The organism is Caulobacter sp. 10L414, assembly GCF_056395525.1.
The window spans coordinates 1-57671 of record NZ_JBFTJR010000003.1; the positions used below are offsets into that span (position 1 = coordinate 1).

The 57671-nt window shown below is 69.1% G+C and carries 47 protein-coding genes and 2 pseudogenes (1 of these 49 running past the window's edge); 33 read left to right on the plus strand and 16 right to left on the minus strand.

The window, feature by feature from the left end; genetic code table 11:
• The 3 genes and pseudogenes from AC1DCG_RS01520 to AC1DCG_RS01530 all read right to left on the minus strand — a co-directional run.
• Window positions 1-591 (minus strand): annotated as a pseudogene (locus AC1DCG_RS01520) (TolC family protein); the annotation flags it as partial.
• 40 nt (window positions 592-631) lie between these two features.
• Complete coding sequence (locus tag AC1DCG_RS01525; protein ID WP_477028129.1) at window positions 632-1024, minus strand: hypothetical protein; 393 nt, start codon at window positions 1022-1024, stop codon at window positions 632-634.
• Between the two features lie 109 nt (window positions 1025-1133).
• A complete protein-coding gene (locus AC1DCG_RS01530) occupies window positions 1134-1730 on the minus strand; it encodes a TetR/AcrR family transcriptional regulator (RefSeq protein WP_477028128.1) in 597 nt (198 codons plus the stop codon).
• A 102-nt stretch (window positions 1731-1832) separates the two neighbouring features.
• On the opposite strand from AC1DCG_RS01530, the gene AC1DCG_RS01535 reads away from it, so the two are divergent.
• From AC1DCG_RS01535 to AC1DCG_RS01570, 8 genes and pseudogenes are all read left to right on the plus strand, one after another.
• On the plus strand, window positions 1833-2624 hold the full coding sequence (locus tag AC1DCG_RS01535) for a Coq4 family protein (protein WP_477028127.1): 792 nt from the start codon (window positions 1833-1835) through the stop codon (window positions 2622-2624).
• A complete protein-coding gene (locus AC1DCG_RS01540) occupies window positions 2621-3049 on the plus strand; it encodes a DUF2147 domain-containing protein (RefSeq protein WP_477028126.1) in 429 nt (142 codons plus the stop codon). Before AC1DCG_RS01535 ends, AC1DCG_RS01540 begins: the two co-directional genes overlap by 4 nt.
• Before the next feature lie 112 nt (window positions 3050-3161).
• Entirely contained in the window at window positions 3162-5645 is a 2484-nt protein-coding gene (locus AC1DCG_RS01545) for an acyl-CoA dehydrogenase (protein WP_477028125.1), read from the plus strand.
• On the plus strand, window positions 5642-6970 hold the full coding sequence (locus AC1DCG_RS01550) for a 3-oxoacyl-ACP reductase (RefSeq protein ID WP_477028124.1): 1329 nt from the start codon (window positions 5642-5644) through the stop codon (window positions 6968-6970). Before AC1DCG_RS01545 ends, AC1DCG_RS01550 begins: the two co-directional genes overlap by 4 nt.
• Window positions 6971-6972: 2 nt before the next feature.
• Window positions 6973-7833: a MaoC/PaaZ C-terminal domain-containing protein gene (locus AC1DCG_RS01555; protein ID WP_477028123.1), complete on the plus strand. Its 861-nt coding sequence runs from the start codon at window positions 6973-6975 to the stop codon at window positions 7831-7833.
• On the plus strand, window positions 7827-9113 hold the full coding sequence (locus AC1DCG_RS01560; RefSeq protein WP_477028122.1) for an acetyl-CoA C-acetyltransferase: 1287 nt from the start codon (window positions 7827-7829) through the stop codon (window positions 9111-9113). The genes AC1DCG_RS01555 and AC1DCG_RS01560 overlap by 7 nt, the downstream gene beginning before the upstream one ends.
• Window positions 9110-10834: an AMP-binding protein gene (locus AC1DCG_RS01565; RefSeq protein WP_477028121.1), complete on the plus strand. Its 1725-nt coding sequence runs from the start codon at window positions 9110-9112 to the stop codon at window positions 10832-10834. Before AC1DCG_RS01560 ends, AC1DCG_RS01565 begins: the two co-directional genes overlap by 4 nt.
• Window positions 10835-10850: 16 nt before the next feature.
• Window positions 10851-10968, plus strand: a pseudogene (locus AC1DCG_RS01570) (hypothetical protein); the annotation flags it as partial.
• A gap of 9 nt (window positions 10969-10977) precedes the next feature.
• On the opposite strand, the gene AC1DCG_RS01575 reads toward AC1DCG_RS01570, so the two are convergent.
• Both AC1DCG_RS01575 and AC1DCG_RS01580 read right to left on the minus strand, forming a co-directional pair.
• The gene (locus tag AC1DCG_RS01575) at window positions 10978-11877 is read right to left on the minus strand and encodes a bile acid:sodium symporter family protein (RefSeq protein ID WP_477028120.1); all 900 of its coding nucleotides are present in this window, start codon (window positions 11875-11877) and stop codon (window positions 10978-10980) included.
• Between the two features lie 3 nt (window positions 11878-11880).
• Window positions 11881-13557: an FAD-binding dehydrogenase gene (locus AC1DCG_RS01580; RefSeq protein ID WP_477036453.1), complete on the minus strand. Its 1677-nt coding sequence runs from the start codon at window positions 13555-13557 to the stop codon at window positions 11881-11883.
• A 272-nt stretch (window positions 13558-13829) separates the two neighbouring features.
• On the opposite strand from AC1DCG_RS01580, the gene AC1DCG_RS01585 reads away from it, so the two are divergent.
• From AC1DCG_RS01585 to AC1DCG_RS01595, 3 genes are all read left to right on the plus strand, one after another.
• Entirely contained in the window at window positions 13830-16784 is a 2955-nt protein-coding gene (locus AC1DCG_RS01585; protein ID WP_477028118.1) for a TonB-dependent receptor, read from the plus strand.
• A gap of 207 nt (window positions 16785-16991) precedes the next feature.
• Entirely contained in the window at window positions 16992-17498 is a 507-nt protein-coding gene (locus tag AC1DCG_RS01590) for a protein activator of alkane oxidation PraB (protein ID WP_477028117.1), read from the plus strand.
• A gap of 201 nt (window positions 17499-17699) precedes the next feature.
• Window positions 17700-18146: a DUF2147 domain-containing protein gene (locus tag AC1DCG_RS01595; protein ID WP_477028116.1), complete on the plus strand. Its 447-nt coding sequence runs from the start codon at window positions 17700-17702 to the stop codon at window positions 18144-18146.
• Window positions 18147-18171: 25 nt separating this feature from the next.
• On the opposite strand, the gene AC1DCG_RS01600 is transcribed toward AC1DCG_RS01595, so the two are convergent.
• Window positions 18172-19521 carry an MFS transporter gene (locus AC1DCG_RS01600; protein WP_477036454.1) on the minus strand — a complete coding sequence of 450 codons (1350 nt, stop codon included), beginning with the start codon at window positions 19519-19521 and terminating at the stop codon, window positions 18172-18174.
• Between the two features lie 242 nt (window positions 19522-19763).
• On the opposite strand from AC1DCG_RS01600, the gene cyoA reads away from it, so the two are divergent.
• The 16 genes from cyoA (at window position 19764) to AC1DCG_RS01680 (ending at window position 41821) form a co-directional block, all read left to right on the plus strand.
• Window positions 19764-20801, plus strand: coding sequence for a ubiquinol oxidase subunit II (gene cyoA, locus AC1DCG_RS01605; RefSeq protein ID WP_477028114.1), 1038 nt, complete (start codon window positions 19764-19766; stop codon window positions 20799-20801).
• A 19-nt stretch (window positions 20802-20820) separates the two neighbouring features.
• Window positions 20821-22818, plus strand: coding sequence for a cytochrome o ubiquinol oxidase subunit I (cyoB, locus tag AC1DCG_RS01610; RefSeq protein WP_477041346.1), 1998 nt, complete (start codon window positions 20821-20823; stop codon window positions 22816-22818).
• 2 nt (window positions 22819-22820) lie between these two features.
• Window positions 22821-23444 (plus strand): cytochrome o ubiquinol oxidase subunit III, encoded by a 624-nt coding sequence (gene cyoC, locus AC1DCG_RS01615; protein WP_277795432.1) that lies wholly within the window; start codon window positions 22821-22823, stop codon window positions 23442-23444.
• Window positions 23441-23848: a cytochrome o ubiquinol oxidase subunit IV gene (gene cyoD / locus AC1DCG_RS01620; RefSeq protein WP_477028111.1), complete on the plus strand. Its 408-nt coding sequence runs from the start codon at window positions 23441-23443 to the stop codon at window positions 23846-23848. The genes cyoC and cyoD overlap by 4 nt, the downstream gene beginning before the upstream one ends.
• A complete protein-coding gene (locus AC1DCG_RS01625) occupies window positions 23845-24588 on the plus strand; it encodes an SURF1 family protein (RefSeq protein ID WP_477041347.1) in 744 nt (247 codons plus the stop codon). The genes cyoD and AC1DCG_RS01625 overlap by 4 nt, the downstream gene beginning before the upstream one ends.
• Window positions 24585-25940, plus strand: a complete 1356-nt coding sequence (locus tag AC1DCG_RS01630) for an ATP-binding protein (RefSeq protein WP_477041348.1) — start codon at window positions 24585-24587, stop codon at window positions 25938-25940. The genes AC1DCG_RS01625 and AC1DCG_RS01630 overlap by 4 nt, the downstream gene beginning before the upstream one ends.
• Window positions 25930-26463 carry a response regulator transcription factor gene (locus AC1DCG_RS01635; protein ID WP_165255740.1) on the plus strand — a complete coding sequence of 178 codons (534 nt, stop codon included), beginning with the start codon at window positions 25930-25932 and terminating at the stop codon, window positions 26461-26463. Before AC1DCG_RS01630 ends, AC1DCG_RS01635 begins: the two co-directional genes overlap by 11 nt.
• 104 nt (window positions 26464-26567) lie before the next feature.
• A complete protein-coding gene (locus AC1DCG_RS01640; protein ID WP_477028109.1) occupies window positions 26568-28733 on the plus strand; it encodes a TonB-dependent receptor domain-containing protein in 2166 nt (721 codons plus the stop codon).
• A 415-nt stretch (window positions 28734-29148) separates the two neighbouring features.
• A complete protein-coding gene (locus AC1DCG_RS01645) occupies window positions 29149-33630 on the plus strand; it encodes a beta strand repeat-containing protein (RefSeq protein ID WP_477041349.1) in 4482 nt (1493 codons plus the stop codon).
• Window positions 33627-35417, plus strand: coding sequence for a type I secretion system permease/ATPase (locus AC1DCG_RS01650; protein ID WP_477028107.1), 1791 nt, complete (start codon window positions 33627-33629; stop codon window positions 35415-35417). The genes AC1DCG_RS01645 and AC1DCG_RS01650 overlap by 4 nt, the downstream gene beginning before the upstream one ends.
• Window positions 35418-35422: 5 nt before the next feature.
• Window positions 35423-36799 carry an HlyD family type I secretion periplasmic adaptor subunit gene (locus AC1DCG_RS01655; RefSeq protein WP_477041350.1) on the plus strand — a complete coding sequence of 459 codons (1377 nt, stop codon included), beginning with the start codon at window positions 35423-35425 and terminating at the stop codon, window positions 36797-36799.
• Between the two features lie 240 nt (window positions 36800-37039).
• Window positions 37040-37423 (plus strand): YciI family protein, encoded by a 384-nt coding sequence (locus AC1DCG_RS01660; RefSeq protein ID WP_477028105.1) that lies wholly within the window; start codon window positions 37040-37042, stop codon window positions 37421-37423.
• Window positions 37420-38706, plus strand: coding sequence for an RNA polymerase sigma factor (locus AC1DCG_RS01665; protein ID WP_477028104.1), 1287 nt, complete (start codon window positions 37420-37422; stop codon window positions 38704-38706). The genes AC1DCG_RS01660 and AC1DCG_RS01665 overlap by 4 nt, the downstream gene beginning before the upstream one ends.
• 58 nt (window positions 38707-38764) lie before the next feature.
• A complete protein-coding gene (locus AC1DCG_RS01670; RefSeq protein WP_477028103.1) occupies window positions 38765-39289 on the plus strand; it encodes an SRPBCC family protein in 525 nt (174 codons plus the stop codon).
• Between the two features lie 547 nt (window positions 39290-39836).
• Complete coding sequence (locus tag AC1DCG_RS01675; protein WP_477028102.1) at window positions 39837-41423, plus strand: DEAD/DEAH box helicase; 1587 nt, start codon at window positions 39837-39839, stop codon at window positions 41421-41423.
• 140 nt (window positions 41424-41563) lie between these two features.
• On the plus strand, window positions 41564-41821 hold the full coding sequence (locus AC1DCG_RS01680) for a hypothetical protein (protein WP_477028101.1): 258 nt from the start codon (window positions 41564-41566) through the stop codon (window positions 41819-41821).
• A gap of 10 nt (window positions 41822-41831) precedes the next feature.
• Here AC1DCG_RS01680 and AC1DCG_RS01685 read toward each other — a convergent pair whose 3' ends face one another.
• On the minus strand, window positions 41832-42902 hold the full coding sequence (locus AC1DCG_RS01685) for a glycosyltransferase family 61 protein (RefSeq protein WP_477041351.1): 1071 nt from the start codon (window positions 42900-42902) through the stop codon (window positions 41832-41834).
• A 115-nt stretch (window positions 42903-43017) separates the two neighbouring features.
• A complete protein-coding gene (locus AC1DCG_RS01690; RefSeq protein WP_165255680.1) occupies window positions 43018-44475 on the minus strand; it encodes a coniferyl aldehyde dehydrogenase in 1458 nt (485 codons plus the stop codon).
• A 179-nt stretch (window positions 44476-44654) separates the two neighbouring features.
• Here AC1DCG_RS01690 and AC1DCG_RS01695 point away from each other — a divergent pair, with 179 nt between their 5' ends.
• The 3 genes from AC1DCG_RS01695 to AC1DCG_RS01705 all read left to right on the plus strand — a co-directional run bounded on the left by AC1DCG_RS01695 (window position 44655) and on the right by AC1DCG_RS01705 (window position 47013).
• Window positions 44655-45716 carry a GGDEF domain-containing protein gene (locus AC1DCG_RS01695; protein ID WP_116491564.1) on the plus strand — a complete coding sequence of 354 codons (1062 nt, stop codon included), beginning with the start codon at window positions 44655-44657 and terminating at the stop codon, window positions 45714-45716.
• Window positions 45717-45853: 137 nt separating this feature from the next.
• Window positions 45854-46666, plus strand: coding sequence for an enoyl-CoA hydratase/isomerase (locus tag AC1DCG_RS01700; RefSeq protein WP_477036459.1), 813 nt, complete (start codon window positions 45854-45856; stop codon window positions 46664-46666).
• A gap of 20 nt (window positions 46667-46686) precedes the next feature.
• The gene (locus AC1DCG_RS01705; RefSeq protein ID WP_477028098.1) at window positions 46687-47013 is read left to right on the plus strand and encodes a low molecular weight protein tyrosine phosphatase family protein; all 327 of its coding nucleotides are present in this window, start codon (window positions 46687-46689) and stop codon (window positions 47011-47013) included.
• Between the two features lie 84 nt (window positions 47014-47097).
• Here AC1DCG_RS01705 and AC1DCG_RS01710 read toward each other — a convergent pair whose 3' ends face one another.
• Complete coding sequence (locus AC1DCG_RS01710) at window positions 47098-47484, minus strand: DUF6165 family protein (protein WP_165255668.1); 387 nt, start codon at window positions 47482-47484, stop codon at window positions 47098-47100.
• Window positions 47484-48458, minus strand: coding sequence for a glycosyltransferase family 9 protein (locus tag AC1DCG_RS01715; protein WP_477028097.1), 975 nt, complete (start codon window positions 48456-48458; stop codon window positions 47484-47486). The genes AC1DCG_RS01710 and AC1DCG_RS01715 overlap by 1 nt, the downstream gene beginning before the upstream one ends.
• A 97-nt stretch (window positions 48459-48555) precedes the next feature.
• Between AC1DCG_RS01715 and AC1DCG_RS01720 the strand changes: the two genes are divergently transcribed.
• From AC1DCG_RS01720 to AC1DCG_RS01730, 3 genes are read left to right on the plus strand one after another with little or no spacing between them, the layout of a single operon-like run.
• Window positions 48556-49116 (plus strand): TetR/AcrR family transcriptional regulator, encoded by a 561-nt coding sequence (locus AC1DCG_RS01720; protein WP_477028096.1) that lies wholly within the window; start codon window positions 48556-48558, stop codon window positions 49114-49116.
• A 41-nt stretch (window positions 49117-49157) separates the two neighbouring features.
• A complete protein-coding gene (locus AC1DCG_RS01725; protein WP_477028095.1) occupies window positions 49158-49940 on the plus strand; it encodes a lysophospholipid acyltransferase family protein in 783 nt (260 codons plus the stop codon).
• A gap of 24 nt (window positions 49941-49964) precedes the next feature.
• Window positions 49965-50480 (plus strand): CDP-alcohol phosphatidyltransferase family protein, encoded by a 516-nt coding sequence (locus AC1DCG_RS01730; protein WP_477028094.1) that lies wholly within the window; start codon window positions 49965-49967, stop codon window positions 50478-50480.
• A gap of 52 nt (window positions 50481-50532) precedes the next feature.
• Here the strand turns inward: AC1DCG_RS01730 and hflX are convergent, their stop codons facing one another.
• The 6 genes from hflX to AC1DCG_RS01760 all read right to left on the minus strand — a co-directional run.
• Entirely contained in the window at window positions 50533-51885 is a 1353-nt protein-coding gene (gene hflX, locus AC1DCG_RS01735; protein WP_477041352.1) for a GTPase HflX, read from the minus strand.
• 13 nt (window positions 51886-51898) lie between these two features.
• A complete protein-coding gene (gene hfq / locus AC1DCG_RS01740) occupies window positions 51899-52147 on the minus strand; it encodes an RNA chaperone Hfq (RefSeq protein WP_058348899.1) in 249 nt (82 codons plus the stop codon).
• 128 nt (window positions 52148-52275) lie between these two features.
• Window positions 52276-53139 (minus strand): D-amino-acid transaminase, encoded by an 864-nt coding sequence (locus AC1DCG_RS01745; protein ID WP_477028091.1) that lies wholly within the window; start codon window positions 53137-53139, stop codon window positions 52276-52278.
• 8 nt (window positions 53140-53147) lie between these two features.
• The gene (ntrX, locus tag AC1DCG_RS01750; RefSeq protein ID WP_477028090.1) at window positions 53148-54536 is read right to left on the minus strand and encodes a nitrogen assimilation response regulator NtrX; all 1389 of its coding nucleotides are present in this window, start codon (window positions 54534-54536) and stop codon (window positions 53148-53150) included.
• Window positions 54533-56776: a sensor histidine kinase NtrY-like gene (locus AC1DCG_RS01755; protein ID WP_477036462.1), complete on the minus strand. Its 2244-nt coding sequence runs from the start codon at window positions 56774-56776 to the stop codon at window positions 54533-54535. Before AC1DCG_RS01755 ends, ntrX begins: the two co-directional genes overlap by 4 nt.
• Before the next feature lie 82 nt (window positions 56777-56858).
• Window positions 56859-57671: the 3' portion of a sigma 54-interacting transcriptional regulator gene (locus tag AC1DCG_RS01760; protein ID WP_058348895.1), read on the minus strand. The gene runs 609 nt beyond the window's last position; 813 of the gene's 1422 nt are visible here — the last part of the coding sequence; its start codon lies beyond the right edge, outside the window; it ends in the stop codon at window positions 56859-56861.

Below are 57671 nucleotides of genomic sequence, written 5' to 3' on the forward strand. Positions count from 1 at the left end.
GGCCAGGGCGATGCGGGCCTCGGCGACCTGGGCGTCGGCGCGGGCGCCGGCGAACAGCGGATCGCGCGCGGCCTTCACCCGGCGCGAGACCTCGCCGCGGGCGCGCTCGGCCAGCGCCAGGCGGTCGGCGGCCAGGGCGGCCTCGGCCTCGCCGAACACGGCCTCGACCCAGGCCAGGTCGACCTCGTGCAGCAGGTCGAGCACGCGGACGTCGTCGCGCAGCCGGGCCAGGGCGATGTCGCCCCGCGCCAAGGCCACGCGGGCGGCGCGCTTGCCGCCGCGCTCGCGGGTCTGCTCGTAGTAAAAGGTGGCCTGGGCGCGATCGACCAGGGGGTAGGGGCCCGAGCCGGCCAGGTCCTCGACGTCGACGCCGACGACGGGATTGGGACGGACGCCGGCCTGGCGCACGCCGGCCTCGGCGGCTGACAGACGGGCGGCGAGGGCGGGGCGGGCCGGATCGGCGGCGGCCGTGCGCCCCAGCGCCTGCGACAGGGTCAGGGGGCTGGCCTGCGCGGCCAGGGGCGTCGCCAGGGCGAGCGCCGTGGCGAGCAGCCAGGACCGCGCGTGGCGGCCTTGGATAGCGGAATGCATGAAAGATCCTCGAAACAGGTCGTAAGAGCGCGGCGCGGCTTCAGGCGACGTGTGCGAGGGCCTGCTTGGGCGGGCGTTCCTGCTGCGGGCCGCCGATGCCGGTCAGCCGCTGCTCGGCGAGCGCCCAGCGGCGGTCATCGACATGGCGGGCGGCCGGGCGGGGCAGGTCATCGAGCGCGCCGAACACCGAGGGGGTGTCGTGGTGGTGATGGTGGTGATGCGGCGCGACCGGATCATCGCCCAGGCCGTCGGCCGCGATGATCGAGGCGTCGAAATGCACGTCGATCGAGGTCAGGCGGCCCTGATAGACGTGATCGTGATCCTCATCGAGGGCGGCCAGGCCGCTGGGCGGGCCGTGCAGGGCGCGGTCGAGGCTGGTCATCGGCGCCTGGACGACGAACACGGCGACGAGCATGCCGGCCAGAGCCGTCATCCATCGCCTCGTCCATGCGCCCCAGGCCGAGCTCACCGAGCCCCCTTGCTTGCCGAAACCGATCTTAGCGTCGCCTCTGCGAGAACCGTTCGCAAGAGGCGTCGCCGCCTTACGTAGCCGCGGCGCCGGTCGAAGGCGCCTTGGGGATGAGGAAGCGGGGCAGCAGGCTGGCGACCACGCGGCGGCCCGCGCCGTCCGGCAGGTTCAGCATGTCGCGCAGCGGCGGACCGATAAGGGCCTCTCCGAAGGCGCTGAGCGCGATGAACAGCACGGCCGCGCCGACGCCCTCGCGGGCCTGGGCGTCCTGGGCGCCCATCTTCTCGGCGATGGCCTCGACTAGGTTCTGGACGGCCGCGCGCACGGGTTCGAGATGCGAGAGATCGCCCGAGAGGGTGATCCACGCAGCCAGCCGCCCCGCGCCACCGGTGTCAAACGCGTCGAAAACGGCGTTGACCAGCTCCAGCGGCGCGCCCTCGTCGGTCTTCAGCCGGGCGATGGCCTCGTCCAGGGCCTGCGTCAGGTCTGAGACCATCGAGCCCATCAGCGCCGACTGCAGGCCGGCGGCTGATCCGAAGTGGTGGATCAGGTTGGCGTGGGTCACGCCGATCTCGGCGGCGACCGCCGACAATGTCACGGCATCGGGTCCGCCCTTCAGCAGCAGGGCGCGCGCGGAGGCGATCGCTTCGCGGCGCGCTTCTTCGGGCACGCGGCGTCGACGGCGGGTTGCGCTTTTCTCAATTGACATCGATGTAAATGACATTCATGTAGATAAGGCTTTTTCCTTAGGCTTCAACAAGGGGAACCGCAAGTGCAAGCTGCGCCCATAGCGCCCGTACTGCGCCCAGTTCACGGCCAGAATCGCCAGCCTTCCCATGCGGCGCCTCGCCGCATCCAGCCGGTCCGCGCGATGCGGGCGTTCGGCAAGCTGGTGGCCGACAAGGAGGACACCCGCCAGGTCTTCGAGATCATGAACGCGCTGGCGGGGCGCTCGATCGAGTGGGGCTACCAGCGCCTGATGGACACGCCGCAGGGCGGCATCCAGGCCTACGAGCAGGTCGAACTGTCCGACCGCCTGCAGGACCGGCAATGGCTGGCGGGCTTTGCCGAAGGCACGGTGGGCGCGGCCTACCTGACCTTCATCGACAGCCGCAACCTGTCGGCCTACGGCCTGGCCGAGGAAAGCGCCAAGGTCGCCGACACCGAGATCGAGGCGGCCCATCCGCGGGCCTGGTACGCCCGCCGCATCCGCGACGTGCACGACATCTGGCACGTGCTGACCGGCTACCAGACCGACGCGCTGGGCGAGGCCTGCGTGGTCGCCTTCTCGCTGCCCCAGACCCGGAGCACGGGTTTTGGCCTGATCGCCGCCGGAGCGGCGGTGCAGTTCATGCGGGCGCGAACCGGCCATCCCTGCGGACGGGCCGTGCTGCAGGCCTGGCGCAACGGCCGCAGGGCCGCCTGGCTGCCCGGCGAGGACTATGTGGCGCTGATGGCCGAGCCTCTCGAAGCGGCGCGCGCGCGCCTGCGCATCCCGCGCCCCACGCTGTACGAGCGGGTGCCGGCCGAGATGCGCAACGCCTATGCCGGGAGCCAGGCATGAGCCGGCTGCTGGCGACCCTGGCCCTCGCGGTTTCGGCGATCGCCGCGCCGGCCCTGGCGCAGGAGGCGGGGCTGACCGGGCGATGGCGCACCTCGGCCGAGAACGGCGTGGTCGCGATCGAGCGCTGCGGAGACAGCTTCTGCGGCCGCCTGAAGGACGCCAAGCCGCTGCGCGCTGACCCGGACCAGCGCGACGTACGCAACCGCAACGCCGAGCTGCGCACCCGCAAGCTCAAGGACCTGACGGTGCTGGCCAATTTCTCCGGCGGACCCAAGTCGTGGTCCGGCGGTCCGCTCTATGACCCGGAGACGGGGCAGGGCGCGTCGACCGGCACGCTGACCCTGGTGGACGACGACACCCTGGCGGTCAGGGGGTGCATCGCGCCCCTGCTGTGCCGCACCCAGACCTGGAAGCGCGTGCGCTGAGCGCCGCTCAGTTTGAGTAACTGGGCCGCCGCCAGGGCGCGCCCAGCGTTCCGAGTATCCGACTTTTGACACAGCCGACGGGGGCCGCCCCGCCGGTCGGGGGATTGCGACCATGCTGATCTGGATTGGCGCCGCCGCGCTCATCGCCTTCGTGCTGACCTTCGTTCAGGCCAGGGCCGCCCTTTGGGCCGTCGCGACGGCGTTATGGATAGGCGCCGGCTTCGCGGCCGGGGTGATCGGCTCGACCGCCACGCTGGTGCTGGCCGCCATCGCCGCGCCGATCGCCGTGCTGACCACCTTCCGCCCGCTGCGCGCCGCGCTGCTGTCGGGGCCGGCCATGGGCGCCTTCGCCAGGATCATGCCGCGCATGAGCCCCACCGAGCAGGCCGCGGTCGAGGCCGGCAACGTCTGGTGGGACGCCGAGCTGTTCGCCGGCAAGCCCGACTGGAAGCGCCTGCTGGCCACGCCCGCGCCGGCGCTGTCGGCCGAGGAGCAGCGCTTCCTCGACATCGAGGCCGAGCACCTGTGCGACCTGTCGAACGACTGGGAGAGCACCTCGGTGTGGCAGGACCTGCCGCCGGCCGCCTGGGAGTACGCCCGCGACAAGGGTTTCCTGGGCATGATCATTCCCAAGCGCTACGGCGGCCTGGGCTTCTCGGCCTACGCCCATAGCCAGGTGGTGCAGAAGCTGTCGACCCGCTGCTCGGCCGCCGCCGTGTCGGTGATGGTGCCCAACTCGCTGGGCCCGGCCGAACTGCTGCTGCACTACGGCACCGACGCCCAGAAGGACCACTACCTGCCCAGGCTGGCGCGCGGCGACGAAATCCCGTGCTTCGCCCTGACCAACCCCTATGCCGGTTCTGACGCGGCCTCGATCACCGACACCGGCGTGGTCTGCCGGGGGCTGTGGAACGGCCGCGAGACGCTGGGCTTCCGGGTCAGCTGGCGCAAGCGCTACATCACCCTGGCGCCGATCGCGACGGTGATCGGCCTGGCCTTCCGCGCCGTCGACCCCGACGGCCTGCTGGGCCAGGGCGCCGAGCCGGGCATCACCTGCGTGCTGCTGCCGCGCGACCATCCGGGCGTGAACATCGGCCGCCGCCACTGGCCGCTGAACGCGGTGTTCCAGAACGGCCCGATCACCGGCGACGACGTCTTCGTGCCGATGGAGATGGTGATCGGCGGCCAGGCCCAGGTGGGCAACGGCTGGCGGATGCTGATGGAGTGCCTGGCGGCCGGCCGCGCGATCTCGCTGCCGTCGTCCAACGTGGGCATGTCCAAGCTGGCGGTCGGCATGGTCGGCGCCTATGTCGCGATCCGCCGGCAGTTCAACATGCCGATCGGCGCCTTCGAGGGCGTGCAGGAGCCGCTGGCCCGCATGGCCGGCCACCTCTACGCCTCCGACGCCTTGCGCCGCCTGGCGGCCGCGGCCCTGGACCAGGGCGAGAAGCCCTCGGTGGTGTCGGCGATCGCCAAGTATCACGTGACCGAACGCGCCCGCATCGTCGTCAACGACGCCATGGACGTGGTCGGCGGCAAGGGCGTCTGCATGGGACCGGGCAACTTCCTGGCCCGCGCCTATCAGCAGATCCCGATCGCCATCACGGTCGAGGGCGCCAACATCATGACCCGCACCCTGATCATCTACGGCCAGGGCGCGATCCGCTGCCATCCCTACGTGCTGACGCTGATGCGCACGGCGCAAAGCCAGAACCTGAAGGACTTCGACGCGGCCCTGTTCGGCTATGTCGGCTTCCTGCTGCGCAACCTGGCCCGCGCGAGCGCCTTCGCCCTGACCGGCGGTCTGCTGATCGGCAAGCCGGCGGGCGCCGCCCCGCAGCTTGGCCGCTACTACCGCGCCGCCACCCGCTACTCGACCCTGCTGGCCCTGGCCTCGGACCTGTCGATGGCCACGGTCGGCGGCGCGCTGAAGCGCAAGGGCGCCCTGACCGGACGCCTGGGCGACATGCTCTCGCAGCTCCTGATCCTGTCGAGCGCCCTCAAGCGCTTCGAGGACGAGGGGCGCCCGGCCGAGGACCTGCCGTTGGTCCACTGGGCCGCGCAGGACGCCCTGGCCCGCACGAGCGAGGCCTGGCGGGCGCTGCTGGCCAATCACCCCAGCCGCATCGCCGCCTTCGTGCTGGGCCTGGTCGGCGCCGGCGTGGGTCGCGCTGGGCCGGACGACCGCGTCGCCGCCGAAGTGGCGGGGCTGATCCAGCGCCACGGTCCGGCGCGCGACCGCCTGCTGGCCGGCTCGTGGACCCCGCGCATCGAGGTCGACCCGATCGCCGCCACGGCCGTCGCCTTCGACCTCCATCCGCAGGTGGAAGCCGTCGAGCGTCGCCTTAAGCCCGAGATCGCTTCGGGCCGCATCGCCCGCGCGCCGCAGAACCTGACCCTGTTGGACGCCTGGGCCGGCGAGGTGCAGGCCAAGGGCCTGATCTCGAGCGCCGAGCGCGACCTCTTCGCCCGCTTCGCGGTGCTGGCCGACATGGCCATCCAGGTCGACGACTTCCCGCAGGACTTCGGACTGGCCGAGGGCCTGGCGCGCCGAGGCGGCAAGCGCGCCGCCAAGCGCGAGAAGGTGGCCCAATGACCGACCGCTACCTGGAGTTCGCCAACAGCGGCCTGGGCGGCTGGATGGTCGGCGCCCTTGGCCTGCCCAAGCCCGCGCCGCTGCAACGGCGCGCCGAGGCCGGCGCCGTCGCCCTGCATCCGCTGCTGCTGGAGTCGGCCGGAAGCGGCCGGATGGGGCCGGTGCTGGAACGTGTGGCGCTGGCGTCGGGCGCGCCGCTGCGCCGGCGCTGGTCGGCCGACGAGCGCTATGGCGGCCTGGTGTTCGACGCCAGCGACTGCGTGGACGTGGCTTCGGCGAGAGCGCTGTACGCCTTCTTCCACCAGGCGGTGCGCTCGGTGGCCGAGCATGGCCGGATCGTCGTCGTCGGCACGCCCCCGGACCAGGCGGCCAGCGCCGAGGCCGAGGCGATACAGCGGGGCCTGGAGGGGTTCGTGCGCTCGCTGGCCAAGGAGGCGCGGCGCGGGATCGGGGTGCAACTGCTCTATGTGGCGCCCGGCGACGAGCAGGCTGCGGCCAGCACGCTGGACTTCCTGCTGTCGCCGCGCTCGGCCTATGTCTCGGGCCAAGTGGTGCGGGTCGCCGCGCCGGACGTCGCCGAGGACGCGCGCCTGGGCCATGCCGGCCGCCATGTGCTGGTCACCGGCGCCTCGCGCGGCATCGGCGAGGCGATCGTGCGATTGTTCGCCGCCGAGGGGGCGCAGGTCACCGCGCTGGACGTACCGGCCGCGCGCGAGGACCTGGAGGCGCTGGCCGGCGAGCTGGGCGTGCGGCCGCTGGGCCTGGACATCACCGCGGCCGAGGCGGGGTCCGCCCTGGTGACGGCGGCGCGGGCCGCGGGCGGCTTCGACGTGGTGGTGCACAACGCCGGCATCACCCGCGACCGGACCCTGGCGCGGATGGACCAGCGCGAGTGGGACAGCGTCATGGCGGTCAATCTCGGCGCGCCGCTGGCCCTGACCCGGGCGCTGCTGGAAGCCCAGGCGATCCGCCGCAACGGGCGCATCGTCGCCGTCTCCTCGCTCAGCGGCGTGGCCGGCAACATGGGCCAGACCAACTACGCGCTGTCCAAGGCCGGCTGGATCGGGGCCGTGCGCCGCCTGGCCCGCGACGGCCTGGGCGAGGGGGTGACGATCAACGCCGTGGCGCCCGGCTTCATCGAGACCCGCATGACCGCCGCCATCCCCTTCGCCATCCGCGAGGCCGGACGACGGATGAACAGCATGGGGCAGGGCGGCAGCCCGGTCGACGTGGCCGAGACCATCGCCTGGCTGGCCCATCCCGCCAGCGGCGGCGTCAACGGCCAGGTGATCCGCGTCTGCGGACAGAGCCTGCTCGGGGCCTGACCATGACCGACATGGCCGAACCGGTCTCGACCCTGGCCCTGGCGGGCGGGGCCCTGCGGGGACTGCTGCGCCGGGGCGGGGCGTTTCCGGACGCGACGCTGGAGGCGGGCGGGGTGTGGCTGCGCCGCGAGGCGATCGCCGCCTATGCCGAGCTCTGCGGCTTTGATCCCCGCGCCGGGGTTCCGCCGACCTTTCCGCACATCCTGGCCTTTCCGCTGCAGATGCGGCTGATGCTGGCGGCGGACTTCCCCTATCCGGTGATGGGGCTGGTGCACCTCTCCAACCGCATCCGGCAACATGCGCCGCTGAAGGCGGGGGACCGCCTGGCCGTCAGCGTGCGCACCGGGCGCCTGCTGGCGCACGACAAGGGCCAGGCCTTCTCGCTGGAGACCACGGCGCGGCGCGACGGGCTGGTCGTGTGGGAGGGGGCCAGCGTCTACCTCCGGCTGGGCGCGCCGGGGCGGGGCGATCCGGCGCCCGTCGTCGACGGCGGGCCGGCCGACGCGCTGGTCGGCGCCTGGTCGCTGCCGGCGGATCTGGGCCGGGCCTATGCACGCGTGTCGGGCGACGCCAACCCGATCCACACCTCGGCCCTTGGGGCCCGGCTGTTCGGCTTCAAGCGGGCCATCGCCCACGGCATGTGGGTCAAGGCCCGGGCCGTGGCGGCGCTGACCCAGGGCCGGGCCGTCGAGGCGGGCGAGGTCGAGGTCGCCTTCCGCGCGCCGGTGCTCCTGCCCGGGCGGGTCCAGCTGCTGGCCGGTCCCGAGGGGCCGGAGCGCCTCTTCGAAATCAAGGACGCCCAGGGCGCGCGCACCCACCTGCGCGGCCGCCTGAGCCTCAAGACACAGGACCTTTCATGCTGACCCTGCCCGCGCCGCGGCGCGTCGCCATCCTCGGCGGCAGCCGCATACCGTTCGCGCGCTCCAACACCGCCTACGCGCAGGCCTCCAACCAGGAGATGCTGACCGCGGCCCTGCAGGGCCTGGCCGACCGTTTCAACCTGCACGGCCTGAGGCTGGGCGAGGTGGCGGCGGGCGCGGTGCTCAAGCACTCGCGCGACATCGCCCTGACGCGGGAGGCGCTGCTCTCGACGACGATCGGCCACGACACCCCGACCTACGACGTCGTCCAGGCCTGCGGCACGGGGCTGGAGGCGGCGATCCTGGTGGCCAACAAGATCGCGCTGGGCCAGATCGACGTTGGGATCGCTGGTGGCGTCGACACCACCTCGGACGCGCCGATCGCGCTGAACGAGGGCTTCCGCAAGGCGCTGCTGGCGGCCAATCGCGAGAAGACCAACGGCGGCAAGGTCAAGGCGCTGCTGGGGGCTGGCCTGGCCGCGCCGTTCAGGCCCGAGCCGCCGCGCAACGCCGAGCCCCGCACGGGCCTGTCGATGGGCGAGAGCTGCGAGGTGATGGCCAAGCACTGGAGCATCCCGCGCGCCGAGCAGGACGCCCTGGCCGTGCGCAGTCACCAGCGGATGGCCAAGGCCTATGCCGACGGGCTGTTCGACAGCCTGGTGGTTCCGTTCCGGGGGCTGAAGCGCGACAACAACCTGCGGCCCGACATCGACCCGGCCAAGATCGCCACGATGAAGCCGGTGTTCGACCGTGAGCACGGCACCCTGACGGCGGCCAACTCCACGCCCCTGACCGACGGCGCCTCGACGGTGCTGCTGGCCAGCGAAGAGTGGGCCAAGGCGCGGGGGCTGCCGGTGCTGGCCTACCTGCGGGCGGGCGAGACCGCGGCGGTGGACTTCGTCAAGGGCGACGAGGGCCTCTTGATGGCCCCGGCCTACGCCGTGCCGCGGATGCTGGGAAAGCTGAACCTCTCCCTGCAGGACTTCGACTACTACGAGATCCACGAGGCCTTCGCCGCCCAGGTGCTGTGCACGCTGAAGGCCTGGGAGAACGAGGCCTACGCCCGCACGCGGCTAGGGCTGGACCGGGCGCCCGGCGCGATCGATCGCGAGAAGCTGAACGTGCATGGCAGTTCGCTGGCGGCGGGCCATCCGTTCGCGGCCACCGGCGGGCGGATCCTGGCGCATCTGGCGACCATGCTGGACCGCAGGGGAAGCGGCCGGGGGCTGATCTCGATCTGCGCCGCGGGCGGCCAGGGCGTGGTGGCGGTGCTCGAGAAATGACGGACGCCCAGACCCTCGCCGCCGACGCCGACCGCCTGTGGGCCGAACGCTTCTGGACCCGCAGCTACCGCGCCGACGTGCCGGCCACGATCGACGACGAGCTGGCGCTGTGGCGCTCGGTCGGCGAGCTGTTCGAGGCCGACGCCAGCCGCTATGCCGATCGGACCGGCTTCGTCAGCCTGGGCACGGGCGTCAGCTACGGCCGTGCGCTCGCCGAGGCCAAGGCCTTCGCGGCCTGGCTGCAGGCGGTCGGCGTGCGGCAGGGCGAGCGGGTGGCGCTGATGATGCCCAACTGCCTGCAGTATCCGGTGGCGCTGTTCGGCACGCTGATGGCCGGCGCCGTGGTGGTCAACGTCAACCCGCTCTACACGCCGCGCGAGCTGCGCCACCAGCTGGAGGACAGCGGCGCGGTGGCCATCGTGGCCATGGAGATGTTCGCCCGCACGCTGGAGCAGGCCATCGAGGGCACGGCGATCCGCCATGTGGTCGTCACGGCCATGGGTGACATGATGGGCCCGGCCAAGGGCGCAGCGGTCAACGCCATGATGCGCCATGTCGAGAAGCTGGTCCCGAAGTGGCGGCTGCCAGGCGCGTTGCGCTGGCCGTCGATGATGCGCAGGGCGCGGCGGCTGAAGCCGGCGCCCGTCGAGATCCACCCGGGAGATCTGGCGTTCCTGCAGTACACGGGCGGCACGACCGGCGTGGCCAAGGGGGCCATGCTGACCCACCGCAACATCATCGCCAACGTGCTGCAGGGCCGGGCCTGGATCATGACCCAGATCCCGCAGGACCAGGCCGTCGGCAACGTGACGATGCTGCCGCTCTACCATGTGTTCTCGCTGACCGCGAACCTCCTGATGTTCGTCGGCGTGGGCGGGCGCAACATCCTGATCGCCAATCCGCGCGACGCCAAAAGGGTGGAGTGGGTGCTGCGCAACGAGCGCTTCACCGGGCTGACGGGGCTGAACACGCTCTTCACCAGCCTGCTGAACAACGAGGCGTTCCGCAGCCGGGACTTCTCGGACCTGCGCCTGACGATCGCCGGCGGCATGGCCACCCAGCGCAGCGTCGCCGAGGAGTGGCAGGACGTCACCGGCGCGCCGGTGATCGAGGGCTACGGCCTGACCGAGTGCTCGCCGGTGGTCTGCATCGGCTATGTCGACATCGACAATCCGCAGACCATGGGCTTCGACGGCACGGTGGGCCTGCCCGTGCCGTCGACCGAGGTGCGCATGCGCCGCGACGACGGCTCCTGGTGCGGGATCGACGAGCCGGGCGAGCTTTGCGTGCGCGGCCCGCAGGTGATGAAGGGCTACTGGGGCCATCCCGACGAGACGGCCAAGGTGCTGTCGGCCGACGGCTGGCTGGCCACCGGCGACATCGGGGTGATGCAGGCCGACGGCCGCGTGAAGCTGCTGGACCGGCTAAAGGAGATGATCCTGGTCTCGGGCTTCAACGTCTATCCCAGCGAGATCGAGGACGTGGTCGCCGCCCATCCGCTGGTCGAGGAGGTCGCCGCCGTCGGCGTGCCCGACCCGGTGCAGGGCGAGCGCATCAAGATCGTGGTCGTGCGCCGCTCGGCCGACCTGACGTCAGAGGCCCTGGTCGCCCACTGCCGCGAGCGCCTGACGGCCTACAAGGTGCCCCGCATCGTCGAGTTCCGGGCCGAGCCGCTGCCAAAGACGCCGGTGGGCAAGGTGCTGCGGCGCGAGTTGAAGTAGGGGTTCTGTAGCCCATTCAGCTCGTCATCCCGGCCGCAGCGAAGCGGAGAGCCGGGACCCAGGAGCCGACGCATTGCCTGTGGCCGCTGGGTCCCGGGTCTACGGCCCGCTTCGCGGCCCTCCGCCCGGGATGACGTGGATTTCTAGCTTATCGAAGGACGAGGATGGCGCGCGACACCCGCCGCCCGCGTCAGCACGATCCCGAACACGGCCGCCAGCGGGAACATCAGCACGCCGTAGACCGCGGCCGGCAGACTCATTTCCGGTCGTTGCAGCACCGATTGGGCCACCACGATGGCCAGGGCCGCGTTGTGCAGACCCACCTCGAAGGCGCTGGCGATGGCCTGCTCGCGGGCCACGCGCAGCAGGCGCGGAACCACGAAGCCCACCGTCAGGCTGAGCAGGCAGAAGACGACGGTGACGCCGGCCAGGCCGACGACCTCGTCCTTCAGGGTGGCGATGTTGGCGGCGACGGCCGCGCCGATCAGCAGGGTCAGGAACGCCACCGACACCACGCGCACCGGTCGGTCCATGGCGTCGGCGAAAGCCGGGCGCAGGCGGCGGACCAGCATGCCAAGCGCCACCGGGCCCAGCACCACCAGGAAGACCTCGACCGTCTTGGAGAAGCGCAGGCCGACGCTCAGTTCGCCGGGCTGGAAGAAGGCGACCGACAGGTTGACGACGATCGGCAGGGTGACGACGGCCAAAACCGAGTTGATCGCGGTGAGGCTGATGTTGAGCGCGACGTCGCCGCGGAACAGGTGGCTGTAGAGATTGGCCGCCGTGCCGCCCGGCGAGGCGGCCAGCAGCATCAGGCCTACGGCCGTCTCCGGCGGCAGGCCAAACAGCAGGGCCAGGCCAAAGCCCAGCACCGGCAGCAGCAACAGCTGGCACGACAGGGCGACGACGGCGGCGCGCGGACGCCGGCCGACGCGGGCGAAGTCGGCCGGCGTCAGGCTGAGGCCCAGGCCGAACATGATCAGGCCCAGGGCCGCGGGCAGGGCGACCGTGGTCAACGGCGAGGCCAGAGCGTCGGCGCCCATGGTTCAGACTGCTCCGGCCAGGGCGCGGCCGGCGGCCAGGCCCGAGAAGATGCAGCCGCCCAGGAACGTGCCTTCCAGGGCGTTGTAGCCGTGCAGCCCGCCGCCGCCGAAGCCTGCGGCCTCGCCGGCCGCATACAGCCCCTCGAGCACGCCGCCATCCGGCGTCAGCACGCGGCCCGAAAGGTCGGTCTGCAGGCCGCCCAGCGACTTGCGCGTCAGGACGTGCAGCTTGACCCCGATCAGCGGTCCGGCGGCGGGATCCAGAATCCGGTGCGGCGCGGCCGTGCGGGCCAGCCGGTCGCCCAGAGAGCGGCGGCTGTTATGGATGCCCATGACCTGCAGGTCCTTGGCGAAGGGATTGCCCATCTGGGCGTCGCGGTCTTCGATCTGGCGGCGGATCAGGGCCGGGTCGAGCAGCGGCGCCGCCGTCAGGGCGTTCATCTTGCCGACCAGCTCCTCCAGATTCGCCGAGACCACGAAGTCGACGCCGTTGCGCTTGAAGGCGTCGACCTCGGGCGGCGCGCCCTTGCCGAGGCGCGACTTCAGCAGCGACAGCCGGCGGCGGTTGGTGATGTCGCCGTTCTGCTCGGAACCGGAGAGGGCGAACTCCTTCTCCATGATCTTCTGGCTGACGATGAACCAGGAGTGGTCGTGTTCGGCCAGGTCGGGCGTGGTGCGCAAGTGGCGCAGCGTGGCGATGGTGTCGTAGCCGGGCAGGGCGGGGAAGGGCAGGCGCCGTCCCAGGGCGTCGAACCACATCGACGACGGGCCCGGCAGGATGCGGATCGCATGCCTGGGCCAGATCGGGGCCCAGTTCTGGACGCCCTCGACATAGTGCCACATGCGGTCGCGGTTCACGAGGCGGGCGCCGGCGTCGGCGGCGATGTCGAGCATCCGGCCGTCGACATATTCGGGCACGCCGGTGATCATGCTTTTCGGCGGCGCGCCCAGGCGCTCGGGCCAATAGCGGCGGACCAGATCGTGATTGCCGCCGATGCCGCCGGTGGCCAGCACGACCGCGCCGGCCTTGAGGGTGAAGTCGCCGACCACCTGCCGGTTCGACGGCGCCCCGCGCGGCGCGTCGTCGGCCGCCAGCACGGCGCCGGAGACGCCGGTCACGCGGCCGGCCTCGACGATCAGCCGATCGACGCGATGGCGATGATGGAAGCTCAGCACGCCCCGGCCGGCGGCCTGGCGGGCGCGATCGGCGAACGGTTCGGAGACCCCGGTGCCGGTGCCCCAGGCGACGTGGAAGCGCGGAACCGAATTGCCGTGGCCCAGGGCCTGGCCGGCGCCGCGCTCGGCCCAGCCGACCATCGGCGTCAGCGTGATCCCGTGTCGCCGCAGCCAGTCGCGCTTGTCGCCGGCGGCGAACTCGACATAGGCGCGGCCCCAGCGGATGGCCCATTCGTCCTGCGGCAGGGCGCCGTCCAGCCGGTCCCAGTCGGCGCTGCCCAGCCAGTCGCGCCAGGCCAGGTCGAGGCTGTCGCGGATGCCCAGGCGCCGCTGCTCGGGCGAGTTCACCAGGAACAGGCCGCCGAACGACCAGAAGGCCTGGCCGCCCAGGTTGGCGGCGTTCTCCTGGTCGACCAGCGCCACGCGCTTGCCCGCCTGGACCAGTTCGTTGGCGGCCACCAGCCCGGCCAGCCCGCCCCCGACGACGATGACGTCAGCGTCCATTCCTTGCCCTCCCGTGCGGCGCAGACATTGTCCGTTTTTACAGCGATGTAAATATTAATTCCACGTCAGGCAGGGGCCCTAGGTAGCCGTACGGAGCTTACGTCAGGGAACTGAACATCGGTGTAAGTAATGTATTGACATGCTAGTGAATAGGTAGATCGTACAACCCAACCGTCGGCGGATCCGCCAATGCCGTCGGAGATTGATTTGGGGCGGGGGAAACGTTCATCGGCCTGGACGGAGAGCTGGGCCGAGGTAGGGGAGGATAGGGCATGGCTTCATCAGCCCGCGCACGCGCGCGTCTGGCTGTCACCGCGTCGATTTTCGCGCTCGCCGCCGGGGCGGGCCAGGCCTTCGCGCAGGAAGTGACGCAAGTCGAAGACATCATCGTCACGGCCCAGAAGCGTTCGGAATCGATCCAGGACGTGCCGATCGCGGTTTCGGCCCTGTCTTCCGAAAGCCTGAACGAACTGAAGATCGAGGGTGGCTCGGAACTGATGCGGGCCGTGCCCAACGTGTCGTTCTCGAAGGCCAACTTCAGCATGTACAACTTCTCGATCCGCGGGGTCGGGACCAAGGCGATTTCGGCCAGCAGCGACCCCGCCGTGGCCGTCAGCTTCAACTCCACGCCGCTGATCCGCAACCGCCTGTTCGAACAGGAGTACCTGGACGTGCAGCGCGTGGAAGTGCTGCGCGGGCCCCAGGGCACGCTGTACGGTCGCAACGCCACGGGCGGCGTGGTCAACATGATCCCGAACCTGCCGGGCCGGGAATTCGAGGGCTTCATCAAGGGCGAGGTCGGCAACTACGACAGCCGCCGGATGCAAGGCGTGATCAACGTGCCGGTGGGCGAGACCTTCGCCCTGCGCCTGGCCGGTTCGGCCACCCAGCGCGACGGCTTCGACTACAACAGCTTCAACGACACCAAGGTCAACAACCGCGACCTGTGGTCCACGCGCCTGTCGGCCGCGTGGGAGCCGACCAGCCGCTTCCGCACCAACTTCATCTGGGAGCACTTCGAGGAAGACGACCAGCGCTCGCGCACCGGCAAGCAGCTGTGCACCACCGATCCTGGCCCCACCCAGATCGGCACGGTTGCGGTGACCAACTCGATCCTTCGCAACCGCCTCAGCCAGGGCTGCCTGCCCGGGTCGCTCTATGACGACGCGGCCTATGGCGTGCCCAACGGCGGCGCCTTCGCCCACATCTTCCTGGCGTCGTTCTCGTACGGCCGCAACGCGGCGGGCCAGAACGTCTCGGCCATCCCGCTGGGCACCGACCCCTATGCCGGCCTGACCCAGTCGCGCGACCTGCGCGAGATCGCCACCAGCTACGACCCGATCTTCCGGGTGAAGAACGACGTCTTCCAGTTCAACATGGAATTCGACCTGAACGACAACCTGAAGCTCATCTCGCAGACGGCCTACGCCAAGGACGACTACTACTCGTCCCAGGACTACAACCGCTTCGTCTCGAACCCGATCTTCAGCAACTCGGACGGCCTGTTCAACCTGCTGAACCAGCCGTATATCAACGCCACCACGCCGACGCCGGGCGGATACTACACCGATCCGCAGCTTGGCCGTTCCAACCGGATGGTCTCGGCCGACCTGTCGCGGTCCGACAACCGTCAGTGGACCCAGGAACTGCGCCTGCAGTCCAGCTATGACGGCCGCTTCAACTTCAGCCTCGGCGCCAACTACATCGACTTCAAGTCGAACGACGACTATTTCGTCTTCAACAACGTGTTCACGTTCCTGGCCGAGTACTACTACAACTACATCCCCGGGCAGGCGCCCAACATCCTGCGCCCGACCGAGCGCTGCACGCCGCAGACGACCAAGGAATGCGTGTACGTCGACTACTCGCCGCTGAACCAGCTCGAGGGCGACGGCCACAACTACTTCCGCAGCAAGAACCAGATCCACACCCGTTCATGGGGCGTGTTCGGCGAGGCCTATTACGACCTGACGCCGCAATGGCGCGTGACCGCGGGCCTGCGCTACACCGACGACCGCAAGGTCAGCACGCCCTATCCGAGCCAGCTGCTGCTGGGCGGCGACCGCGGCAATCCGGGTCCGCTGTCGGGCGGCTATGTCAGCCGCGGCTATCCGGCCCTGCCGGACATCGACCAGCAATGGGACGCGCTCACCGGCCGCCTGGTGGTCGACTGGAAGCCGACCGTCAGCTTCACCGACGAGACCATGGTCTACGCCTCGTTCTCGCGCGGCTACAAGGGCGGCGGCGCCAACCCGCCGCGGGTCGACATCAACCCGACCGTCATCCAGTACCAGCCGCTGCCCGAGACCTTCGATCCCGAATACGTCAACGCGTTCGAGATCGGCGCCAAGAACACCCTGGCCGGCGGCAAGCTGCGGCTGAACGCGACGGCCTTCTACTACGACTACAAGGACTACCAGGTCTCGCAGATCGTCGACCGGATCTCGCTGAACGAAAACTTCGACTCCCGCACCTGGGGCGTCGAGCTCGAGGCCGTGTTCCGGCCGAACCGCAATTTCCGCGTCGACGCCAACCTCGGCTACCTGAACACCAAGATCGACGACGGGGAGGGGTCCATCGACGTGATGAACCGCACCCAGGGCAACAGCGAGTGGACCGTGCTGCGTCCCTGGCTGCAGGTTCCGTCGAACTGCATCGCGCCGACCCGGCACGTGCAGACGATCCTGTCGCGGCCGTTCCCGGCGGAGCAGACGGCGATCGCCCTGCAGGCGCTGTGCGGCGGCTCGCTGCGGACCGGTACGTTCAACCCGAACTTCAGCTCGATCGCGCCGTTCTGGAGGCTGTACGGCTTCACCTACGATCCGCTGACGGAAGCCCCGAACGGCGGCCGCGGCTTCGAGGCCGACCTGAGCGGCAACGAACTGCCCAACGCCCCCAACTGGACCGCCAACATCGGCGCCCAGTACACCTTCCACCGCGACGACTGGGCCCTGACCCTGCGCGGCGACTACTACTACCAGGGCGAAAGCTACGCCCGGGTCTACAACACCACCTACGACCGCCTGAAGTCGTGGGACAACGTCAACATCTCGGCCACGCTCGAGCGTCCCGCCGACGGCCTCGTCATCCAGGCCTACGTCAAGAACCTGTTCGACAAGACGCCGATCACCGACGCCTTCACCAACAGCGACGACACGGGCCTGACCACCAACGTCTTCACGCTCGATCCGCGCCTCGTCGCGGTCAGCGTCTCCAAGCGCTTCTAGCGCTCGATCTCGGTGACTCGCCGCCTCGGGAAACCGGGGCGGCGACCTTTTCGCCGCCTCCTCGGGGGTGCGGCGCGCGTTGTCGTCTTTTCACTATAACGCATTGAATTTTATGTATTTTTGGTTTGACTCCTTACACGATTGATAGTTGCATGTAGCTCGACCTCCAATGAGGGGTTGCACAAAATAATCGTAGGAGGAGACGTCATGTTGAAGAGCGCTTCTGTTCTCGCCGCCGCCGTCCTGGCCGCCGCTGGTTTCGCCGGCGTGGGTTCGGCCCAGGCCCAGACCATCTCGCCGGCCAACACCGGCTTCACCCTGAGCGGCACGCTGCAGCTCAGCCAGTCGACCACCGTCAACTGCGCGGTCTCGCTGAACGGCACGACCAACGTCGGCGGCACCGGCGCCTCGATCACGAGCGGCTCGTTCGCTCCTGGCGACTGGCAGTGCGGCTGGCTGGTTTCGCCCAGCAGCTTCCCCTGGGCCGTCACCCTGACGGGCGGCACCGGGATCTCGATCTCGGGCATCGGCGCCAACTCGATCCTGGGCAACTGCTCGGGCGTGGTCGCCACCACCTGGACCAACCCCACCACCACTCCGACGGTCCAGCCGAGCAGCGTGAGCTTCTCCAACCACAGCATCCCGGGCTCGCCGAGCACCTGCTACATCACCGGCACCCTGGTCAGCAGCCCGAACCTCACCGTCACGCCGTAAGGCGTCGGCGGCGGAATGGGATCCTGATCCTTTCCCCCCTCGTCTCGCCGGGAGCCTCCCCACGGGCTCCCGGCGTTTCTTTTTCGGCTTGCTGGCGATCGCGCCGCCCCGGCCGGCGGCTGGGCGCTTGACGCGGAGGCGCGTCCGACAGACCGTCCGCGGACGAAGAGGGCAGGGAGCCCTTCCGAAGGGGGACACGTCATGGCGCGGGCGAAGAGCCGAACCTGGGCGACGAGGGCCGGATTGGGCGTTGCGGGCCTGGCGCTGTCGGTTCTGGCCGCCTCGGCCCAGGTGCAGCCGCCGCCCGCCACGGACGGCATCTACGGCGTGTGGCGCAATCCCAAGGGCAGCGTCCACGTCGAGATCAAGCCCTGCGGGCCGGAGGTCTGCGGCTATGTGGTGTGGGCCAACGACGAGGCGCGGACGGACGCGCGCAAGGGCTCGGGCGGCGAGCTTCTGGGACGTCAGCTTCTGAGAGACTTCACGCCCAGCGACAAGGGCGAATGGCGCGGCAAGGTCTTCGCGCCGGACGTCAACATGACGTTCTCTGGCCGGGTGCTGGTGCTGGACGCCGGCAAGCTGCGGGCCAAGGGTTGCGTGCTCGGCAACTTCCTCTGCAAGACCCAGGTCTGGACCCGCGTCGCCTGAGGGCGACGCGGGCAGAACCCTTCGATCAGGCGCCGGCCTTGGCCTTGGCGCGGATGCGCCGGCGGCGGTCGAGGCTCAGCGCGACCAGCGTGGCCACCGCGCCCGAGGCCAGATAGAGGCCGATGGCGGGCAGGCCCCAGTAGCTGGCCAGCGCCAGGGCGGCCAGCGGCGCGAAGCCCGCGCCGACCAGCCAGGAGAGGTCGGAGACCACGGCCGAGCCGGTATAGCGGTAGTGGCGCAGGAAGCCCGAACTGACCGCGCCCGAGGCCTGGCCGAACGACAGGCCCAGGATCGCAAAGCCCGCCACGACATAGACCGTCTGGCCCACGCTGCCGGCGTCGAGCAGCCACGGCGCGGCCAAGCTGAACACGCCGATCAGCACGGCCGACAGGGCCAGCTGGTTCTGGCGGCTGATGCGGTCGGCGATCCAGCCGGAAGCCATGATCCCGACCACCCCGACGAGGGCGCCGGCCAGCTCGATGCGCAGGAAGTTCAGCGCCTCGCCGCCGTCGTCATGCAGGCTGACCCAGGAGAGCGGGAAGACGGTGACCAAGTGGAACATGGCGAAGGTGGCCAGCGGCGCGAAGGCGCCGATCAGCACGTTGCCGCCCTGGGCCTTCAGCAGGCTGGTGATCGGCACGGGGCTGAGCTGACCCTTCTCGAACAGCTTGCCGAACTCTTCGGTGGCGACGATGCGCAGGCGGGCGAACAGGGCCACGACGTTGATGGCGAAGGCCGCGAAGAACGGATAGCGCCAGCCCCAGTCGAGGAAGTCGCCCGAGCTCAAGCTGGCGACGAAGTAGGCGAACAGGCCGCTGGCCAGCATGAAGCCGAACGGCGCGCCCAGCTGCGGGATCATGGCGTACCAGCCGCGCTTCTTTTCGGGCGCGTTCAGCGCCAGCAGCGAGGCCATGCCGTCCCAAGCGCCGGCCAGCGCCAGGCCCTGGCCGATGCGGAAGGCCGCAAGCGCCCAGATCGCCGTCGCGCCGGCGGTGGCGTAGCCCGGCAGGAAGCTGATGGCCGCAGTCGAGCCGCCCAGCAGGAAGAGGGCGATGGTCAGCTTGACCCCGCGACCGTAGTTGCGGTCGATCGCCCCGAAGATCGCCGAGCCGATCGGCCGCGCCACGAAGGCCAGCGAGAAGATGGCGAAGGAGCACAGCACCCCCGTCAACCGGTCGACGAAGGGGAAGAAGAGCTGCGGGAACACCAGCACCGAGGCGATGGCGTAGACAAAAAAGTCGAAGAATTCCGAGGTTCGCCCGATGATCACGCCGATGGCGATCTCGCCGGGGCGCACCCCCTTGTGATCGGCATGCAATCGCCGTGCGTCGCGCTCTAGGCCCGATGACGTCGGAATTGCGAAATCCTGGTTCATGCAGCTACGCGCCTTGTTCCTGTTGTTTTCGTCCCAAACTCTTTTCAAGCCGCCTTTTCGACGGTCTTGAGTCCGAGCATGAGACCAACTTGCCCTTTCTGGCAAACGTCTTGAGGCCTCTTCGGCTCCGCTCGGAGAACACGGCTTCGTGTGATAAGGCTGCCCCTAGGACAAATGGTCCAATGTCACGCACTGGCGGACTGGCTTAACGGCGCCGCCAACGTCCGTAGTCCAGGTCCCTCATGACACCGAGTTCCTTGAAGAAGCTCGCCCTGTTGCCCGTGCTGCTCATGCTGAGCGGCTGCGACTGGGTGGTGATGAATCCGTCGGGTGATATCGCCGCGCAGCAGCGCGACCTGATCATCCTGTCCACCGTGCTGATGCTGATCATCATCGTGCCGGTGATCTTCCTCACCCTGTTCTTCGCCTGGAAGTACCGGCAGTCGAACAAGACGGCCAAGTACGATCCCGACTGGCACCACTCGACCAAGCTCGAGATCGTGATCTGGGCCGCCCCGCTGGTGATCATCATGATCCTGGGCGCCGTGACCTGGACCAGCACCCACCTGCTGGACCCCTATCGCCCGCTCGACCGCCTGGCGCCGGGCCGCACCGCCGAAGGCGTCAAGCCGCTGAAGGTGCAGGTCGTCGCGCTCGACTGGAAGTGGATGTTCATCTACCCCGAGCTGGGCATCGCCACGGTCAACGAACTGGCCGCGCCGGTCGACACCCCGATCGACTTCGACCTGACCGCTTCGTCGGTGATGAACTCGTTCTACGTGCCCGCCCTGGCCGGCCAGATCTACGCCATGCCGGGCATGCGCACGAAGCTGCACGCCGTGATCAACAAGCCGGGCGTCTATGACGGCTTCTCGGCCAACTACAGCGGCGAGGGCTTCTCGCACATGCGCTTCAAGTTCCACGGCATGAACCGTGCGGACTTCGACAAGTGGGCCGCCGAGGTCCGCAAGAGCAGCGACCGTCTCGATGGAACCCGCTACCTGGTGCTCGAAAAGCCCAGCGAGAAGGTTCCGCCCCAGCGCTTCGCCTCGGTCGAGGCCGGCCTGTTCGACAAGGCGGTCAACCGCTGCGTCGAGCCGGGCAAGATGTGCCAGCACGACATGATGGCCATCGACAAGTCGGGCGGCCTGGGCATGGCCGGCGTCTACAACGTCACCACGCTCGAATACGACAAGCGGACCCGGCGCGGGGAGGGCGGCATCCGCTCGTTCATCGCCGCGCTCTGCGCCCCCAAGTCCGCGCCCGCCGAAGCGCGCTGATCAAGCCTAGAGATCACTCATGTCCCCGGACCTCGTAAAAACGATCTTCGGCCGTCTCACATGGGACGCCATTCCTCTTCACGAACCCATCCTGATCGGCACCTTCGGTGTCGTCGCCCTGGGTGGGATCACCGTCCTGGCCGCCCTGACCTACTTCAAGGTCTGGGGCTACCTGTGGCGTGAGTGGCTGACCAGCGTCGACCACAAGAAGATCGGGGTGATGTACATCATCCTGGCCATCATCATGCTGCTGCGCGGCTTCGCCGACGCCCTGATGATGCGCGCCCAGCAGGCCATCGCCTTCGGCGACGCGGCCGGCTACCTGCCGCCGCACCACTACGACCAGGTCTTCACCGCCCACGGCGTGATCATGATCTTCTTCGTGGCGATGCCRCTGATCACCGGCCTGATGAACYTCGTCGTGCCGCTGCAGATCGGCGCSCGCGACGTGGCSTTCCCGTTCCTGAACAACTTCAGCTTCTGGATGACSGTSGGCGGCGCGATCACGGTGATGCTGTCGCTGTTCGTCGGCGAGTTCGCCCGCACCGGCTGGCTGGCTTATCCGCCGCTGTCTGGATTGGCGTACAGTCCAGACGTAGGGGTCGACTACTACATCTGGTCGCTGCAGATCGCGGGCGTGGGCACCACCCTGTCGGGCATCAACCTGATCGTCACGATCGTGAAGATGCGCGCCCCGGGCATGAGCCTGATGAAGATGCCGGTGTTCACCTGGACCTCGCTGTGCAGCAACGTCCTGATCGTCGCCAGCTTCCCGATCCTGACCGCCGTCCTGGCCCTGCTGTCGTCTGACCGCTACCTCGGCACCAACTTCTTCACGAACGACTTCGGCGGCAACCCGATGATGTACGTGAACCTCATCTGGATCTGGGGTCACCCCGAGGTCTACATCCTGGTCCTGCCGGCCTTCGGCGTGTTCTCGGAAGTCGTCTCGACCTTCTGCAGCAAGCGCCTGTTCGGCTACAGCTCGATGGTCTACGCCACGGTCGTCATCACGATCCTGTCGTACATCGTGTGGCTGCACCACTTCTTCACCATGGGCTCGGGCGCCAGCGTGAACTCGTTCTTCGGGATCACGACGATGATCATCTCGATCCCCACGGGGGCGAAGATCTTCAACTGGCTGTTCACGATGTACCGCGGCCGCATCCGCTTCGAAGTGCCGATGATGTGGACCGTCGGCTTCATGGTCACCTTCGTCATCGGCGGCATGACCGGCGTCCTGCTGGCCGTTCCGCCCGCCGACTTCGTCCTGCACAACTCGCTGTTCCTGATCGCCCACTTCCACAACGTGATCATCGGCGGCGTGGTGTTCGGCATGTTCGCCGGCATCGTGTACTGGTTCCCGAAAGCCTTCGGCTTTAAGCTGGACCCGTTCTGGGGCAAGCTGTCGTTCTGGTTCTGGCAGATCGGCTTCTTCTTCGCCTTCATGCCGCTCTACGTGCTGGGCCTGATGGGCGTGACCCGTCGCGTCAGCCACTTCGAAGACCACAGCCTGCAGATCTGGTTCGTGATCTCGGCCTTCGGCGCCGTGCTGATCCTGTTCGGCATCATCTCGTTCGTGATGCAGATGGTCGTCGGCTTCCTGAAGCGCGAGCAGTACGCCGACAAGACGGGCGACCCCTGGGGCGGCCGTACGCTGGAATGGTCGACCTCGTCGCCGCCGCCGGCCTACAACTTCGCGTTCACGCCGGTGATCCACGAGATCGACGCATGGCACGACATGAAGCAGCGCGGCTACGTGCGTCCGACGACCGGGTTCATCCCGATCCACATGCCGAAGAACACCGGCGCGGGCGTCGTCCTGGCCGGGATCTCGGTGGTCGTCGGCTTCGCGATGATCTGGCAGATCTGGTGGCTGGCGGTGATCTCGTTCGTGGCTCTCGTGGCCTCGGCGATCATCCACACCTTCAACTTCAAGCGTGACTACTACATTCCGGCCGAGGAGGTCGTCCGTGTCGAGGACGCCCGCACCGAAGCCCTGCGGAGCCTCGCGTAACCATGGCCCACGCCCAAGCCCTGACCGAAGCGGACAAGGACCGCTTCTACCTCACCGAGGACCACCATCCGGAGAACGGGACCCTGCTGGGGTTCTGGATCTACCTGATGAGCGACTGCCTGATCTTCGCGGTCCTCTTCGCCTGTTACGCCGTGCTCGGCCGCAACTACGCGGCCGGCCCCTCGGGGGCGGATCTGTTCGATCTGCCCATCGTGGCGGTCAACACCGCGCTGCTGCTGTTCTCGTCGATCACCTACGGCTTCGCCATGATCTCGGCCCAGGCCAAGAAGGTGAAGCCGACCCTGGCCTGGCTGGCCGTCACCGGCCTGCTCGGTCTCGGGTTCCTGTCGCTGGAACTGTACGAGTTCAACCACCTCATCCATGAGGGCGCCGGTCCGCAACGCAGCGCGTTCCTGTCGTCGTTCTTCGTGCTCGTCGGCACCCACGGCCTGCACGTGACCTTCGGCTGCATCTGGCTCGTTACGCTCATGGTCCAGGTCGCCAAGCGCGGCCTCGGCGGCGAGATGAAGCGTCGCCTGATGTGCCTGTCGATGTTCTGGCACTTCCTCGACGTCATCTGGATCGGCGTCTTCTCGTTCGTCTACCTGCTCGGAGTCCTGAAATGAGCGCGGCCAGCCACGACGCGCACCACGCGCATGAGCATGATGACCATGGGCACGGGCACGACCATGACGGCGGCGCCCACGGCACGCTGAAGGACTATGTGATCGGCTTCGTGCTGGCGGTGATCCTCACCGCCATCCCGTTCTGGCTGGTCATGGGCGACGTGCTGCCCAACAACCAGATGACCGCCCTGGCGGTCATGGGCCTGGCGGTGATCCAGGTGCTGGTCCACATGATCTACTTCCTTCACATGAACTCGCGTTCGGAAGGCGGCTGGACCATGCTGGCCCTGGTGTTCACCCTGGTCGTGGTGGTGATCACGCTCTCGGGTTCGCTGTGGGTGATGCACAACCTCGACACCCACATGATGGCCCCGATGCCGCACGACATGCGGGAAGTTCCGTGACGAAGTCCGGCGGCCGAGCCGCCCGGACGATCGCCCTGGTCGGGCTCTGCCTGGCCTTCACGGCGATCTTCCTGGCGCTCGGCGGCTGGCAGGTCCAGCGCAGGGCCTGGAAGCTCGACCTGATCGCTCGGGTCGAGCAGCGCATCCATTCAGAGCCTTCCCCGCCGCCCGGCCCCGACCGCTGGGCGGGCGTCACCCAGGCCAGCGACGGCTATCGCCGCCTGCGCCTGACGGGGCGCTTTCTTCACGACCGCGAGACTCTGGTCCAGGCCGTGACCAACGAGGGTCCCGGCTTCTGGGTCCTGACCCCGCTTTCCACCGACCAGGGCTTCGACGTTCTCGTCAACCGCGGCTTCGTTACGGCCGAACGCCGCGCGCCGGGCGCGCGCCTGGCCGCCCAGGTCGATGGCCCCGTCAGCGTCGTTGGTCTGCTGCGCCTGACCGAGCCCCACGGCGGCTTCCTGCGCAAGAACGCCCCGACCGAGAACCGCTGGTACTCCCGCGACGTCGCCGCCATCGGGCAGGCGAGGGGCCTTTCGAACCTCGCGCCCTATTTCGTCGACGCCGACGCTGCGCCCAATCCGGGCGGCTGGCCGATCGGCGGCCTGACGGTGGTGAAGYTCCCCAACAGCCACCTCGTCTACATGCTCACCTGGTTCGGCCTGGCGCTGCTGACCGGCGGGGCGGCGGTCTATGTTCTGTTCGACGCGCGCCGGAACCGGGTTAAAGAGACCCCATGACGCCTACCGCCCGCATCCTGATCGCCGGCATGTCGGGCTGGCTTTCGGGAGCGCGGGCCGCGGACAACGCGGCGGGCCCCGCCGACGCCATCGCCCGCCAGAACATGCTGCAGCTGATCCACCTGCGCTGGATCGCCGTGGTCGGCCAGGTGGTCACCATCCTGGCGGTGCACTTCAGCCTGGGCTTCCACCTGCCGCTGGCGGCGATGATGCTGGTGCTGCTGGTCCTGGTGGCGCTGAACCTCTTCAGCCTGCTGCGCCTGAAGAGCGCCAAGCCGATCGGCCCCTACGACCTGTTCCTGGCCCTGGCGCTCGACTCCCTGGCGCTGACCGCCCAGCTCTATTTCAGCGGCGGGGCGACCAACCCGTTCACGACCCTCTACCTGCTGCACGTGATCCTGGGCGTGGTGCTGCTGGAGGTGTGGGCGACCTGGGCGATCGTGTTCCTGACCAGCTTCTGCTTCCTGCTGCTGGTGGCCGCCAACCGGCCGGTGATCGCCAGCGGCCTCAGCGACCAGGCGTTCTTCGGCCTGTTCATCATGGGCATGATGATGGGCGTCGTCCTGGACGCGGTTCTGCTGGTGACCTTCGTCTCGCGCATCAACAGCAACCTGCGCCGCCACGACGCCCACCTGGCCGAGCTGCGCCAGCGGGCGGCCGAGGAGACCCACATCGTCCGCATGGGCCTCTTGGCCTCTGGCGCCGCGCACGAGCTGGGCACGCCGCTGGCGACGCTGGACGTCATCCTGGGCGACTGGCGGCGCATGAAGGTGTTCGCCAAGCATCCGGAGCTGGCCCAGGAGCTCGAGGACATGCGCGGCGAKGTCAAGCGCTGCAAGGACATCGTCACCGGGGTGCTGCTGTCGGCCGGCGAGGCCCGCAGCGGCGAGGTGCGCGCCAGCACCCTGCGCGCCTTCCTCGACGAGGTGGTCGACGAGTGGCGGACCACTCGCGACGGCGAGGTTCTGACCTATGCGCCGGACCTGTCGGGCGTCACCCCGATCGTCGCGGAATCGACGCTCAAGCAGGTGATCCACAACGTGCTGGACAACGCCCGCGACGCCTCGCCCCACGCGGTGCGGATGAGCGCGCATGTCGCCGACGGCTGGATCGTCGTCTCGGTCGAGGACCAGGGCCCCGGCTTCACCGCCGAGACGCTGGAGAACCTCGGCACGCCCTACAATTCGACCAAGGGCAGGGCAGGGGGCGGCCTGGGCCTCTTCCTGGTGGTCAACGTGCTGCGCAAGCTGGGTGGGGAGGTCTTGGCGGCCAACCGGCCCGAGGGCGGCGCGCGCGTGGTGCTCAGCCTGCCCCTGGCGTCGCTGCAGATCGGGAGGCGTCATGCCCGCTGAACGCAAGCTGATCATCGTCGAGGACGACGAGAAGTTCGCCGCCACGCTGAAGAAGTCGTTCGAGCGCCGGGGCTATCAGGTCGTGCACGTGCATGGGCTGGACGAGGCCCTGGTGGCGCTTGAGACCTTCGCGCCGCGCTACGCCGTGGTCGACCTGAAGCTGGCCGGCGAGTCGGGCCTGTCCTGCGTGCAGGCGCTGATCGCCCGCGATCCGGAGATGCTGATCGTGGTGCTGACCGGCTTCGCCAGCATCGCCACGGCGGTGGAGGCCATCAAGCTGGGCGCCTGCCACTACCTGGCCAAGCCCTCGAACACCGACGACATCGAGGCCGCCTTCGAAAAGCGCGAGGGCGACGCCGGCGCGGCCATCGGCGAGCGCGCGACCTCGATCAAGAACCTGGAATGGGAGCGGATCCACCAGACCCTGGTCGAGACCGACTTCAACATTTCCGAGACCGCCCGGCGGCTGGGCATGCACCGCCGGACCCTGGCGCGGAAGCTGGAGAAGCGCCGGATCACGTGAGGCCACATTACGGCCCCGCTTTTATTTACAAGAAAGTGCATAAGAGGCCTTGCAACTCGCGGCTGTGATGCGGCTGGATGCCCCCGATGTACTGGCTGCTTCTCATGTCCGCTGTCGCCCCAGGCGAGGCCCCGGCGCCGCCGCAGGCGAGCGCTGCGGCGCGGGCCGAGGCGGAGGAGGCCGACGACGTGGCGGTGCGGCTTTCGGGCGTCGAGGTCGTGGCCCGTCGCGGGGCGGCCAAGACCCCGCCCGAGACCGAACTGGGCCCGGGCGAGATCGAAGCCCTGGGCGCCTACGACATCGGCGAGGCGCTGGACCGGATCAGTTCGGCCTACGGCATAACCGAGCCGCCCGTGGTGATCATCAACGGCCGGCGGGTGCAGAACGCCGGCGACTACCTGTCGTTTCCGCCCGACGCCATGACCCGCGTGGAGCTGCTGCCCGAGCAGGCGGCGGGGCTGTACGGCGCCGACCCGGGCCGGCGGGTCGTCAACATCGTTCTCAAGCGCAGCTTCCAGAGCCGCGACGCCCAGCTGGCCGAGGCGCGGCCGACCAGCGGCGGGCGCTCTTCCTCGATGGGCGATGTGCGCCGCTCGGCGATCGCCGACGAGAACATGAGCCAGCTCGGCGTGCGACTGACGCATGACACCTCGCTGCGGGCCGACGAGCGGCCCGATTACCTGCGCGACAACCCGCAATCTCTCGGCGTCGTCCTGAAGCCGAAGAACACGTCCGTGACCGGCAACATGTCGGTCAACCGCCGCCTGGGCGAATGGCAGGGCTCGTTCAGCGCCACCGCGCGCGCCCAGCGGGACGAGACGGTCTCTCGCCGGGGCGACGCGCTGGCCGGAATCCAGGGGCGCCAACAGGGCCTGACCCTCAACGCGGGCGGCAATGGCGACATCGCCGGATGGTCGGTCAGGGCCGCCCTCGACGGCCAGCTCTCGAGCGGCAGCCAGGAGGGCCTGACCGACCGCAAGTCGAACAACCGCTCGGTCGGACTGAACCTGTCGGCCGACCGGCCGCTGCTGACCCTGCCGGCAGGCCGACTGACGATGGACGTCAGCGGCCGCGTTTCGAAAACCAGCTCGACCAACACCATCGAGGGCGAAAAGACCGAGCGCAGCGCCGAGACCGCCGACATCCGGGGCGGACTGTCGATCCCGCTGCTGCGCGCGCCCCAGCCTGGCGAGAGCGCGGGAGGGATCAATCTGGGCGGCGCGGCCCTGAACCTCAGCGGCAACGTGCGCCGCCAGTCGGGGTCGGGCGGCGGCGGCGGGGTCAACGGCGCGCTGATGTGGTCGCCGCACAAGATCCTGCGGCTGAACGGCTCGTGGGCGCGCTCCTACGACGCCCCGTCCGACCAGCAGCTGTTCGACGCGCCCTTCTACGGGACGCCGATCGTGGTGTTCGACTTCGCCACCGGCCAGTCGGTGGAGATCCTGCCGCTGCTGGGCGGCAATCCGGACCTGAAGGGCCAGACCAACGAGCGGTTCTCGCTGGGTCTCTCGGTGGGGCCGGTCACGCCGTGGCGGCTGTCGGGCAACTTCAGCTACCGCACCTCCGACTCCCGCGACGGCATCAGCGGCCTGCCGGCCCTGACCCCGGCGGTCGAGGCGGCCTTTCCCGAGCGGTTCCAGCGCGACCCCGACGGCCGCCTGATCAGCGTCGACCAGCGCGCGATAAACCTGCTCTCGTCGCGATCGGACACCCTGGCCTCGGGGCTGAACTTCATCGTGCCCTTCGACGGCAAGGGTCCGCCGGGGCTGAGCACGTCGAGTCTGAGGGTCTCGCTGAACCACACGCTGCAGCTGAAGAGCGTCACGGTCATCCGCGCCGGTTATCCCGTGATGGACCATCTGGCCGGCGACGGCGGCGGCTCGGCGCGCAACACGCTGTCGGCCACGCTGGACGCGCGCCGCGACAAATGGACGCTGAACGCCAGCGCCCGGTGGCGGCAGGCCTATCGCACCCGCCGCGACACGGGCGCCGACGGCCCGAACGACCTGGTGGTCTCCGACCTCACCAGGATCGACCTCAAGCTGGGCTACATGTTCGCCGCCAAGCCCCCCGCGCCGGCCCAGGCCGGGGAGGGCGGAGCGCCTCCCATGCGCATCTCGGGCCTGCGCCTGGGCCTTGAAATCGAGAACCTTCTGGACGCGCGGCCCCGCGCCAGGCTGGGCGACGGCCGCCCTGCGCCGGGTTACGGGCGCGATGACCAGGACAGCCTGGGACGCGTCGCCCGGGTCACTCTGCGCGGGCGCTTCTAGGTCTGGCGAGTTTTCGCGCCGCGCTACTCAAACGAAAGTCTAGTGCATGCGAATGATTGATTTCGTCATGTGAAATTGCGGCGACCACTGAGACATACGGCTTAATGCATTCAGCATGACGACTTGTCATTGCTAATCTCAAGTTATTGACGCGAAACTGAACTAGGCAGATCGCTAGCCGCTGTTTCGCTTCGCGTAGGCGTTGCGCGCTCCAGGAGCCTCTTTGAGCCGGCGGCGGGGAAGGCGGTCATCGCATCCCCAAAGACGGTCACGAGCTTCAGGCGTTTGCGCGCGCCTCCGGCGCCGACCTCGGACCCGGCATCCGTCTCCCCCGTCGACGTTGTGATCGAGGCCTTCGTTTGGATCGCGCGGACGAGCCCGGAGGGCATGCGCGCGGAGCGCTCGGGAGCTAGTCATGGCCGACATAGACCTCACCTCACCTGGCAGTACGGCGACGATCGACGGCGTGGTCATCACGCGCGGCGACGCGATCGGTTCAGGCACGGGCATCTACGCCCCGTTCCTCGGCATCCGCGACAATGACGGCAACGAGAACGGCTTCAACACCGACGCCACTGATGTGCTCAACACCGACCAGAGCAAGACCAGCAGCCTGACCTTCAACCAGATCCCCATCCGGGTGATCGACGGGGTGCAGTACCTGGAATTCCGGCTGGACCTTAACGAGACCAACGCCAATCCGTTCACCGCGCTGAATGCGCTGAAGATCTACTACTCGTCGGCTCCGGCCACGGGCGCGGACTATGTCGCCGGCACCCAGGAGCTGGACGCCGACTTCACCAAGATCTTCGATCTCGACGCAAGCGGCGACAAGACTCTGCTGCTGGACGCGCACTCGTCGGGCAGCGGCAATGACGACTACATCTTCTATGTACCGGTTTCGCTGTTCGGCGGTGCGGACCTGAGCTCGGCCTACATCACCATGTACGCAGAGTTCGGCCGACCTGGCACGGACTACGCCGCCGACGACGGCTTCGAGGAGTTCAACACCGAGCAGGCCGCCATCATCAGCGGCATCAAGTTCCTCGACGCCGACGGCGACGGGGTGCAGGACGCCGGCGAGGCGGGCCTCGGCGGTTGGACGATCTTCGTCGACGAGAACAAGAACGGCGTGCTCGACGCGGGCGAACGCTCGACGGTGACCAAGGCCGACGGCACGTTCCAGATCGGCGGCCTGCCGCTGTCGCTGGGCACGGTGCAGGTCGACGAGGTGCTGCAGGAGGGCTGGACCCAGACCACGGGCGCCTTCGAGACCGTCACCCTCAGCGCGGCCACGACCTACAATGTGCAGATCGGCAACCAGCCGATCCCGCCCCAGGTCGACGTGGTCAAGACGGCCGGAACGCGCACCGACGGCGACGGCAACGGCGACGACGCCGGCGACACCCAGGTCTTCAACTTCACGGTCACCAACACCGGCACGATCAAGCTGCTGAACGTCACCCTGACGGACGACAACGGCACGCCCGGAAACACCGCCGACGACATCGCGATCCCCCTGACGGGCCTGACCGACCAGGACGGCGATGGGCAGGCCGACGACCTCGCGGTCGGGGCCTCGGCGACCGGCAGTCTGCTGCATGTGTTCAGCCAGGCCGAAATCGAGGCCGGCGGCTACACCAACACCGGCACGGCCACGGGCTCGTCGGCCAGCGGCATCTCGGTCTCGGACAGCGACCCCGAAAGCGTGACGCTGACCCGCAATCCGGCGCTGAACATCACCAAGGACGCCAGCGTCCCGGGCGGCACGGCCGACACCGCCGGCGAACAGATCAGCTACACGATCAGCGTGGCCAACACCGGCAACGTGATGCTCGACGGCGTCACCGTCACCGACCCCTACGCCGACGCCGGCTCGATCATGCGCGGCGCCGACACGGTGGGCGACAACGACGCCCTGCTCGAAGTGGGCGAGGTCTGGAGCTACACCGCCAAGCATACGGTGACGCAAGGCGAGATCGACTCCAACGGCGGCGGCGACGGCATGCTGGAGAACACGGCCACGGCCGACTCCAACCAGACMGGYCCCGACACCGACGACGCCAATGTGCCCGTCGACCGCCGGCCCAGCCTGAACATCACCAAGGACGCCACCGTCCCCGGCGGCACGGCCGACGCGGCGGGCGAGCAGATCAGCTACACGATCACCGTCGCCAACACAGGCAACACCACGCTGGACGGCGTGACGGTCACCGACCCCTATGCCGACGCTGGCTCGATCATGCGCGGTGCGGATGTCGTGGGCGACAACGACGCCTTCCTGGAGGTCGGTGAAACCTGGGGCTACACGGCCAAGCACACGGTCACGCAGGCCGAGATCGACTCCAACGGCGGCGGCGACGGCATGCTGGAGAACACGGCCACGGCCGACTCCAACCAGACGGGCCCCGACACCGACGACGCCAGCGTGCCCGTCGACCGCCGGCCCAGCCTGAACATCACCAAGGACGCCACTGTCCCCGGAGGCACGGCCGACGCGGCCGGTGAACAGATCAGCTACGTCATCACCGTGGCCAACACCGGCAACACCACGCTGGACGGCGTGACGGTGACCGACCCCTATGCCGACGCCGGTTCGATCATGCGCGGCGCCGATGTGGTCGGCGACAACGACGCCTTCCTGGAGGTGGGTGAGACCTGGGGCTACACGGCCAAGCACACCGTCACCCAGGCGGAACTCGACTCCAACGGCGGCGGCGACGGGCAGTTGGAGAACACGGCCACGGCCGACTCCAACCAGACAGGTCCCGACACCGACGACGCCAGCGTCCCGGTCGCCGCCAGGCCCAGCCTGAACATCACCAAGGACGCCACCGTCCCTGGCGGCACGGCGGATACCGCGGGCGAGCAGATCAGCTACGTCATCACCGTGGCCAACACGGGCAACACTACGCTGGACGGGGTGACGGTGACCGACCCCTATGCCGACGCCGGCTCGATCATGCGCGGCGCGGATGTGGTCGGCGACAATGACGCCCTGCTGGAGGTTGGTGAAACCTGGGGCTACACCGCCAAGCACACGGTGACCCAAGCGGAGATCGACTCCAACGGCGGCGGCGACGGTCAGCTGGAAAACACGGCCACGGCCGACTCCAACCAGACGGGCCCGGACACCGACGATGCCAGCGTGCCCGTCGATCGCCGGCCCAGCCTGAACATCGTCAAGGATGCGACGGTCCCTGGAGGAACCGCCGACACGGCCGGCGAGCAGATCAGCTACACGATCAGCGTCACCAACACCGGCAACACCACGCTGGACGGCGTGACGGTCACCGACCCCTACGCCGACGCCGGAACCTTGATGCGCGGCGCCGACACGGTGGGCGACAACGACGCCCTGCTCGAAGTGGGCGAGGTGTGGAGCTACACCGCCAAGCACACGGTGACCCAAGCCGAGATCGACTCCAACGGCGGCGGGGACGGTCAGCTGGAGAACACCGCCACGGCCGACTCCAACCAGACCGGCCCCGACACCGACGACGCCAGCGTGCCCGTCGATCGCCGGCCCAGCCTGAACATCGTCAAGGACGCCACCGTCCCCGGCGGCACGGCCGACACGGCCGGTGAACAGATCAGCTACGTCATCACTGTCGCCAACACCGGCAACACCACGCTGGACGGCGTCACGGTGACCGATCCCTATGCCGACGCCGGTTCGATCATGCGCGGCGCCGATGTGGTCGGCGACAACGACGCCTTCCTGGAGGTGGGTGAAACCTGGGGCTACACCGCCAAGCACACGGTCACCCAGGCGGAGATCGACTCCAACGGCGGCGGAGACGGCGCCCTGGAGAACACGGCCACGGCCGACTCCAACCAGACTGGCCCCGACACCGACGACGCCAACGTGCCGGTGCAGCAGCGCGCGAGCATCGACATCGAGAAGTACGTCTCGATCGACGGCGGCGCGACCTGGAGCGACGCGGACGACCCGATGGGGCCGATCGCCACCTCCAGCGCCAGCATCGCCTTCAAGTTCGTGGTCACCAACACCGGCAACGTCACCCTGACCAACACCGCGGTGACGGACTCGGTGTTCGACCTGAACGGCGCCGCGGCGGGCACGGCGCGTGATCTCGGCAACCTGGCGGTCGGCGCCAGCACCGAGTTCCAGATCACCGCGCCGTGGACCTCGGGCCAGCACGTCAACGACGCCACCGCGTCGGGGACTTACTCCGGCGGCACGACCAGCGACCACGACCTGGCCTACTACTACGGCCTGATCGACACGGTGGGCGTGCGCACCCCCGGCTTCTGGCTGTCGCCCAATGGGCTGACCTTCTGGGACGGCACGGTGGGCAACGAGACCAAGTCCGGTCCTGATTTCCCCAACGGCGAACYGCTGGCCTACAACAACGGCATCGTCGACGGCCCGGACCCTGGCAACAGCAACAAGGAAGAGCGCTACATCCTGCTGGGCGACGACAACGGCAACGGGATCACCGACGCCGGCGAAGACACCCTGCAGATGTCGCTGGCCCTGGCGCTGAAGGTGCTGGACGCCTCGCAGAAGCCCTCGCCGGACGCCCGCTACGTCCTGGGCCGCGACGTCATCGCCGCCTGGCTGAACTTCGAGGCCGGCAACGCCTCGGGCGACCCGCTCGATCCGAACAGCCCCGCCGCCAAGATGAACCAGGCCATCGACTGGCTGCAGCAGTACGCCGACGCCAATCATGACGGGATCGCCGACTTCAACGGACCGGCGATCAAGCAGAGCAGCGCGGCCTGGCAAGGCTCCGGCGCGGCCCTGCACACCGCGCTCGACGACTACAACAACAACGGCACGATCAGCGGCTTCACCTTCGCCGGCGACGGCGACGACAAGCTGTTCGTCACCATGCTGACCCGCTACCACGCCGAGGATACCCTCGCATGAGCGGGCGGGGCGGCGAGGGCAGGGCGAGAGGCTCGGGGCGGCGACCGCTCCCCGAGCCGCTGGCCAGCGCTCTGGGAACCTGCCGGCGGCATCTGCTGATCGCCGCCGGCTTCAGCGCCCTGGTCAACATCCTCTACCTGGCGCCGACCCTCTACATGCTGCAGATCTACGACAGGGTCCTGCCCACCGGCGGGCTCCTGTCGCTTGCGTTTCTGACGGTGGCGGTCGTCTTCGCCCTGGCCACACTGGCCATGCTGGACAGCCTGCGTCAGCGCATCCTGGTGCGGCTGGGCCTGCGCCTGGACCGCCTGCTGGCGCCCGAGGTGCTGACCCGGCTGACCGGCGGGCTCAGCCCCGACGCCGGCCCCCGCCTGCGCCAGGCGATGCGGGAGTTCGACTCCTTCCGCAACGTCGTCGCCGGGCCCGCCGCCACGGCGATGCTCGACGCGCCCTGGACGCCGATCTACCTGGCGCTCTGCTTCGTGCTGCATCCCCTGCTGGGCATGATCTCGGTGATCGGCGCGGGCGCGCTGCTGATCCTGGCCATCCTCAACGAACAGGCCACCCGCGCCAAGCTCAAGGCCCTCAACGAAGCCTCGGCCCAGGCCTACGCCACGCAGGAGGCGATCGCCAGCCAGGGCGGCCTGGTCAAGGCGCTGGGCATGCGCGAGCCGCTGATCGTGCGCCAGCTGCTCGACCGGCGCGCCGCCGTGGGCCTGCAGGCCGACGCCCAGTTCACGGGCGGGATCTATACGGGCCTGATCCGCTTCCTGCGCCTGACCCTGCAGTCGCTGGCGCTGGGGACCGGCGCATGGCTGGCCGTGCGGCACGAGATCTCGGCCGGCGGCGTGATCGCCGCCTCGATCCTGCTCAGCCGCAGCCTGGCGCCCGTCGAGCAGATCGTCGGCGCCTGGAAGAGCGTGATCCAGGCCCGCGACGGCCTCCGCACCCTGGTCGACCTCTTCGAGCGCTCTCCCGCCGCGCCGGTCCGCACGCGCCTGCCCGAACCCAAGGGGCGACTGCGGGCCGAACAGGCCGGCGTCCGTACGCCGGATGGCGCGGGCATGATCCTGCGCGGCGTGTCCTTCGACCTCAATCCGGGCGAGATCATCGGCGTGGTGGGCCCCAGCGGCGCGGGCAAGACCACCCTGGCCAGGGTGTTGGTCGGGGCGCTGACGCCCGACCTCGGCTGCGTGCGCATAGACGGCGCGGACCTGGCCGACTGGCAGTCCGAGCGCCTGGCGGCCCACATCGGCTACCTGCCGCAGAACTGCGGCCTGTTCGCCGGCACGGTGAAGGAGAACATCGCCCGCTTCGCCAGCATCACCGAAAGCGACCCGCGCGAGATCGACGAGCGGGCCGTGGCGGCGGCGACCGCGGCCGGCGCGCACGAGATGATCCTGCGGCTGCCCCAGGCCTACGACACGCCGCTCGGACCGGGCGGGGCAGGGGTGTCGGCCGGTCAGGCCCAGCGCCTGGCCCTGGCACGCGCGCTCTACGGCTCTCCCCAGGTGTTCGTGCTCGACGAGCCCAACTCCAACCTCGACTTCGAGGGCGAGACGGCGCTGGAGCACGCGATCGCGGCCCAGAAGGCGAGGGGGGCGGCGCTGGTGGTCATCGCCCATCGCCTCAACATCCTGGGCGTGGCCGACAAGCTGCTGGTGCTGCGCGACGGCGCCATGGACCTCTACGGCCCACGCCGCGAGGTGCTGCAGGCGCTGGAGGCGCGGGTGGCCGGACTGCCGCGCCCGGCCAATGCGCCGCCTGATCTTCGGGTTTCGGGGTGAACGCCATGACCGGTTCGCTAGCTGTCCACAAACCTGGGGCCCTGGTCACGGTCGAGGCCTACAAGGCCGAAGGTCCGGCCGACGCCCCGCATTGGGAGCTGCGCGTCGGCCTGGCCGCGGCCGGCGCCTTCTTCGTCGGGTTCCTGGGCTGGGCCGCCTTCGCTCCCCTGGACGCCGGGGCCTATGCGCAAGGCGTGGTGGTGGTCTCCGGCAGCCGCCAGGCCGTCCAGCATCGCGAAGGCGGGGTGATCTCGGCCCTGCGCGTGCAGGAGGGCGACAAGGTCAGCCAGGGCCAGGTTCTGCTGGAGCTCAACGTCCAGGAGGTGAGGGCGCAGGAGCGGGCGCTGGCCGCCCGGGTGTTCGCCGTCGAGGCCCGCCGGGCGCGGCTGATCGCCGAGCGCGACGGCCTGGCCGCGCCGGTCACGCCGGTCGCCTTCGCCGGGCTGGCGCTCGAAGACCAGGTCCTGGCCGACGAGGCCATGGGACTGGAGCGCCGGCAACTGGCCGCCCAGCGCGCGGCGCTGGCCTCGCGGCGCGGCGTGCTGGGCGAGCGCGCCAGCCAGCTGGCCGAGCAGATCAACGGCTACAACCGCCAGCTGGCCGCCAACCGCGAGCAGCAGCGGCTGATCGGCGAGGAACTGGAGGGCATGCGCAAGCTGGCCGCCCAGGGCTATGCGCCGCTGACCCGGGTGAGGGCGCTGGAACGCGCCGCGGCCGATCTGGTTGGAACCGACGGCGCCTACCGCGCCCAGGCCGCCAGCGCCCGCGAAGGCATCGGCGAGACCCGCATGCAGGCCCTGCAGGGCGACCGCGAGCACATGGACGAGGTGATCGCCGACCTGCGCCAGTCCGAGATCGAACTCAACGACCTCAAGCCCAAGCTGGCCGCCGCGCGCGACCAGCTCTCGCGCGGCATGGTCAGGGCGCCGGCCTCGGGCCAGGTGGTGGGCCTGAAGGTGTTCACCGTCGGCGGGGTCGCCGCGCCAGGTGACACGCTGATGGAGATCGTGCCGCAGCGCGCGCCGTTGGTCATCGAGGCCCGCGTTTCACCCAACGACGCCGACGACGTGCACGTGGGCCAGAACGCCGACGTCAAGTTCACCGCGTTCCATGACCGCCATCTGCCGCTGCTGCAGGGCACGGTGACCAAGCTCTCGGCCGACGGCTTCACCGACGAAAAGACCGGCGCGCGCTATTTCCGCGCCGAGGTCGCCGTGCCGCCGGAGGAGCTGGCCGCGCTGAAGCAGCCGGGCCGCGAGCCGCCGGCGCTGAAACCGGGGCTGCCGGTCGAGGTCGTCGCGCCGCTGCGCAAGCGCACCGCGTTGCAGTACCTGCTTGAGCCATTGCAGCAGCGGCTGTTCAGGACGTTCCGGGAGCAGTGAGAGCGCGGGAATAGGAATATTTTCCTGGCAATGCGACCAGCGATCTGCACCTCAATGTTTATCGCCTAAGGAATATTATCAGCAATAATATCTCAGCCTTTTTGACGCGTGGCGATGTCCGCCGGGCCAACAGCGACGGCCTTTGTGCGCCACAGAGCCTATTTTCTTCGTGGCCGATGTCGGCCTGCGGCTCACGACGGCGTCCTAGGCTCACGGCGCTTGGGCCGTCGGAGCCGCGCGATGTTGTACGCCATTCTCTGCTATCACATGGAAGACGTCGTCGGCGCATGGAGCCCGGCGCATGACGAGGCCGTGATGGCGCGATTGAGCGTGGTTCGCGACGACCTGGCCGGCCAAGGCCGCCTGAGCCTGTCGGCGCGGCTCTTGCCGACCACCACGGCCGTGACGCTGCGCAAGGACCGCGAGCCGCCGCTGCTGGTCGACGGTCCGTTCGCCGAGACCAAGGAGCAATTGCTGGGCTTCTATCTGGCCGATTGCACGGACCTTGAAGACGCTGTGGCCGCAACGCGTGAGCTTGCGGCGGCAAACCCCGGCGGCTGCTACGAAATTCGGCCTGTCAGCGATTTCTGGAAATCGAACGGCGTTCACGGAGCGCGCCCGTGAACGACCCCGACTGGATCGACGCCGCCCTGGTTTCGGCCCGTCCGCGCGCGATGGCGGCCCTGCTGCGCTACTTTCGTGACCTGGACACCGCCGAGGAAGCCTATCAGGACGCCTGCCTGCGAGCGCTGAAGTCCTGGCCGGAAAAAGGCCCGCCGCGCGATCCGACCGCCTGGCTGATCCTGGTGGGACGCAACAGCGGCGTCGACGCGGGCCGCCGGCGAAGTCGCCAGACCGCCCTGCCGTCCGACGAGGTCCTGACCGACCTGGCGGCCGGACTGGATGACGCCGAAACCGCGCTGGCCGAGCGGCTGGACGGCGCCGACTATCGCGACGACATCCTGCGGCTGCTGTTCGTCTGCTGCCACCCGGACCTGCCGGCCACCCAGCAGATCGCCCTGGCCCTGCGCATCGTGTCGGGCCTGTCGGTGCGCCAGATCGCCCGCGCCTTCCTGGTCGGCGAAAGCGCCATGGAACAGCGGATCACCCGCGCCAAGGCCCGCGTGGCCAAGGGCGACACACCGTTCGAGGCGCCCAATCCCACCGAGCGCGCCGAGCGGCTGCTGACGGTGATGGCCATGGTCTATCTGGTGTTCAACGAGGGCTATTCGGCCGGCGGCGCCGAGGCCGATGCGCGCCGCCCGCTTTGCCACGAGGCCCTGCGCCTTTCGCGCCTGCTGCTGGGGCTTTTTCCCGCCGAGCCCGAGGTCATGGGCCTGACGGCGCTGATGCTGCTGCAGCACGCCCGCACGCCGGCGCGGCTGGACGCCGACGGCCTGATCATTCTGCTGGACGATCAGGACCGCGCCCTCTGGGACCGGTCGATGATCCTCGAAGGCCTGGCGCTGATCGACAAGGCCATGCGCCATCGCAAGCCGGGCCCCTATCAGGTCCAGGCCGCCATCGCCGCCCTGCACGCCCGGGCCGAACGCGCCGACGACACCGACTGGGCGCAGATCGGTCATCTCTATGCGGCGCTGGAGCACATGACCCCCTCCCCGGTCGTCAGCCTCAACCGCGCGGTCGCCGTCTCCAAGGTGGCCGGCCCCCAGGCCGCGCTCGAGATGATCGCGCCGCTGGAGGAGCGCCTGGCCGGCTACTTCCATTTCCATGGCCTGCGGGGCGCGCTGAACCTGCAGCTTGGCCGCGACGCCGACGCGCGCGAGGCGTTCCAGCTGGCCATCGCCCTGGCCGGCGGCGCGGCCGAGGCCGCCCATATTCGCCAGCACCTCGATCGCCTGCAGGCCGAGGGCGAGAAAAATCGCGCCGCGGTGTCGGACGGCTGATCCCCGAAACGTCCTTGTCGCGAACGGCCCGAAACGGGCCCCGCCCATGGAGTTTTCGATGCTGAAGATCCTCGCCGCCGTCGTGGTGCTAGCCGTGGCCGGCCTGCTTGTCGCCGCGGCCCTGCGTCCGCCGACCTTCCGGGTCGAGCGCTCGGTGCTGGTCAACGCTCCGCCAGAGGCGGTTCTGGCGCAGATTTCCGACTTCAAGGCCTGGCGCGCCTGGTCGCCTTACGAGGCGCTCGACGCCGACATGCAGCGCACCTACGGCGGCGCCGACCGCGGCGTCGGCGCGACATACGCCTGGGTCGGCAAGAAGGCCGGAGCCGGCCACATGCGCGTCGTCTCGACGACGAACCGCGAGGTGGCCATCGCCCTGGATTTCGACAAGCCGTTCAAGGCCAGCAACACCGCCGCCTTCACCGCCGAGCCCGTCGGCGACGCCACGCGCGTGACCTGGGCGATGTCGGGGCCCGCGCCCTACATCTCGCGGCTCATGGGCCTGGTGTTCAACATGGACAGGATGATCGGGCGCGATTTCGAGACGGGACTGTCCAATCTGAAATCCGTCGCCGAGCGTAACTGAGAGACCCCTGCCCCGCACGCTTTCGAGGAGATCCGCATGGCCCGTCTGCTTATGCTGAAGTTCGAACCGAGCTCGCCGTCGCGTCCGGCTCCAGCGCCGACGGAGCGGATCGGCGGCGAGATGGAACGGGCGCAACCTGCCAGGAAAGCTGAGAAGCGGACCGCTCACGTCGCCGAACAGCACGCCCCTCACTAAGTCCGGCAGCTGACGGCGATATCAGAAAATCTGGGACCATCGAATCCATACTGATCTAGTAGTAATTCATCAGCGCCGTCTTCCTCCCCTTTGGCGGCGCCAAGGCGAGCGCCGCCCCGCCAGGACGATGCCGACGGCTCCGGTGTCCTGGTCTGGTCCTTCGGGGGAAGGATCGGGGCGGCGCTCGCTCTTGATCTCGCCATCCCGCGCCCCATCTCAAAGCCCGGCAGGCCCCGCGAAGATTGACTTTGCGGCGATTGCGCCTATTTATCCGCACCTTCGGAGCAGGTCTGGCGAATCCGCGCCGCCCGCTCGCCCAAGCACGGGCGGCTCCGAGCTAGACCAGCGTGACATGACCGAATTTTCAGACCTCGGGCTTTCGCCCACGACCCTTCAAGCGGTCGCCGACACCGGCTATACGACCGCCACCCCGATCCAGGCCCAGGCGATCCCCGTCGCCCTCGCCGGCCAAGACGTGCTGGGCATCGCCCAGACCGGCACCGGCAAGACCGCCGCCTTCACCCTGCCGCTGATCGACAAGCTGGCCTCGGGCCGCGCCAAGGCCCGCATGCCGCGCGCCCTTGTCATCGCGCCGACCCGCGAGCTGGCCGACCAGGTCGCCTCCAGCTTCGAGAAGTACGCCAAGGGCACCAAGCTCTCGTGGGCGCTGCTGATCGGCGGCGTCTCGTTCGGCGACCAGGAAAAGAAGCTCGACCGCGGCGTCGACGTGCTGATCGCCACGCCGGGCCGCCTGCTCGACCACTTCGAGCGCGGCAAGCTCTTGATGACCGGCGTGCAGTTCCTGGTGGTCGACGAAGCCGACCGCATGCTCGACATGGGCTTCATCCCCGACATCGAGCGCATCTTCAAGCTGACCCCGCCCAAGAAGCAGACCCTGTTCTTCTCGGCGACCATGCCGCCGGAAATCACGCGCCTGACCAAGCAGTTCCTGCGCGATCCGGTCCGCATCGAAGTGGCCAAGCCGGCCACCACCAACGCCAACATCACCCAGCGCCTGATCAAGGTTCCGAGCTCGGATCCGAAGGCCAAGCGCCTGGCCCTGCGCACGGTGATCGAAAAGGCCGCGCCGGAAACCGGCATCGTCTTCTGCAACCGCAAGACCGAAGTCGACATCGTCGCCAAGTCGCTGAAGGTGCACGGCTTCGACGCCGCCGCCATCCACGGCGACCTCGACCAGAGCCAACGCATGAAGACCCTGGCCGACTTCCGCTCGGGCGCGCTGAAGATCCTGGTCGCCTCGGACGTGGCCGCCCGCGGCCTCGACATCCCGGCCGTCAGCCACGTCTTCAACTATGACGTCCCGCACCATGCCGACGACTACGTGCACCGCATCGGCCGCACGGGCCGCGCCGGCCGCACGGGCGAGGCCTACATGCTGGTCACCCCGGCCGACGACAAGGGCTTCGACAAGGTCATCAAGCTGATCGGCCAGACGCCCGAGGAAGAGGTTCTCGACGTCGACTACACCAACGCCGTCACCGTGCCGCGCGAGGGCGACCGCCGTCGCGGTCGTGGCGAGCGTCCGGGCCGCGAGCGTGGCGAACGCAGTGAGCGCAGCGGCCGCGGCCGTCGCGAGCGCGCCGAAGCGGCTCCAGAGGCCGAAGTCGTCGAAACCGTCACCGTCGAAGCCGCGCCGGAAGCGCCCGTCGAACGCGCCGAGCGTCCCGAGCGCGAGCGCAAGCCGCGCCGTGAGCGTTCGCGTGATCGCGCCGCCGTGCAGACCGCCGAGGCCGGCCCGGTCGAGGAAGCGGCTCCGCCTCCCCGTCCCTCGCGCGAGCGTCCGCCGATGCCGGTTCGCGGCGTGCAGCCGGTTCGCGCCCGCGAGGACGACGACGACCGTCGCGTCGTCGGCTTCGGCAACGACATTCCCGCCTTCCTGCTTCGCGCTCCGCCGAAGCTGGCCAAGGTCGAGGATTGATCGATCAGGACTGACGAGCGGCCCGAAAGGGCGTAGATTGGCCGGCGTGCTCCCACGGAGCCGCCGGCTTTTTCTTTGCCCACGGTCGCGTCGCTCAGGCGGCTCCGCGCGTTTTTCCCGAAGACTTCGGAGGAACCGCCATGGCCGATTTCACGCCCTCGCAATCAGATCAAGACCTGCTGGTGCACGAGCGCACCTATCACGTGTTCAGCGTCTTCGTGCGCTGGTCGATCGTCGGCGTCGCCGTCGCGCTGACCGTGCTGACGTTGTGGTTCGCCACGCCGGCGGGCTTTCTGGGCGGCCTGATCGCCGGGGTCGTGCTGGCCGTGGCCGGCTATTTCGCGGTGATCCGCCACGAGCAGCATCAGCCGCTCGACCTGTGGACCGAGGGCCGCTGAACCGACGCGCTCAGAGCGCGGCGTCGACGAAGGCCAGAAGATCGTCCAGCGGCGGCCGATAGGCGAAGCGGAAGCCGCGGCGTGCGCGCGCCAGCCAGGACGCCTCCCGAGGATCGCCGGGCGACGGGCAGACGTAGCCGCGCCATTCGACCCCGACCTGACGACAGGCCGCCCATACCCAGCGGCTCGTGAAGTTGGCCGGCTGGATTTCGATGACCCGCGCGCCGGGCTTCAGGAACATGGCGTTGGCCAGCGCCGCGCCCGAGGCGCCCACGACCACGTCGGCGTCGCGCATCAGCGCCACCTGGGCCAGAGCGTCCATCCGCTCGGGACGTGCGATCAGGAAGCCGCGCCTTCGCAGCGCCGCCTCCAGTTCGGCCTCGTTGACCATCACCCGCATCGACTGGCTGCGACGCGACAGATAGACCCGCCGCCCCTTGCCGGGGCGGTCGGGAACGGCCGCGACCACCCGCTGCGCCACGCGACGGACAAGGGCCGTCGGCGCGTGAAGGAAGTGGTCCATGCTGGTGGCGTAGGCCGCCTGCTCCAGGCGTATCCTGCGGCCCGGAACCTCGCGCACCTCGCATTCGGGAAAGGCGGCGGCCAGCAGGCTTTTCTGCCAGGGCTTCAGGCGCGGCGCGAGCACAGGCGCTCCGACGGCGAACCCTTGCTCGACCGCGGCCAGGACCGACGGCATGGCGTCGAGCAGGAAGTGGCCATAGTTGAAGCCGCCGCCCCACGGCATGAACACCACGCCCCTATCCAGGGCGCAGCTGGGTCCGTCCGCCATCAGTTTGGATACGGGGGCGAGGTCGGGCCAGCGATGCAGCGCCTCACCGCCAGCCGACTGCAGGACGCGCCCGCCGGGGCCGGCCAGCACGCCATAGGCGGGAAACCAGTCGACCTGCCGGACATGACAGATCGCCGGCTCGGAGGCCGGCGGCGGCGCATCGACGGGAAACGGCCAGCTCTCCGTCAGATCCCGCACCAGATGCGGCGGCGCGGCGGGCTCCTCGGCTTCCGCCAGCCGCGACCACCCCTCCTCGCCCCCATTGAAGAAGGCGTGGCGAAGCGCTCCCATCTCCGCCATKGGCAGGGCCTGACGTTCAGCGACGATATCGAAAGCGGCGAGCTGAGCCATACGGCCCTAAAGCCAATGATTCTCGTTCGACGACCACCGAGCGCCGGGCTGGTTTCTAGCGCTTGATCTGGCCGGCCAGGTACTTGCGGATGCCTTCGCCATAGGGCGGCCTCAGCGCCAGCATGGGGCCGATGTCCTTCTTGAGCTGATGGAACACGGCCTTGCGGTGGCTGAACTCGCGGAAGCCGTCATGGCCGTGATAGGCGCCCATGCCGGCCGGACCGACGCCGCCGAACGGCAGGTCTTCCTGGGCGACGTGGAAGATCACGTCGTTGACGGTCGCACCGCCGCTGGTCGTGGCGGCCAGCACGCGCTCGCGCTCGGCCTCGTCGGTTCCGAACCAGTAGAGCGCCAGCGGCCGGTCGCGGCCGTTGACGTAGTCGATGGCGTCCTCGATGCGGTCGTAGGCCTTCACCGGCAGCAGCGGGCCGAAGATCTCGTCCTGCATCACGGCCATGTCGTCGGTGGGCTTGAGGATCAGGGTCGGCGGGATCTTGCGATGCTGCTGCTGGGAGAAGTCCTCGCCGGCCGGGTTCAGCTCGACCACCTTGCCGCCCTTGGCCCTGGCGTCGTCGACATAGTCCTTCACCCGGTCATAGTGCCGCTGGGCCACCAGGGCCGTGTAGTCGGGATTGTCCTTCAGCGTCGGGAAGCTGCGGGCGACGGCGGCGCGCGCGGCCTCGACGAAGCGATCGACGTCCTCGGCGGGGGCCAGGACGTAGTCGGGCGCCAGACAGATCTGGCCCGCGTTCAGGGTCTTGCCGGCCATCACCCGCGCCGCGGCGGTGTCGAGATCGGCGCCGCGCGACAGGATCACCGGACTCTTGCCGCCCAGTTCGAGGGTGACGGGCACCAGGTTCTCGGCGGCGGCGCGCATCACATGCTTGGCCACCGAAGTCGCCCCGGTGAACAGCAGGTGGTCGAAGGCCAGCCCCGCGAAGGCCTGGCCGATCTCGGGCCCGCCGGTGACGACGGCGATCTCGTCGGCGTCGAAGGCCTTGGCGAACATGGCCTTGAGCAGCTCTGAGGTGGCCGGCGTGTACTCCGACGGCTTGATCATGGCGCGGTTGCCCGCCGACAGCACCCCGGCCAGCGGCGCGAAGGTCAGGTTGACCGGAAAGTTCCAGGGACTGATCACGCCCACCACGCCCTTGGGCTGCCAGCGCACCTCGGCCTTGGCGCCGAACAGGCCCAGCAGGGCCGGCGTCGTGCGGCGCTTTTCGGTCTTCATCCATTTGCGCACGTGCTCGCGCGCGTGCTTGAGCGGTCCGATCGAGCCGGCCACGTCGGTCAGCGCCGTGGCGTCCTTGGATCGCACGCCGAAGTCGTCGCCGACCGCCCGGGCGATCTCGGCCTCGTGGTCGACCAGCAGCGCGATGCAGCGGTTCAGCCAGTCGATCCGCCGCTCGACGGGCGGCGCGCCGTCGCGCAGGTGCGCGGCCTTCTGTCGCTGGAGAATGATCTCGAGGCCGGCCTTGGCGGCTTCCTGGCCGAGATTGGCGGGGGCGTTCATGCGGCGTCTCTCCCGAAAACGGCCTCTCGGCTCATCTTATCAGCGTTCAGAATGCTTTGGAGTTGTGACGGGCGCAAGCACCCCCGCGCAGCCTTAACCGCTCGTTTGAACTCTCGTGCCTATGCTCGCCGCGTAAGCGATCGGTCTGGGAGAAGCCCGGATCGGCGGGGGAATGAATGATGTCGGACGTCGAAACCACGCTGCGCGGCCCGGAAGCCTACAAGATCGCCCGTCGGGCCCTGGACCTGATGGAACGTCACCAGATCTGGCCGACCGCGCTGAACTTCGAACTCTGGACCCATTACGTCGCCGATCCCGACGGCGCCCTGGCGCGCGAAATCACCCGCCTGATCTCGATGGGCGAACCCATCACCGAGATGCTGAGCGAGGAGCTCGCCGCGGCCTACCTGCCCAAGGCTCGCCTCAACGAACAGATCCGCGACGCCGGCGACCTGCTCTCCAAGGAGCTGGAATCGGTCTCGAAGGCCATCCAGAACGCCCAGAAGACCAACGCCGCCTTCGGCAAGACCCTGGCGGGCGTCTCCAAGGACCTGGACGCCCCGACCGGCGTCGAAGGCATCAAGGCCGTGGTCTCCAGCCTGGCCGACGCCACCCGCCGCGTCGCCAAGGAGAACAAGGCGCTCGAAACCCGCCTGGCCGAATCCACCGCCGAGGTCGATCGCCTGCGCGAGCACCTGGAGCAGGTGCGCCGCGACGCCACCACCGACGGCCTGACCAACCTGGCCAACCGCAAGGCCTTCGACGAGGAGCTGGAGCGCGCCTGCGCCGAGGCCGACGAGGCCGGCTCGGCCATCTGCCTGGCGGTGCTCGACATCGACCACTTCAAGGGCTTCAACGACACCTGGGGCCACCAGACCGGCGACCAGGTCATCCGCTACGTCGCCAGCGTCATCGGCCGCGTGGCCGCCCTGCCCCGCTTCGCCGCCCGCTACGGCGGCGAGGAATTCGCGATGATCTTCCCTGGCGAAGCGGCGGCCATCGTCGGCGCCACCCTGGAAGAGATCCGCGTCGAGGTCTCCTCGCGCATGCTCAAGCGCCGCTCGACCAACGAGGACCTGGGCGCCATCACCCTGTCGTCGGGCTTCGCCGAGCGCCGCAAGGGCGAGACCGGCCATTCGGTCATGGAGCGCGCCGATGCGGCGCTCTACGCCTCCAAGCGCAGCGGCCGCAACCGCGTCACCGCCGCCGACACCCAGAGTGAATCGGCCAACGCGGCCTGAAGGGATACCCGTTCTTCTCCAGAGAACCGGGTTTGAGAGAGCCGTCGGCGCTTCTGGCGCCGGCGGCTCTTGCGTTCCGCAGGGACAATCGCGCCTAGCTGGCGTCCAGGCGCGTAAAGACGCCCGGAGGACGCCCCATGGCCAACGCGGCTTACGACAAGATCCGGCTGGAAGCCCAAGACGGCGTGGCCGTCATCACCTTGTCCGATCCCGCCACTCTCAACGCCGCCAGCCCTGAGGTCGCCCGTGAGCTGGCCCACGCGTTCGGCGCCGTGGCCGCCAGCCAGGTCGAGGCCCGGGCGGTGATCCTCACCGGCGAAGGGCGCGGTTTCTGCTCGGGCGCCAATCTCTCGGCCGGCGCGACCGCCGGACGCCCCATAGATCCTGACGGCAAGCCGGACGCCGGCGCGGCGCTGGAGAGCGTCTACAACCCCCTGATGACGCTGCTGCGCGATTTCCCGCTGCCGATCGTCACCGCCGTCAACGGTCCCGCCGCCGGCATCGGCTGCTCCCTCGCATTGATCGGCGACATCGTCGTGGCCGCCGACAGCGCCTATTTCCTGCAGGCCTTCCGCCGCATCGGCCTGGTGCCCGACGGCGGCTCGACCTACCTGCTGCCGCGCCTGGTGGGCAAGGCGCGAGCCATGGAGATGATGCTGCTGGGCGACAAGATCCCGGCCGCCACGGCGCTGGACTGGGGTTTGATCAATCGCTGCGTGGCCGACGCCGACCTGATGCCGACGGCCCTGGGCCTGGCGCGCACGCTGGCCGAGGGGCCAGCCTCGCTGGGCGCCATCCGGCGCCTCGTATGGGACAGCCTCGACGCCGACTGGATCGGCCAGCTGCACGCCGAACGTCACGCCCAGCGCGCCTGCGGCAAGAGCGAGGACTTCATCGAGGGCGTCAGCGCCTTTCTGCAGAAGCGCCCCGCGGCCTTCAAGGGTCGGTGAAGGCAAGCTAGGCTGCGACGATGAACGTGCTCTTCGTCTGCAGCCAGAACAAGCTTCGCAGCCCGACCGCCGAGCGGGTGTTCTCGCGCTGGCCGGGGATCGAGGTCGACTCGGCCGGCCTCAACAACGACGCCGAGAACCCCGTGACGCCGGAGAACGTCGCCTGGGCCGACGTGATCTTCGTCATGGAGAAAACGCACCGCAGCAAGCTGTCGAAGAGGTATCGCCAGCATCTTCGCGCCAGGGTGGTATGCCTTGGTATCCCCGACGAGTATGACTACATGGACCAGGCGCTGGTGGCGCTGCTTCAGGCCGGGGTTCCGCCGTTCCTGCCTTCGGCGCGCTGAGGCCGCGAAAAGCGGAAGGACGGGACGCCAGCCCGATCGTCGCCCTTCATATTTCCCGGTCAAGAAACTGATTTTGCTAGAAAATCAGTACGGCTTGTAACTCTTTTCCTCAACGATATCCGAGCCGGTCAGAGCGTTGATCTGGCGCTTCACGGCCGCGCGCTTGTCGTTGTCCATGTAGACGCGGCGCGCCAGGGCGACGAACTCCGGACCGAAGGTCTGGTTACGCTCGCAGGCGCGCTTGCCGTCCTCGATGTCCCAAAGGGCGGCGTTGATCTGCGTGAGTTCTACCGTCAGTCGGTCCAGCTCGGCGCTGGGCGTCAGGGCGCCGGCGGCGATGCCTTCCAGCAGCGCCAGCTCCTTGCGGACATTGGCTTCCTTGGCGGCGTCGCCGATCCGTTCGGCCTTCACGCGCAGGATGGTGATCTTGTCGACGAGTTCGCCGGCGGAGATGGGAGCGAGGATGGACATCAGGAATCTCCGGCGATCAGGGCGTCGAGCGCGTCCTGCACGGCTTGCGGCGGCAGGGCGGCCATGCCCTCTCCGTAGTCCTCGGCGCACAGCATCTCAAGGCGCCGGGCGGCGGGCTTGAACTTCACGGCCTTGCGTCGGTTCAGCTGAAGGGAAAGCAGCGGCGCGCCGCCGGCCGCCAGCATGTGGCCAGGACCGGCGTCGTTGGCCACGGCCGCGCCGAGCCGCCCGGCTAGGGCGATGGCCAGGAGCGGTCCCTTGACGTTCGCATGGCCGTCGGTGCGATCGGCCTCGGGAAACAGCGCGCCGGGAACCTCGCTCCTGGCGATCGCGGCGTCGGCGGCCTCGTCCGGCCCGAAGAAGAACACGGGCGTGCGCCCGGCGGCGGCCTGCGCGCGAGCGAGTTCGAGATAGTTCTCCAAAGGCCAGCGCTTTTCCTGGCCGCCGGCGCCCGGCGCCAGGCCGACATAGGCCGGACCGCTCGGCAGCAACGCCTTCGCCGCCGAGATCGCCTCGGCCTCGGTCAGCGCCAGGGGGCGCAAGCTCCCCTGCCCGTCCGTGGCCAGGCTCAGCAGGCGGGCCATACGGTCGACCACGGCCGGCGGCCAATCCCCCTTGCGGGCCTGCATGGCGGCCGAAACGAACGCCCCCTTGGCCGCACGCCGGGCGACCAGGCTGCGCCGAAGGTTCTCCTGGGTGTCGATGACGAGGTCGAAGGTGCGGCCGCCGAACGGCTTGACCCAGGGGAGCGCGTCGAGAGCGCCGGCGCCGGTCACGCCGTCCTTGACGATCTCGTCGATATAGCCGGCCACGACGCGCTTGAGCGGGCCGTCATAGACGGTGGTCCCCTTGGCGGCGCACCAGGTGATCCGCGCCTGGGGAAACGCTGCGCGCAGCCCGGCGATGAAGGGCAGCTTGATCAGGCCGTCGCCGATCACCTCGCCCATGGAATAGATCAGAACCGTCTGGACCATGGGCCGTGCATGGCCGCGCCCGCCGCCAGCGTCAATCGGGCGAATGGTATGTGAGCATTTACTTGCAAGCAGCGTGATTTGCGGTAACGTCGGTTGCATGAGCGCCAAGCCCCGCATCGAACGCGCCGCCCTCGAGGTTTTCGCCGCCCACGGCGTCGACGGCGCCACGACCAAGCTGATCGCCGCCCGCGCCGAGGTTTCGGAGGGCGCGATCTACCGCCACTGGAAGAGCAAGGACGAACTGGCCATCGGCCTGTTCATGGCGGCCCACAAGCGGCTTTCGGACCTGATCGAGGCCGAGGCCGGCGCCGTCCACGGCGTCGCGGCCAAGGCCGCCGCCCTGGTCAAGGCCTACTGCACGGCCGCCGACGAGGACTGGACCCTGTTCTCGTTCCACCTGCTGCAGCTTCACCACTTCCTGCCCTACTATCAGGACGACGGCCGCGACCCGGTCACCCTGGTCGAGACCATCATCAAGTACGCGATGCTGAAGATGGAGCTGCCGCCGGGCGACCCGCGCGTCGTGGCCGCCATGGCCATCGGCGTCATCACCCAGACCGCTCAGAACAAGGCCTATGGCCGGCTGGGCGACGACGCGCTTTCGGCCCATGCTCCGCTGATGACCGCGGCCATCCTAGCCGTGCTCAAGGCCCGCTGATCCAAGACCTCGCCACAAGCCCCTCCACGAAGGACCGAACGATGCGCAGCGCGCTGTTCAACGCCTACTATTGGGTTCTGTCGATCTTCTACGGCCTGTCGGCGGCGCTTTCGGCCCTGCTGCCGGGCCGTCGCCCCGTGACCTTCGCCTTGCGGCTCTATTCCAAGCGCATGCTGTGGGCCCTGCGCACTTTCGCCGGCGTGCAGGTCGACCTGAAGGGCCAGGAAAACCTGCCCCAGGGGGCCTTCATCATCGCCGCCAAGCACCACAGCTGGGGCGACGGCTTCGTGATGTTCGCCAATGTCGACAATCTGTCCTTCGTCACCGGCGACCATCTCGAGAAGTTCCCGCTGCTGGGCGGCATCCTCAAGAAGTTCGGCGCCATCGTCGTCGACAGCTGCGGCGGCCCGGAGGCTCGCGCGGCCCTGTCCAAGAGCGCCGCCCAGGTCGCCGCCGAAGGACGTCGCATCCTGATCTATCCGGAAGGCCATCTGGCCGCCCCGGGCGAGCGTTTCCGCTATCGCACCGGCGTCTATCATATGAGCCAGGACTTCGGTCTGCCGGTGGTGCCCGTCGCCACCAACCTGGGCTGTTTCTGGAAGCAGCAGGAAGCCAGGAAGACCCCAGGTCGCGCCACCGTCGAGTTCCTGCCGCCCCTGCCCCAGGGCCTGCAGAAGGTGGAGTTCATGAAGCTGCTGGAGGCGATGGTCGAGAACCGCACCAACGAACTGATCGCCCAGGCCACTGGCCAGCCGGTGAAGCCGTCGGTCCTCGTCGATCCGCCGAAGAAGAAGCCGGCCGAGGCGGCGGAAACAGCGGCCTGACGAATGGGGCCAGGAGGCGCGGACATGCTGCCCAACCTGCTGACCGGCCTGCGGCTGCTGATCCTGCCGTTCCTCGTCTGGGCGGTTCTGGCGGGAGCCGGCTGGGCGGCCCTGACGCTGTTCCTGGGCGCCGGCCTGACCGATATCCTCGACGGCCGGATCGCTCGGCGCTTCGGCCTGACCTCGAAGTTCGGCGCCATGTTCGACCTGCTGGCCGATCGACTGCTGACCCTGGCCAGCCTCGGCGCGCTGATGACGGCCGGTGTCTTCGCCGGCGGCTGGATCGCCGTTCCGCTGATCCTCATCGGCCGCAACTTCGTCGTCGCCGGACTGCAGCAGGCCCTGCCGGGGAAAGATTTCGACCTCCCCCTTATCGAGCACCCGAAAATCGCGCTGAACTTCCTGGGCGTCGGGCTGCTGTTGGCGCCGATCGGGATGCAGGCGGCGGGGCTGTGGGCGTTGGCGGCCAGCGCGGCGCTATCGGCGGCGACGCTGGCGATCTACACGCGACGAGCCATGCCCGAACTCAGCCCGCGCTGACCGAGGACCGGGGTGGCGGAGGACAAGCCTCCGTCACCCCGGCCTTCAGGGTTCACTCGCCGATCGGCATGACCCAGACGCCCGGGAACTGCCGTTCGAAGCGGCCCAGGGCCTGCGGATCCATGCGGGCGATGAGGCGGATCTCGCCGTCTTCGGTATCCTCGCGCTCGACGACGCGGCCGTTGCGATAGATCCAGGCCAGGGCCTCGCCATCGGCGGGACCAAGGCGCAGAGCCATCGGCGGCGTGTCGTCGATCAGGCCGCCGACGCGCTTGAGCAACTCGACGCAGCCTTCGCCGGTGACGGCGGAGACCGCCGAGGCGTCGGCCCGCTTGGCGCGGCCTTCGAGGATCTCACGCTCCTCGCCCTCGACCAGGTCGATCTTGTTCCAGACCTCGACGACGGTCTTGCCCTCGTCGACGGTGACCTTGAGCTCGGCCAGCACCGCCTGAACGTCGCGCGCCTGGGCGTCGGTGTCGGGATTGGCCACGTCGCGGACGTGCAGCACCACGTCGGCCTCCTGCACCTCCTCAAGGGTGGCGCGGAAGGCCTCGACCAGTTCGTGCGGCAGGTCGGAGATGAAGCCCACGGTGTCCGACAGGATGGCCGGGCGGCCGTCGGGCAGCTTCACCGTCCGCAGGGTCGGGTCGAGCGTGGCGAACAGCATGTCCTGGGCCACGACCTCGGCGTTGGTCAGGCGATTGAACAGCGTCGACTTGCCGGCGTTGGTGTAGCCCACCAGCGCCACGGTCGGGTACGGGACCTTCTTGCGGGCGCTGCGGTGCAGGGTGCGGGTGCGCCGCACTTCCTCCAGCTCACGCTTGAGCTTGCCGATCGTGCCGGCGATCAGACGCCGGTCGAGTTCGATCTGGGTTTCGCCGGGGCCGCCGGTGCTGCCGGTGCCGCCGCGCTGGCGTTCCAGGTGGGTCCAGGTGCGCACGAGGCGCGAGCGCTCGTAGTCGAGCCTTGCGAGCTCGACCTGCAGCTTGCCTTCGCGGGTTCGGGCGCGGCGGGCGAAGATCTCGAGGATCAGGCCCGTGCGGTCGACGACCTTGACCCCGAGGCCGCGCTCGAGATTGCGTTGCTGGACCGGGGTCAGCTGATCGTCGAACACGGCGACGTCGATCTTCTCGACCTCGCAGACGATCCTGAACTCCTCAATCTTGCCGCTCCCGAACAGGGTGGCGGGCGTGACGGTTCGCAGCGGCGCGATGGCCGTTTCGACGACGTCGAGATCGAGGGCGACGGCGAGGCCGACGGCCTCTTCGAGGCGCGCCTTGGGATCGCGCGCCTCCAGTGCGGCCTGCCCGCGAGCAGGCCGCACCGGATGAATCACGAAGGCCCGAAGGATCGGGTCGGCGTGATCGATAAGTCCATCGGGGGACTTAGAAGTGGATTTTGACAAAAGAGCCTTGGACTTAGTCGTCTTGATCAGCGCTCGGCTCATACAGCTGAACGGGCTGAGCCGGCATGATCGTCGAGATGGCGTGCTTGTAGACCAGTTGCGACTGGCCATCGCGGCGCAGCAGGACGCAGAAGTTGTCGAACCAGCTGACCACGCCCTGCAGCTTGACGCCATTGACCAGGAAGATGGTGAGCGGCGTCTTGGACTTGCGCACGCTGTTCAGGAAGGTGTCCTGAAGATTCTGTTTCTTGTCGGCGGACATTGGGGATTCCCCTCTCGTTGAAATCGGAAGGCAGAACGCCCTCCACACAAACAAGCTCATGCTAGAGCATTTTTCGCCGTTTGATATGACTTTCCGGCGAGAAAATGCACGCAGACCGGCTGGCGATCCTAGATCGCCCCCGCGCGCGCCCGCTCGATATAGAGAGCCCGCAGGCGGCTCGCCACCGGGCCCACGGCTCCATCCCCGATCTTGACGCCGTCGATGCTGGTGATCGGCGTCACCAGGCTGCCGGCGCCGGTGATGAAGGCTTCCCTGGCGGCCTTGGCCTCCTCGACCGTGAACGGCTGCTCGGCGACCGGCAGGCCGGCTTCGGCGATCACGTCCAGCAGCGTCAGGCGCGTGACGCCGCGCAGGATGTTGGCCTGGGTGTCGCGCGTGCGCAGGCGCCCGTCGGCGTCGACGATCCAGGCGTTGGACGAGGCGCCTTCGGTGACGAGGCCCAGGTCGTCGACGAACCAGGCCTCGATGGCGCCGCGCTCGCGGGCGGCCTGCTTGGCCAGCGCGTTGGGCAGAAGGCCGATCGTCTTGATGTCGCAGCGACCCCAGCGGTTCTCCGGCACGGTGATCACGGCCGAGCCCTTGGCGGCCTTGGCCTCGATGGCCGCGCGATCAACCGAGCGGGCGGTGATGACGACCGCCGGCGGCACGGCCGGGTTCGGGAAGGCGTGGTCGCGCCTGGCCACGCCGCGGCTGACCTGCAGATAGACCAGACCTTCGCGCACATGGTTGCGGCGGATGGCTTCGCGCAGGACCACCGTCAGGGACGCCTCGCTCATCGGGTGGGCGATGCGCAGTTCGTCCAGGCTGCGCCACAGGCGCGCGAAGTGGCCCTCGGCGTCGGCCAGCTTGCCGTCGAACACGGCCCAGACCTCGTAGACCCCGTCGGCCAGCTGGTAGCCGCGGTCCTCGATGTGCACGGCGGCCTGGCCGTGACGCACGAAGCGGCCGTTGACGTAAGCGAAACGCGACATCGTGGTCCTTACTCTTCTTCCTCGCCGCGGCCGCCGGCCACGCCCAGGGACTTCAGCTTGCGGTGCAGGGCCGAGCGCTCCATGCCGATGAAGTTGGCCGTGCGCGAGATGTTGCCGCCGAACCGCAGGATCTGGGCGTTGAGATACTCGCGCTCGAACAGCTCACGGGCCTCGCGCAGCGGCAGGGCGATGATCCGCTCGGCGCCGATCGCGCCCGAGCCGCCGCTGGCCGGCTGTTCCGAAGCGTTCAGCATCTCGGCGGTGATCAGGTCGCCCGGCTCGCCTGCGGCCAGGATCAGCATCCGCTCGACGTTGTTGCGCAGCTGGCGGACGTTGCCGGGCCAGGCCTGGACCTGCAGGGTCGCCAGCGCGTCCTCGCCCAGACGACGCCGCTGCATGCCCGTGGCCTCGCTGATCCGCTCGATGAAGTAGCTGATCAGCTCAGGGATGTCCTCGCGACGCTCCGACAGGCCGGGAACACGCACCGGCACGACGTTAAGACGGTGGAACAGGTCCTCGCGGAAGCGCCCGGCGGCGATCTCCTCGCGCAGGTCGCGCGAGGTGGACGAGATCACCCGCACGTCGACCTGCACGTCGCTGTCGCCGCCGACGCGGCGGAAGCGCTGTTCGACCAGCACCCGCAGGATGCGGCTCTGGGTCTCGCGCGGCATGTCGGCCACTTCGTCGAGATAGAGCGTGCCGCCGTGGGCGCGCTCGAACACGCCGATCTTGCGCGGACGACCGCCCTCGCCTTCCTCGCCGAACAGCTCGACGTCGAGGCGCTCGGGGGCCATGCCCGCCGAGCTGACCGCCACGAACTCGGCGCGCGTACGCGCGCTGGCGCCGTGGATCAGGCGGGCGACAAGCTCTTTGCCAGAGCCAGGCGGACCGGCGACCAGCACGCGGCTGTTGGCCGGGGCGACCTTGGCGATCATCTGGCGCAGGGTCTGGGCCGCCTGCGACTTGCCCATCAGGCCGTCGGAGGCGAAGCTCTGGGCCCGCAGGCGACGGTTCTCGCGCTTGAGATTGGCCGCCTCCAGCGCCCGCTCGACCACCAGCAGCAGCCGGTCGGACTTGAACGGCTTCTCCAGGAACTCGTAGGCGCCGCGCTTGATGGCGCTGACGGCCGTCTCGATGTTGCCGTGGCCCGAAATCATGATCACGGGCAGGTCGGCGTCCAGCGTCTTGACCATGTCGAGCAGCTCGAGCCCGTCCATGCCGCCGCCCTGCATCCAGATGTCGAGGACCAGCAGGGCGGGCTTGCGGGCGCGCAGCGCCGCCAGGGCCTGGTCGGCGTCGGCCGCCGTGCGCACGGCGTAGCCTTCGTCCTCCAGGATGCCGGCCACCAGATCGCGGATGTCGACCTCGTCGTCGACCACCAGCACGTCGGCGCTCATGTCATCTCCTCTACGCCGTGGGTCGTCGGCGCCGCGGCGAGCCGCGCCGACACCGGGAACTTCAGAACGACGCGCGCGCCGGCATGGCCGTGCGCGTCGGTGAGGACCAGCTCGCCGCCGTGGTCCTCCATGATCCGCTTGACGATGGCCAGGCCCAGGCCCGTCCCCTTCTCGCGGGTGGTCACATAGGGTTCGGCCAGCCGGTCGCGGTCCTTGGCCGGCAGGCCGACGCCGTTGTCCTCGACGACGATGCACAGCGACTCCTCGTCGGAGACCAGGGTCGCATCGATCTGGCCGCGCGGATCGGGTGTCGCGTGACGTCGCGCGCCGACCGCCTCGCCGGCGTTCTTGAGGATGTTGGTCAGGGCCTGGCCAATCATGCGGGCGTCGCAGTTGACCCACACCGCGCCGCCGGGCTCGTCGATGACGACGTCGGTGTCGGCGTCGACCACGCGCTGGGCGAAGACCCCGGCGCGCAGCAGTTCGGCCAGGTCGGCCGGGGCGAAGCGCGGCGCCGGCATGCGCGCGAAGGCCGAGAACTCGTCGACCATCCGGCCGATGTCGCCGACCTGGCGGATGATCGTGTCGGTGCAGCGGTCGAAGGTCTCGAGATCGCCGGTGATGTCCTTGCGATACTTGCGGCGGATGCGCTCGGCCGAAAGCTGGATCGGCGTCAGCGGGTTCTTGATCTCGTGCGCGATCCGGCGGGCGACGTCCTTCCAGGCGGCGTTGCGCTGGGCGGCCATCAGGCGGGTGACGTCGTCGAAGGTCAGCACCTGGCCCTCGGCCGCGTGGCCGGCGGCGCGGACGCGCAGGCGCAAGGTCTCGCCGCCGCGCACGACGTCGATCTCGACCTCGGCGTTGGGGCGCCCCTGGCCGATCTCTTCCAGCACCTGGCCGAACTCGGGCGCCGCCTCGACCAGGTCCTGCCCCTCGGCCGCCTCGTCCAGGGCCAGAAGCTCGCCCGCACGGCGGTTGAGGGCCGAGATCCGGCCGGCGCCGTCCAGGCTGATGACGCCAGCGCTGACGCCCGACAGCACGGTCTCGATGAACTGGCGACGCGACTCGGCGTCCAGGCTGGCGTCCTTGAGCGCGGCCTGCTGGGTCTGAAGGTCGGCCGTCATCATGTTGAAGGCGTTGGACAAGGCGCGGATCTCTTCCGGCCCGGCCTCGGCGTCGACCCGGGCGTCGAGATCGCCCGCCGACACCCGCCCGGCGGCCTGCACCAGTCCCGAGACCGGGGCTGCGATCGAGTTGGCGGCGGCGATGCCGACCCAGACGGCCGCAACCAGCACCAGCAGCGCCGTCTCGACATAGCTGAGGCCGAAGATCGCCTGGATGCGGGCCCGGTTTTCGGCGGCGTCGCGATACGAGATCAGCGACTCTTCCGACTCGATCAGGTGGGCCAGGATGCCCTTGTCGATCGGCCGGGCGATGTAGAGATAGCCGTCGGGGAAACCCTTGAGCTTGTAGAGCGCGCGGAACAGATCCTCGGAGACGAAGCGCTGCGAGGTGATCTCGCCGGTGTCGGTCCAGCGGAAGCTCGACGGCGGCGGCGCCAGGAAGGGCGGCGCGTCGGCCAGTTCGGCCCGCGCCAGGATCCGTCCGTCGCGGTCGAGGATGTAGGCCGACGAAAATCCGTTGTCCTCGGCCAGGGTGCGCAGGAAGTGGCCGAAGGCGACCGGCGACTCGGCCATGGCCGGGGCCGCGCTATTCAGCGTGGCGGCCATCGGTCCCATGTGCTGGCTGATGTAACTGGTCTGTTCGGACACGTAGGAGCGGGCCACGGTGGCCGAGTTCTCGACCACAGTCGTCACGCGCTTGCTGAACCAGCCGTCGACGCCCCGGTTGACGAGCACGCCGAAGAACAGCGCCACGATCACGGCGGGCGCCACGGCCGCGACGGAAAACAGGCCGACGAACCGCAGGTGAAGGCGGGCGCCGGCGTCGCTGGAGCGCGCGTCGATCAGGTCGAGCAGACGCCAGCCGACAACTGCGGCGACACAGAGGATCAGGGCGAGGTTGAAGCCCAGAACCACCAGAATGGCGGTGCTGGCCGGTCCGATGGGGCCCGTCGTCGGCGGCGACGAAGCCAGGCCAACGCCCGTGGCCGTCAGAATGGCCGCCAGCACGTAGCCGCCGCCCAGAACGTAGCGTGACCTCAAGAGTTCACGCCACCAGGACCGGCTGAAGCGGCGCGGGCGGTCTTCCGATTCCGAAACTGACGGGACCGAACTCATCGATGCGAGTTTAGGGCGGGGTGTGCCCTAAACTCAACACCGATGTGCTGAAAAAGCGTCAGCAATGAAGACCGCTGGTCGGCTAGCGACGACCGCGGCTCATTTCGACGCCCAGGTCCTGGATCTTCTTGCGCAGGGTGTTGCGGTTCAGGCCGAGGATCTCGGCGGCCCGCACCTGGTTGCCACGGGTGGCTGACAGGGTCAGCTGGATCAGCGGACGCTCCACCTCCTGCAGCACGCGGTCATAGAGACCCGCCGCCGGGACGCCGTCGGGCTGCTCGGCGAAGTGCGAGGCCAGGTGACGCTCGACCAGGGCCGCCAGGGTGACCGGCCCCTCGTCGGCGCGCGGCGCGGGGGCGTGGTCCTGCAGCTCGCGATCGACGATGCGGGCGGTGATCAGCTCCTCGGCGTAGAGGGCGCACATCCGCCGGATCAGGTTTTCCAGCTCCCGCACGTTGCCTGGCCAGGAGTGGCTCTTCATCCGGTCGAGCGCGCTCTGGTCGATGGTCTTGGCCGGCAGGCCTTCGCGGTTGGCGCGCAGCAGGAAGGTGCGGGCCAGATCCGGGATGTCCTCGGCGCGGTCGCGCAGCGGCGGCAGGCGCACGGGGGCGACGTTCAGGCGGAAGAACAGGTCTTCCCGGAACAGGCCCTGCTGGATCAGGCCGCGCAGGTCGCGGTTGGTGGCGGCGATGATCCGCACGTTCGGGCGACGACCGGTCTTGGGGTTGATCACCGGCTCGGTGCCGTCGATCACCCGCAGCAGGCGGGTCTGGGCGTCGAGCGGCATGTCGCCGATCTCGTCCAGGAACAGGGTGCCGCCGTCGGCCTCGACGAGGCGGCCGTTGTCGCCCTCCCCGCGCCCGAACAGTTCGGCCTCGACCCGCTCGCGCGGCAC

Excerpts from the sequence above, each read along its gene's own strand:
- AC1DCG_RS01525 (WP_477028129.1), bottom strand. The coding sequence starts at position 1,024 with ATGACGGCTCTGGCCGGCATGCTCGTCGCCGTGTTCGTCGTCCAGGCG.
- AC1DCG_RS01540 (WP_477028126.1), top strand. The coding sequence starts at position 2,621 with ATGAGCCGGCTGCTGGCGACCCTGGCCCTCGCGGTTTCGGCGATCGCC.
- AC1DCG_RS01545 (WP_477028125.1), top strand. The coding sequence starts at position 3,162 with ATGCTGATCTGGATTGGCGCCGCCGCGCTCATCGCCTTCGTGCTGACC.
- AC1DCG_RS01550 (WP_477028124.1), top strand. The coding sequence starts at position 5,642 with ATGACCGACCGCTACCTGGAGTTCGCCAACAGCGGCCTGGGCGGCTGG.
- AC1DCG_RS01555 (WP_477028123.1), top strand. The coding sequence starts at position 6,973 with ATGACCGACATGGCCGAACCGGTCTCGACCCTGGCCCTGGCGGGCGGG.
- AC1DCG_RS01560 (WP_477028122.1), top strand. The coding sequence starts at position 7,827 with ATGCTGACCCTGCCCGCGCCGCGGCGCGTCGCCATCCTCGGCGGCAGC.
- AC1DCG_RS01565 (WP_477028121.1), top strand. The coding sequence starts at position 9,110 with ATGACGGACGCCCAGACCCTCGCCGCCGACGCCGACCGCCTGTGGGCC.
- AC1DCG_RS01575 (WP_477028120.1), bottom strand. The coding sequence starts at position 11,877 with ATGGGCGCCGACGCTCTGGCCTCGCCGTTGACCACGGTCGCCCTGCCC.
- AC1DCG_RS01580 (WP_477036453.1), bottom strand. The coding sequence starts at position 13,557 with ATGGACGCTGACGTCATCGTCGTCGGGGGCGGGCTGGCCGGGCTGGTG.
- AC1DCG_RS01585 (WP_477028118.1), top strand. The coding sequence starts at position 13,830 with ATGGCTTCATCAGCCCGCGCACGCGCGCGTCTGGCTGTCACCGCGTCG.
- AC1DCG_RS01590 (WP_477028117.1), top strand. The coding sequence starts at position 16,992 with ATGTTGAAGAGCGCTTCTGTTCTCGCCGCCGCCGTCCTGGCCGCCGCT.
- AC1DCG_RS01595 (WP_477028116.1), top strand. The coding sequence starts at position 17,700 with ATGGCGCGGGCGAAGAGCCGAACCTGGGCGACGAGGGCCGGATTGGGC.
- AC1DCG_RS01600 (WP_477036454.1), bottom strand. The coding sequence starts at position 19,521 with ATGAACCAGGATTTCGCAATTCCGACGTCATCGGGCCTAGAGCGCGAC.
- cyoA (WP_477028114.1), top strand. The coding sequence starts at position 19,764 with ATGACACCGAGTTCCTTGAAGAAGCTCGCCCTGTTGCCCGTGCTGCTC.
- cyoC (WP_277795432.1), top strand. The coding sequence starts at position 22,821 with ATGGCCCACGCCCAAGCCCTGACCGAAGCGGACAAGGACCGCTTCTAC.
- cyoD (WP_477028111.1), top strand. The coding sequence starts at position 23,441 with ATGAGCGCGGCCAGCCACGACGCGCACCACGCGCATGAGCATGATGAC.
- AC1DCG_RS01635 (WP_165255740.1), top strand. The coding sequence starts at position 25,930 with ATGCCCGCTGAACGCAAGCTGATCATCGTCGAGGACGACGAGAAGTTC.
- AC1DCG_RS01640 (WP_477028109.1), top strand. The coding sequence starts at position 26,568 with ATGTCCGCTGTCGCCCCAGGCGAGGCCCCGGCGCCGCCGCAGGCGAGC.
- AC1DCG_RS01650 (WP_477028107.1), top strand. The coding sequence starts at position 33,627 with ATGAGCGGGCGGGGCGGCGAGGGCAGGGCGAGAGGCTCGGGGCGGCGA.
- AC1DCG_RS01655 (WP_477041350.1), top strand. The coding sequence starts at position 35,423 with ATGACCGGTTCGCTAGCTGTCCACAAACCTGGGGCCCTGGTCACGGTC.
- AC1DCG_RS01660 (WP_477028105.1), top strand. The coding sequence starts at position 37,040 with ATGTTGTACGCCATTCTCTGCTATCACATGGAAGACGTCGTCGGCGCA.
- AC1DCG_RS01670 (WP_477028103.1), top strand. The coding sequence starts at position 38,765 with ATGCTGAAGATCCTCGCCGCCGTCGTGGTGCTAGCCGTGGCCGGCCTG.
- AC1DCG_RS01675 (WP_477028102.1), top strand. The coding sequence starts at position 39,837 with ATGACCGAATTTTCAGACCTCGGGCTTTCGCCCACGACCCTTCAAGCG.
- AC1DCG_RS01680 (WP_477028101.1), top strand. The coding sequence starts at position 41,564 with ATGGCCGATTTCACGCCCTCGCAATCAGATCAAGACCTGCTGGTGCAC.
- AC1DCG_RS01685 (WP_477041351.1), bottom strand. The coding sequence starts at position 42,902 with ATGGGAGCGCTTCGCCACGCCTTCTTCAATGGGGGCGAGGAGGGGTGG.
- AC1DCG_RS01690 (WP_165255680.1), bottom strand. The coding sequence starts at position 44,475 with ATGAACGCCCCCGCCAATCTCGGCCAGGAAGCCGCCAAGGCCGGCCTC.
- AC1DCG_RS01695 (WP_116491564.1), top strand. The coding sequence starts at position 44,655 with ATGTCGGACGTCGAAACCACGCTGCGCGGCCCGGAAGCCTACAAGATC.
- AC1DCG_RS01700 (WP_477036459.1), top strand. The coding sequence starts at position 45,854 with ATGGCCAACGCGGCTTACGACAAGATCCGGCTGGAAGCCCAAGACGGC.
- AC1DCG_RS01705 (WP_477028098.1), top strand. The coding sequence starts at position 46,687 with ATGAACGTGCTCTTCGTCTGCAGCCAGAACAAGCTTCGCAGCCCGACC.
- AC1DCG_RS01710 (WP_165255668.1), bottom strand. The coding sequence starts at position 47,484 with ATGTCCATCCTCGCTCCCATCTCCGCCGGCGAACTCGTCGACAAGATC.
- AC1DCG_RS01715 (WP_477028097.1), bottom strand. The coding sequence starts at position 48,458 with ATGGTCCAGACGGTTCTGATCTATTCCATGGGCGAGGTGATCGGCGAC.
- AC1DCG_RS01720 (WP_477028096.1), top strand. The coding sequence starts at position 48,556 with ATGAGCGCCAAGCCCCGCATCGAACGCGCCGCCCTCGAGGTTTTCGCC.
- AC1DCG_RS01725 (WP_477028095.1), top strand. The coding sequence starts at position 49,158 with ATGCGCAGCGCGCTGTTCAACGCCTACTATTGGGTTCTGTCGATCTTC.
- AC1DCG_RS01730 (WP_477028094.1), top strand. The coding sequence starts at position 49,965 with ATGCTGCCCAACCTGCTGACCGGCCTGCGGCTGCTGATCCTGCCGTTC.
- hfq (WP_058348899.1), bottom strand. The coding sequence starts at position 52,147 with ATGTCCGCCGACAAGAAACAGAATCTTCAGGACACCTTCCTGAACAGC.
- AC1DCG_RS01745 (WP_477028091.1), bottom strand. The coding sequence starts at position 53,139 with ATGTCGCGTTTCGCTTACGTCAACGGCCGCTTCGTGCGTCACGGCCAG.
- ntrX (WP_477028090.1), bottom strand. The coding sequence starts at position 54,536 with ATGAGCGCCGACGTGCTGGTGGTCGACGACGAGGTCGACATCCGCGAT.
- AC1DCG_RS01755 (WP_477036462.1), bottom strand. The coding sequence starts at position 56,776 with ATGAGTTCGGTCCCGTCAGTTTCGGAATCGGAAGACCGCCCGCGCCGC.